At 71.7% G+C, this 56816-nt stretch carries 50 protein-coding genes (2 of these 50 only partly in view); 33 read left to right on the top strand and 17 right to left on the bottom strand.

Features of this window, described 5'->3' with window-relative positions; all coding sequences use genetic code 11:
• Window positions 1-44, bottom strand: partial view of a class I SAM-dependent methyltransferase gene (locus FF100_RS22815; protein ID WP_139038055.1) — the beginning only. Its footprint begins 706 nt before the window's first position; 44 of the gene's 750 nt are visible here — the first part of the coding sequence; it begins with the start codon at window positions 42-44; the stop codon falls past the left edge of the window.
• A 184-nt stretch (window positions 45-228) separates the two neighbouring features.
• On the opposite strand from FF100_RS22815, the gene gloB reads away from it, so the two are divergent.
• From gloB to FF100_RS22835, 4 genes are all read left to right on the top strand, one after another.
• Window positions 229-1008: a hydroxyacylglutathione hydrolase gene (gene gloB, locus FF100_RS22820; RefSeq protein ID WP_139038056.1), complete on the top strand. Its 780-nt coding sequence runs from the start codon at window positions 229-231 to the stop codon at window positions 1006-1008.
• A gap of 4 nt (window positions 1009-1012) precedes the next feature.
• Window positions 1013-1450 (top strand): cupin domain-containing protein, encoded by a 438-nt coding sequence (locus FF100_RS22825; RefSeq protein ID WP_139038057.1) that lies wholly within the window; start codon window positions 1013-1015, stop codon window positions 1448-1450.
• 114 nt (window positions 1451-1564) lie between these two features.
• Window positions 1565-2467, top strand: coding sequence for an alpha/beta hydrolase (locus FF100_RS22830; protein WP_139038058.1), 903 nt, complete (start codon window positions 1565-1567; stop codon window positions 2465-2467).
• Entirely contained in the window at window positions 2439-3212 is a 774-nt protein-coding gene (locus FF100_RS22835) for an AraC family transcriptional regulator (protein ID WP_171070293.1), read from the top strand. Before FF100_RS22830 ends, FF100_RS22835 begins: the two co-directional genes overlap by 29 nt.
• Before the next feature lie 371 nt (window positions 3213-3583).
• Here the strand turns inward: FF100_RS22835 and yddG are convergent, their stop codons facing one another.
• Window positions 3584-4471 (bottom strand): aromatic amino acid exporter YddG, encoded by an 888-nt coding sequence (gene yddG / locus FF100_RS22840; protein WP_139038060.1) that lies wholly within the window; start codon window positions 4469-4471, stop codon window positions 3584-3586.
• Window positions 4472-4575: 104 nt separating this feature from the next.
• On the opposite strand from yddG, the gene FF100_RS22845 reads away from it, so the two are divergent.
• Together FF100_RS22845 and FF100_RS22850 are read left to right on the top strand one after the other, a co-directional pair.
• Window positions 4576-5220, top strand: a complete 645-nt coding sequence (locus FF100_RS22845) for an alpha-ketoglutarate-dependent dioxygenase AlkB (protein WP_139038125.1) — start codon at window positions 4576-4578, stop codon at window positions 5218-5220.
• 89 nt (window positions 5221-5309) lie between these two features.
• Window positions 5310-6269, top strand: a complete 960-nt coding sequence (locus FF100_RS22850) for a hypothetical protein (RefSeq protein WP_246102244.1) — start codon at window positions 5310-5312, stop codon at window positions 6267-6269.
• A 166-nt stretch (window positions 6270-6435) separates the two neighbouring features.
• On the opposite strand, the gene FF100_RS22855 is transcribed toward FF100_RS22850, so the two are convergent.
• The 3 genes from FF100_RS22855 to FF100_RS22865 all read right to left on the bottom strand — a co-directional run bounded on the left by FF100_RS22855 (window position 6436) and on the right by FF100_RS22865 (window position 9708).
• Entirely contained in the window at window positions 6436-7239 is an 804-nt protein-coding gene (locus tag FF100_RS22855) for a peptidoglycan-binding domain-containing protein (RefSeq protein ID WP_246102246.1), read from the bottom strand.
• A 234-nt stretch (window positions 7240-7473) separates the two neighbouring features.
• A complete protein-coding gene (locus FF100_RS22860; RefSeq protein WP_139038062.1) occupies window positions 7474-9336 on the bottom strand; it encodes a PAS domain-containing sensor histidine kinase in 1863 nt (620 codons plus the stop codon).
• 141 nt (window positions 9337-9477) lie between these two features.
• Entirely contained in the window at window positions 9478-9708 is a 231-nt protein-coding gene (locus FF100_RS22865; RefSeq protein ID WP_246102248.1) for a heavy-metal-associated domain-containing protein, read from the bottom strand.
• Between the two features lie 199 nt (window positions 9709-9907).
• On the opposite strand from FF100_RS22865, the gene FF100_RS22870 reads away from it, so the two are divergent.
• The 3 genes from FF100_RS22870 to FF100_RS22880 all read left to right on the top strand — a co-directional run bounded on the left by FF100_RS22870 (window position 9908) and on the right by FF100_RS22880 (window position 14465).
• A complete protein-coding gene (locus FF100_RS22870; RefSeq protein ID WP_139038063.1) occupies window positions 9908-11563 on the top strand; it encodes an EAL domain-containing protein in 1656 nt (551 codons plus the stop codon).
• Between the two features lie 95 nt (window positions 11564-11658).
• The gene (gene ade, locus FF100_RS22875; RefSeq protein WP_139038064.1) at window positions 11659-13335 is read left to right on the top strand and encodes an adenine deaminase; all 1677 of its coding nucleotides are present in this window, start codon (window positions 11659-11661) and stop codon (window positions 13333-13335) included.
• Window positions 13336-13559: 224 nt separating this feature from the next.
• Window positions 13560-14465 carry a TIGR01459 family HAD-type hydrolase gene (locus FF100_RS22880; protein ID WP_139038065.1) on the top strand — a complete coding sequence of 302 codons (906 nt, stop codon included), beginning with the start codon at window positions 13560-13562 and terminating at the stop codon, window positions 14463-14465.
• Between the two features lie 64 nt (window positions 14466-14529).
• On the opposite strand, the gene FF100_RS22885 is transcribed toward FF100_RS22880, so the two are convergent.
• Together FF100_RS22885 and FF100_RS22890 are read right to left on the bottom strand one after the other, a co-directional pair.
• Complete coding sequence (locus FF100_RS22885) at window positions 14530-15060, bottom strand: protein phosphatase CheZ (RefSeq protein ID WP_139038066.1); 531 nt, start codon at window positions 15058-15060, stop codon at window positions 14530-14532.
• Window positions 15061-15244: 184 nt separating this feature from the next.
• Entirely contained in the window at window positions 15245-15628 is a 384-nt protein-coding gene (locus FF100_RS22890; RefSeq protein WP_048452414.1) for a response regulator, read from the bottom strand.
• Window positions 15629-15880: 252 nt separating this feature from the next.
• Between FF100_RS22890 and FF100_RS22895 the strand changes: the two genes are divergently transcribed.
• A complete protein-coding gene (locus FF100_RS22895) occupies window positions 15881-16873 on the top strand; it encodes a bifunctional riboflavin kinase/FAD synthetase (protein WP_139038067.1) in 993 nt (330 codons plus the stop codon).
• 24 nt (window positions 16874-16897) lie between these two features.
• On the opposite strand, the gene FF100_RS22900 is transcribed toward FF100_RS22895, so the two are convergent.
• Together FF100_RS22900 and FF100_RS22905 are read right to left on the bottom strand one after the other, a co-directional pair.
• Complete coding sequence (locus FF100_RS22900) at window positions 16898-17137, bottom strand: hypothetical protein (RefSeq protein ID WP_139038068.1); 240 nt, start codon at window positions 17135-17137, stop codon at window positions 16898-16900.
• Between the two features lie 162 nt (window positions 17138-17299).
• A complete protein-coding gene (locus tag FF100_RS22905) occupies window positions 17300-17782 on the bottom strand; it encodes a GNAT family N-acetyltransferase (RefSeq protein WP_171070294.1) in 483 nt (160 codons plus the stop codon).
• 367 nt (window positions 17783-18149) lie between these two features.
• Here FF100_RS22905 and ileS point away from each other — a divergent pair, with 367 nt between their 5' ends.
• The 5 genes from ileS (at window position 18150) to FF100_RS22930 (ending at window position 25628) form a co-directional block, all read left to right on the top strand.
• Window positions 18150-21122, top strand: coding sequence for an isoleucine--tRNA ligase (ileS, locus tag FF100_RS22910; RefSeq protein ID WP_139038070.1), 2973 nt, complete (start codon window positions 18150-18152; stop codon window positions 21120-21122).
• 26 nt (window positions 21123-21148) lie between these two features.
• Window positions 21149-21646, top strand: a complete 498-nt coding sequence (gene lspA, locus FF100_RS22915; RefSeq protein WP_139038071.1) for a signal peptidase II — start codon at window positions 21149-21151, stop codon at window positions 21644-21646.
• Window positions 21647-21775: 129 nt separating this feature from the next.
• Window positions 21776-22435, top strand: a complete 660-nt coding sequence (locus FF100_RS22920; protein ID WP_139038072.1) for a hypothetical protein — start codon at window positions 21776-21778, stop codon at window positions 22433-22435.
• Window positions 22436-22893: 458 nt separating this feature from the next.
• Window positions 22894-24249 (top strand): M16 family metallopeptidase, encoded by a 1356-nt coding sequence (locus FF100_RS22925; RefSeq protein ID WP_246102252.1) that lies wholly within the window; start codon window positions 22894-22896, stop codon window positions 24247-24249.
• 77 nt (window positions 24250-24326) lie between these two features.
• The gene (locus tag FF100_RS22930) at window positions 24327-25628 is read left to right on the top strand and encodes a M16 family metallopeptidase (RefSeq protein ID WP_139038074.1); all 1302 of its coding nucleotides are present in this window, start codon (window positions 24327-24329) and stop codon (window positions 25626-25628) included.
• 111 nt (window positions 25629-25739) lie between these two features.
• Here the strand turns inward: FF100_RS22930 and FF100_RS22935 are convergent, their stop codons facing one another.
• A complete protein-coding gene (locus FF100_RS22935) occupies window positions 25740-26204 on the bottom strand; it encodes a cupin domain-containing protein (RefSeq protein WP_139038075.1) in 465 nt (154 codons plus the stop codon).
• Window positions 26205-26306: 102 nt separating this feature from the next.
• Window positions 26307-27635: an NAD(P)/FAD-dependent oxidoreductase gene (locus FF100_RS22940; protein ID WP_139038076.1), complete on the bottom strand. Its 1329-nt coding sequence runs from the start codon at window positions 27633-27635 to the stop codon at window positions 26307-26309.
• Window positions 27636-27874: 239 nt separating this feature from the next.
• On the opposite strand from FF100_RS22940, the gene FF100_RS22945 reads away from it, so the two are divergent.
• The 12 genes from FF100_RS22945 (at window position 27875) to FF100_RS22995 (ending at window position 40008) form a co-directional block, all read left to right on the top strand.
• Window positions 27875-28723: an urease accessory protein UreD gene (locus tag FF100_RS22945; RefSeq protein WP_139038077.1), complete on the top strand. Its 849-nt coding sequence runs from the start codon at window positions 27875-27877 to the stop codon at window positions 28721-28723.
• A gap of 279 nt (window positions 28724-29002) precedes the next feature.
• Complete coding sequence (locus FF100_RS22950) at window positions 29003-29623, top strand: urease subunit gamma (protein WP_139038078.1); 621 nt, start codon at window positions 29003-29005, stop codon at window positions 29621-29623.
• Window positions 29620-30180 (top strand): HD domain-containing protein, encoded by a 561-nt coding sequence (locus FF100_RS22955; protein WP_246102254.1) that lies wholly within the window; start codon window positions 29620-29622, stop codon window positions 30178-30180. The genes FF100_RS22950 and FF100_RS22955 overlap by 4 nt, the downstream gene beginning before the upstream one ends.
• A complete protein-coding gene (ureC, locus tag FF100_RS22960; protein ID WP_139038079.1) occupies window positions 30180-31907 on the top strand; it encodes an urease subunit alpha in 1728 nt (575 codons plus the stop codon). The genes FF100_RS22955 and ureC overlap by 1 nt, the downstream gene beginning before the upstream one ends.
• A 28-nt stretch (window positions 31908-31935) precedes the next feature.
• Complete coding sequence (locus FF100_RS22965) at window positions 31936-32223, top strand: DUF29 family protein (RefSeq protein WP_171070295.1); 288 nt, start codon at window positions 31936-31938, stop codon at window positions 32221-32223.
• A 143-nt stretch (window positions 32224-32366) separates the two neighbouring features.
• Complete coding sequence (locus FF100_RS37235; protein ID WP_171070296.1) at window positions 32367-32516, top strand: hypothetical protein; 150 nt, start codon at window positions 32367-32369, stop codon at window positions 32514-32516.
• Entirely contained in the window at window positions 32513-33019 is a 507-nt protein-coding gene (locus FF100_RS22970; protein ID WP_139038081.1) for an urease accessory protein UreE, read from the top strand. Before FF100_RS37235 ends, FF100_RS22970 begins: the two co-directional genes overlap by 4 nt.
• Window positions 33012-33698, top strand: a complete 687-nt coding sequence (locus FF100_RS22975; protein WP_425463342.1) for an urease accessory protein UreF — start codon at window positions 33012-33014, stop codon at window positions 33696-33698. Before FF100_RS22970 ends, FF100_RS22975 begins: the two co-directional genes overlap by 8 nt.
• Before the next feature lie 441 nt (window positions 33699-34139).
• Window positions 34140-34814: a 2Fe-2S iron-sulfur cluster-binding protein gene (locus FF100_RS22980; RefSeq protein ID WP_139038082.1), complete on the top strand. Its 675-nt coding sequence runs from the start codon at window positions 34140-34142 to the stop codon at window positions 34812-34814.
• A 10-nt stretch (window positions 34815-34824) separates the two neighbouring features.
• Window positions 34825-35793, top strand: coding sequence for an FAD binding domain-containing protein (locus FF100_RS22985; protein ID WP_139038083.1), 969 nt, complete (start codon window positions 34825-34827; stop codon window positions 35791-35793).
• 22 nt (window positions 35794-35815) lie between these two features.
• On the top strand, window positions 35816-38041 hold the full coding sequence (locus FF100_RS22990) for a xanthine dehydrogenase family protein molybdopterin-binding subunit (protein ID WP_139038084.1): 2226 nt from the start codon (window positions 35816-35818) through the stop codon (window positions 38039-38041).
• Between the two features lie 443 nt (window positions 38042-38484).
• Complete coding sequence (locus tag FF100_RS22995) at window positions 38485-40008, top strand: acetate--CoA ligase (protein ID WP_246102256.1); 1524 nt, start codon at window positions 38485-38487, stop codon at window positions 40006-40008.
• Window positions 40009-40014: 6 nt separating this feature from the next.
• Here FF100_RS22995 and FF100_RS23000 read toward each other — a convergent pair whose 3' ends face one another.
• On the bottom strand, window positions 40015-40788 hold the full coding sequence (locus FF100_RS23000) for a cyclase family protein (protein ID WP_139038086.1): 774 nt from the start codon (window positions 40786-40788) through the stop codon (window positions 40015-40017).
• Between the two features lie 90 nt (window positions 40789-40878).
• Between FF100_RS23000 and FF100_RS23005 the strand changes: the two genes are divergently transcribed.
• Complete coding sequence (locus tag FF100_RS23005) at window positions 40879-41301, top strand: GNAT family acetyltransferase (RefSeq protein WP_139038087.1); 423 nt, start codon at window positions 40879-40881, stop codon at window positions 41299-41301.
• Between the two features lie 76 nt (window positions 41302-41377).
• On the opposite strand, the gene FF100_RS23010 is transcribed toward FF100_RS23005, so the two are convergent.
• Window positions 41378-42628 (bottom strand): deoxyguanosinetriphosphate triphosphohydrolase, encoded by a 1251-nt coding sequence (locus FF100_RS23010; RefSeq protein WP_139038130.1) that lies wholly within the window; start codon window positions 42626-42628, stop codon window positions 41378-41380.
• A gap of 79 nt (window positions 42629-42707) precedes the next feature.
• Between FF100_RS23010 and FF100_RS23015 the strand changes: the two genes are divergently transcribed.
• The 3 genes from FF100_RS23015 (at window position 42708) to FF100_RS37240 (ending at window position 45338) form a co-directional block, all read left to right on the top strand.
• Entirely contained in the window at window positions 42708-43034 is a 327-nt protein-coding gene (locus FF100_RS23015) for a HesB/IscA family protein (protein ID WP_139038088.1), read from the top strand.
• Between the two features lie 32 nt (window positions 43035-43066).
• A complete protein-coding gene (locus FF100_RS23020; RefSeq protein ID WP_139038089.1) occupies window positions 43067-44899 on the top strand; it encodes a hypothetical protein in 1833 nt (610 codons plus the stop codon).
• 268 nt (window positions 44900-45167) lie between these two features.
• Window positions 45168-45338, top strand: a complete 171-nt coding sequence (locus FF100_RS37240) for a hypothetical protein (RefSeq protein ID WP_171070297.1) — start codon at window positions 45168-45170, stop codon at window positions 45336-45338.
• 406 nt (window positions 45339-45744) lie between these two features.
• Here the strand turns inward: FF100_RS37240 and FF100_RS23025 are convergent, their stop codons facing one another.
• From FF100_RS23025 to FF100_RS23035, 3 genes are all read right to left on the bottom strand, one after another.
• A complete protein-coding gene (locus FF100_RS23025) occupies window positions 45745-47256 on the bottom strand; it encodes an undecaprenyl-phosphate glucose phosphotransferase (protein ID WP_139038090.1) in 1512 nt (503 codons plus the stop codon).
• Between the two features lie 142 nt (window positions 47257-47398).
• On the bottom strand, window positions 47399-48622 hold the full coding sequence (locus FF100_RS23030; protein WP_139038091.1) for a glycosyltransferase family 4 protein: 1224 nt from the start codon (window positions 48620-48622) through the stop codon (window positions 47399-47401).
• 169 nt (window positions 48623-48791) lie between these two features.
• On the bottom strand, window positions 48792-49376 hold the full coding sequence (locus FF100_RS23035; RefSeq protein ID WP_139038092.1) for a polysaccharide biosynthesis/export family protein: 585 nt from the start codon (window positions 49374-49376) through the stop codon (window positions 48792-48794).
• Between the two features lie 349 nt (window positions 49377-49725).
• Between FF100_RS23035 and FF100_RS23040 the strand changes: the two genes are divergently transcribed.
• The gene (locus FF100_RS23040; RefSeq protein ID WP_171070301.1) at window positions 49726-52023 is read left to right on the top strand and encodes a GumC family protein; all 2298 of its coding nucleotides are present in this window, start codon (window positions 49726-49728) and stop codon (window positions 52021-52023) included.
• Window positions 52024-52526: 503 nt separating this feature from the next.
• Here the strand turns inward: FF100_RS23040 and secA are convergent.
• Window positions 52527-55397, bottom strand: a complete 2871-nt coding sequence (gene secA, locus FF100_RS23045) for a preprotein translocase subunit SecA (RefSeq protein ID WP_139038094.1) — start codon at window positions 55395-55397, stop codon at window positions 52527-52529.
• A 246-nt stretch (window positions 55398-55643) separates the two neighbouring features.
• Between secA and FF100_RS23050 the strand changes: the two genes are divergently transcribed.
• A protein-coding gene (locus tag FF100_RS23050) for an ABC transporter substrate-binding protein (RefSeq protein ID WP_139038095.1) crosses the window boundary here: on the top strand, window positions 55644-56816 show its 5' portion. 63 nt of this gene lie beyond the right edge of the window; only the first 1173 of its 1236 coding nucleotides appear in the window; its start codon is at window positions 55644-55646; its stop codon lies off the right edge, out of view.

A 56816-nucleotide genomic window follows, 5' to 3' on the forward strand; every position in this document is an offset into this window, starting at 1 on the left:
GGGCTGGCATAGAAGGCGCGCAGGTCGGTGACGTCGAGGCTCATCGGTTCTCGGGACGTGCGGCGCGACGCGCCGTCGGGGTGATCAATGGGGAGTGGCGCGAAGCGCGGCAAGGCGTCAACCCGCTCGCCGCCCGAGCGCTCCCCGCTATTCCCGGCGCGGAAGTCTCGCGCCGGGGCGGCGACGCCCTATCTCCGCTCGCGTGAGCCTGTTCGAGGAAGCGCCGCCATGCCCGAGATCCGTCCGGAGATCCGCACCTTCCCGTGCCGGAGCGACAATATCGGCGTGCTGATGCGCGACCCCGCCACCGGCGCCTGCGCGGCGATCGACGTGCCGGAGGCCGCCGCCGTGCTGCGCGCCCTCGACGAGACCGGCTGGCGCCTCACCGACATCCTGGTCACCCACCGCCACGGCGACCACATCGAGGGTATCCCGGAGGTCAAGGCGCGGACGAAAGCCCGGGTGACCGCGCCGGCGCGGGCCGGCAGCGCCGTGCCACAGGTCGACGCGACGGTGCGCGAGGGCGACGTGGTGACGGTGGGCTCCCTCGCCGCCGCCGTCTGGGAGACCCCCGGCCATTGCGACGACCACGTCACCTACTGGTTCGAGGAAGCGGGACTGGCGTTTGCCGGCGACACCCTGTTCACCCTCGGCTGCGGCCGGGTGCTCGAGGGCCCGCCCGAGGTGCTGTGGCGCTCGCTGTCGCGCTTCTCGGCGCTGCCCGACGAGACCGTGATCTATTCCGGCCACGACTACGTGCTGTCGAATGCCCGCTTCGGGCTCGCCGCCGAGCCCGGCAACCAGAACCTCAAGGACCGGGCGGCCCTAGCCGAGCGCGCCAAGGCGGAGGGGCGCTTCCTGGTGCCGACCACCCTCGGCGAGGAGCGCGCCACCAACCCGTTCCTGCGCGCGACCGAGCCGGCGCTCGCCCGGGCGGTCGGGATGGAGCCCGGCTCCGACCCGGCGGCGGTGTTCACGGCGCTCCGCGAGTGGAAGAACCGGTTCTGAGACGATGCACAGCCTGTCTGCCGCCGAGGTCGTGCGCCTGCTCGACCTCAAGCCCCACCCCGAGGGCGGGCATTACCGCGAGACCTTCCGGGATCCGCGCGAGATCGACGGACGCCCGGCCTCGACCGCGATCTACTACCTCCTCGACATCGGCGAGACCTCGGAATGGCACCGGGTCGACGCCACGGAAGTCTGGCTGTGGCATGCTGGAGCGCCGATGGTGATCACCACGAGCCCCAACGGCCACGACGCCGAGGCGCGCCATCTCGGCCCCGACCTCGCCCGGGGCCACCGGCCGCAGATCGTGGTGCCGGCCGGGCACTGGCAGACCGCCACCAGCCTCGGCGCCTGGACCCTGGTGAGCTGCACCGTGGCGCCGGGCTTCCGGTTCGAGGGGTTCGAAATGGCGCCGCCGGACTGGCGGCCGGTGCCGCGGGGGTAGGCTGCGCCGAGCCAGCGTGACATTGGCCGATTCGGCGTCTTCTCTGGCCGAGCGTGCAACGCCGGCCCTACGCCGATCTGGCATGTGGGACCGTCGCTTCAGGAAGGATCCCCCATGCGTCGCGATGTCGACTTCCAATCCGAAGGCCGGACCTTGCGTGGCTGGCTCTACGGACCGGGTGGCGGTCCGCCGAGCGCGCCCTGCATCGTGATGGCGCACGGCCTGTCGGGGGTGAAGGAGCAGTACCTCGACCGTTATGCAGAGGTGTTCGCCGCTGCCGGCCTCGGTGTGCTGGTGTATGATCACGCCAATTTCGGCGCCAGCGACGGCTGGCCGCGCCAGGAGGCGGACCCCGTCCTCCAAAGGCGTGGCTATCGCGATGCGATCAGCTTCGCCCAGTCGGTATCCTGGATCGATCCCGCCCGCATCGGCCTGTGGGGGACGAGCTACAGCGGAGGCCATGTGCTGGAGGTCGCCGCCCTCGATCGGCGTGTCCGCTGCGTCGTGAGCCAGGTTCCGACGATCAGCGGCTACCGGTCGGCCTTGCGGCGAACGCGCGCCGATCTCGTGCCGGCCCTGCTCGCCCGCTTCGACGCCGACCGTGCCGCGCGCTTCCGTGGTGAAGAGCCCGCGATCCTCCCTGCCGTTTCCGACGATCCGAACGAGGGATGCGCGATGGGCGGCAGCGACGCCTACACCTTCTTCACCCAGACCCAGGATTTCGCCCCGGCTTGGCGCAACGCGCTGACCCTCCGCAGTGCCGAGCTGGCGCGCGAGAACGAGCCTGGGATCCATATCGCGCGCATCAGCCCCACCCCGCTCCTGATGATCGTCGCCGACCAGGATCGGTTGACGGCCACCGACCTCTGCCTGGAGGCGTATCAGCAGGCGCTGCCGCCCAAGCACTTGGTGATGATCGCCGGAGGCCACTTCGATCCCTATGTCCGGCTCTTCGAGGAAACGAGCACCGCCGCCCGCGACTGGTTCCGTGCCCACCTCGTCGGTGGCGGTGCGTAGCGAGGTGGGGCCGGCCTGTCTCCAGGCCATTGCACGCGATTACCCGGATGGCGCCGTCGTCGGTGAGCATTGCCATATCGACGGGCAGTCCATCCATGCTACGGCAGGGGTCATGGAAATCCAGGCTGCCCGGCGTCTGTGGCTGGTTCCGCCACAGCGCGGTCTCTGGGTCCCTCCACGATTGGCTCATGCGCTCCGGGCACGGGGCGGCGTGTCGCTCCGAACGCTCTACGTCGCACCGGATCGCGCCAAACGGCTCCTCGGCGATACGCCCTGCGGCTTTGCGGTGCCGCTTCTGGTGCGGGAGTTGATCCTGCGCATGCTCGACCCATGCGTGGCAGGCGATCGGGACCGCAACGGCCGCCTCGCCGCCGTGCTGGTCGACGAACTCGCCGATCTCCACCCGGACGGGATCTCCCTCTCGATGCCGTCCGACCCTCGCCTGGCGCGCGTCTGCGCCAGCATCCTGGCACAGCCCGGCGAAGAGCGTCGGATCGACGATTTCGCTCGACAGGCCGGCGCGTCGGTCCGGACACTGGGGCGCCTCGCTCTCCACGAGCTCGGCTGCCCCCTCTCGGCGTGGCGTCAGCAGGCCCGGGTTCTGTCGGCGGTCCCAAGGCTGATCGCCGGGGAGCCCGTGACGCGAGTTGCCCAATCCCTGGGCTATGAGACCAATGGTGCTTTTGCTGCGATATTCAAACGGCTGATAGGGGTATCACCACGCGAATATCATAAATCTTGCTGATGATTGGACTGCTTGTCGACCGCAGAGACGGCCGCCACACGGTACACGACACTGGCGAATACGATGCCGACGAGCCACCGTTCCGTCGCAAGCCCCCTGTCTCGGACGACTGAAGCCTCAGCAGATTCGGGAAAGGGGGATGGCTCGCACTGGATCGCGCGCATGCTGGCACCCCGTCTGACAGTGTCGTGTACCATGCAGCAACCGAATCTGCCCTGGTCCCATCGACGGGAATCGAACCGGCAGGCCCCGAGGCCGGTCGTGACGATCCGCCAAGCCCCTTGACGGCCGATCGTTTCCCCGGGCCCCTCAAATCGGTCGCGAGCATGCCACCGGATGGCCGTGTCGACCGGGGCTGCCACCGAGGCTCGCTACTCCTCCGCCACGGCCTCCCGGCTCCCCCCTGCCCGCGTCGCCACCAGCGCCCCCGCCACGATGAGCCCGCAGGCCAGGGCCAGCGACCACGTCGCCGGCGCGTAGCCGGCGGCCACGAGGATCAAGGTCGAGAGCACCGGGGCGGCGTAGGAACCGACGCCGAGGAGGCGGATGTCGCCGCGCTTGACGCCGATGTCCCAGAGATAGAACGCCGCCCCGACTGGCCCGAGGCCGAGCGCCGCGACCGCGGCCCATTGCGACACCCCCTGAGGCCATACCGTCCGCTCGACGATCAGATGGCAGACGAGGCTCAGCGCCGCGGTGGCGAGGCAGAAGCCCGCCACCGCATCGGTCGGTACCGCGCCGACCCGGCGCGACAGCACCGAGTAGCCCGACCACAGGAAGGCGCAGGCCGCCGCCGCGGCGTAGCCCGGCAGGGATGCGGCCTCGAAATGGAGCGAGCCGCGGCCGAGGAACAGCGCGACGACGCCGGCCAGGCCCAGGAGCGCCCCCGCGAGATGGGCCGCGCGCAGCCCCCCTTCCCCCGGCAGCAGGGCCGAGAACAGCACGATCAGCAGCGGCCAGAGGTAGCTGATCAGCCCGGCCTCCGCCGGCGGCGCGAGGCGCAGGGCGGCGAAGTAGAGCGCGTGATAGCCGAACAGCCCGACGATCCCGAGGGCCCAGACCGCGGGCGGCTGGCGCAGGGCGGCGAGCCCGGAGGGCCGGACGACCCAGCTGGCGCAGCCGAGGAGCCCGCCGACCAGGAAGGTCATGGCGGAGAGCTGGAACGGCGGCACCGCGCCGGAGGCGGCGGTGAACAGGGCGAGCAGCGACCAGAGCAGGATGGCGCCGGAGCCGATCAGGGTGGCGTTGCGGGTCGTCATGACGCGGTCGCTCGCGGGCAAGCCCCACCTTACCACGGGTGAGCTGCCGGCCCAGCGGGAATTCGGGTAGGAGGCGGGTCCCTCGCGGAAGAAGGATCCGTCCCCTGATCGAACTCGCCCCCGGCCTGCTCCATCATCCGGGCTACCTCGATGCCGGGGCGCAAGGCGCGCTTGCCGCCGGTCTCGCCGCCATCCTGCGGGAGGCGCCGCCCTTCACCCCGACGATGCCGCGCACCGGCAAGCCGTTCTCGGTCCGGATGACGAATTGCGGCCCCCTCGGCTGGGTCTCCGACCGGGCCGGCTACCGCTACCAGGCGACGCATCCGGAAACCGGGCGGCCCTGGCCGGCGATGCCCGACGCGGTCACGCGGGCCTGGGCCGACCTCGCCTCCTGCCCGGCGGAGCCCGAGGCCTGCCTCGTCAACCTCTACGCGCCCGGCACCCGGATGGGGCTGCACCAGGACCGGGACGAGGATGAGTTCGCCGCCCCCGTCCTGTCCCTGTCGCTCGGGGCGACCGCCCTGTTCCGCTACGGCGGCCTCACGCGCGGCGCCCCGACCCGCTCGGTGCGGCTGGACTCCGGCGACGCCCTGGTGATGGCGGGGCCCTCGCGCCTGATCTTCCACGGCGTCGACCGCATCCTGAGCCCCGACCTCCTCGCCCCCATGCCGGCCCTGCCCGAGGCGGTGCCGGCGGGCGGGCGCCTCAACCTGACCTTGCGGCGCGTCTCGGCGATCCGCCGCGCTTGACAGACCGGCGCGCACGGCCGACGCATCCGCACCATGCCTGCGCCGCCCGATCCCGGACGGCGTCTCCTCTTCGAGCCGAGACGAGTCTGATGTCGACGAGTCCCCTGTCGCTGCGCACCATCGCACTCCTCTCCTGCCTGGTCGGCCTGCCGGCCGGGGCGCTGGCGGCCGATCCGGTCTATCCGCCGGGCTCCCGGTTCGGGTTCGAGCCGGCCAAGGAGATGGTGGTGTCGCGCCGCTTCACCGGCTTCGAGCGGACGGGCGGCGGCGCCACGGTCTCGGTGGTCGAGCTGCCGGCCCAGGCCTACAAGGACCTCACCACCAACTTCACCGACGAGAACCTGAAGAGCCAGGGCCTGGTGGTGAAGACCCGCGAGACGCTCAAGCTCGCCGACGGGCGCGAGGGCCTGCTGTTCACCGGCGAGCAGCCGATCGAGCAGCCCCCGGGTGCCCCGGCCCTGCACAAATGGGTCTTCCTCATCTCCGATCCGACCGTGACCGGGATCGTCATCGGCCAGACCCTGCCCGGGGCCGAGAGCGACGACGCGATGCGCAGCATGCTGACCAGCGTGCGGGTGCGCCCGGCGCTCACCCTCGACCAGCAGGTCGCGGCCCTGCCCTTCCGGGTCACCGACACCGAGGGCTTCCGCCCGGTGCGGGTGCTGGGCGGCAACTCGGTGCTCTATACCGACGGGCCCAAGGACCAGATGATGAATCTCGAGCAGCCGATCCTGGTGCTCGCCGAGGCGGTGCAGCCGGCTCCGGCGGCCGAGCAGCGCGACGCCTTCGCCAAGGCCGCCCTCTACTCGAACCAGACGATGAAGGACTTCGCGATCGAGCGGTCGCAGAGCTTCCGCCAGAACGGCGCCGACTGGCACGAGATCGTCGCGCGGGCGGTCGACGTGCCGTCGGGCACGCCGGTGGTGGTGTCGCAGACCATCCGCTTCCAGCCCGACGGCTATTTCCGCGCCGTCGGCGTGGTGCGCGCCCAGGACCGCGACGCGACGCTGCCGCGCTTCCGCAAGGTGGTGGACGCGATCGGGTTCTGAGCCGTCCCCGGCGCCATGCCGCGGCGGTGAGATCCCCCGGTCTCCCGGCGCCGCGCAGCGGCAGCCGGGATGACGCCGCGGGACGTCGTCAGGAGCAAGCACGTCCCGTGGCCGCGCCAAGCCGCGCCCGGGAGCGGCCGGCCCCCGTGAGCGGCACTTCGACGATCTATTCCGGCTTCAACCCCGACCGGGCCTCGAGCTCCTGCAGGGTCCGGCGCGCCACGCTGGCGCCGGGCAGACGGCGCTCGCGCTCGAAGCGGGCCAGCGCCGCGCGGGTACTCGGGCCGGCGACGCCGTCGACGGCGAGGGGGCCGTAGCCGAGCTTGACCAGGGCGCGCTGCGCATAGGCGATCGACTTGTCGGGCTTGATCCCGGCGGCCGGCGCCGCGGCATGGAGAGCGGTGGCCTTCGGCTCCGCAGCCTTCTCCCCGGCCTTCTCGGCGGTCTTCGCCTCCCGGACCGGAGCAGGGGGATGGGAAGCGGGCGCCGCCTCCCGGGTCGGCGCCGGCCGCGACGCCGCGGCCTTGGCGGGCCCCGGTTTCGCGCCGACCGAGGCGGTGCCGTGGTCGTCGCCGCGGATCAGCGCGCCGATGCCGTCCGACGCCGCCGCCCGCGGCGCGTCGGGTTTCGCGGCGCGCGGCGCCTCGGCGCGGACACCCGGCTGAGGGGTGGAATCGGCGGCCGCGAGCGACGCATCCTTGCCGGGCGGGGCCTTGCCTTGCGGCACCTTGGCGAAGAGCGGCGCCGGATGGCGGCCGGTCTGGAAGCTCAGGGCATTGGCCGCCACCGCGGCCACCGCCCCGAGGGCGAGAAGGCCGCCGACGATCCCGGCCGGGTGGCGCATCACCCGGTCGGCCCGGACCCGCAGGCGCGCGAGCGGCCCGGCCGGCCCGGGCCGCGCGGCGACCCGGGGCGCGCGCGGGGCCGCCCGCGGACGTGGCGCCGGCCGCGCCCCGGCGGTCAGCGCCACGTCGGGATCGTGCCCGGGCTGCTCCCTGGAATCTTGCCTCGGATCTTGCCTCGGATCTTGCCTCGGATCTTGCCTCGGATCTTGCCGGCGGGCCGACGCACCGTCGCGTCGGCGGCCCGCGGCCTCGTCGGGTTTCCGGGCCGGCGCCTCGGACATCGCGTCTCCTTCCGGGTTCGAGCGGCTCGCTGTCGATCGATCGTCCTTGGAGCGGACCAGGGAGGGGTGGGCCACGCGTCAGCCGGTCAGCCGCAGGGTGGAGGGCATCTCGGCGAAGGATCCCGCGGAGCGGCCCGGGAGCGCCCCGGCCAGGGCACCGGTGCGGATCGGCACCGGGGTGCCGGGCGCGGCCCGGACGCCGCGGCAATCGAGCGGCAGGGTCACCACCACCCGGGTGCCGCAGGACGGGCTGCTCTCGACCGCGAGCTCGCCGTGATGCAGCCCCACGAGGCCGCGCACCACCGAGAGGCCGAGGCCGGTGCCCTCGTGCGGGCGGCCATAGGCAGCACCGGCGCCGAGGCCGGCCTGGAAGAACGGGTCGCCGAGGCGCGGCAGGTCGGCCTCGGCGATGCCGATGCCGGTATCGACCACCGCCATCTCGACCCGGTCGAAGACCCGGCGCACCGAGAGCGTCACGTCGCCGCCGGCGGGCGTGAACTTCACGGCGTTCGACAGGAGGTTGATCAGCATCTGCCGGCAGGCGCGCGGGTCGGCGGTGACCTCCGGGAGGTCGGGAGCGACCTCGCGCCGCAGGCGCACCCCGCCCTGGTCGGCGCGGATCTGCATCAGGTCGCAGACGCCGCGGGCGAGGCCGGCGAGGTCGAACGGCTCGGGCACGTAGTCGAAGTTGCCGCTCTGGATCCGCGACATGTCGAGGAGCCCGTTGACCACCTCCAGCAGGTGCCGGCCGGACGAGTGGATGATGCCGGCATATTCCCGCCGCCGCTCGGGGCCGAGGGCCAGGGTGGTTTCGGCCTCCAGCATCTCCGAGAAGCCGATGATGGCGTTGAGCGGCGTGCGCAGCTCGTGGCTCACGGTGGCGAGGAAGCGGCTCTTCACCTCGTCGGCGCGCTCCGCCGCCGCCCGGGCCTGGTCGAGCTCCTCGGCCCGGCGCCGGTGCTCCGACACGTCGCGGGTGACCGCCACCACGGCGGCCTCGCCGGCCAGGGCCGGCACCGCCGCACCCGGAACCCGGTGGGCCCGCATCTCGGCCCAGATCACCCGACCGGCCTCGCCCGTCTCGCCGGCGGCGTGAAGGCGGAACTGCACGGTCACCGGCTGGGCCTGGCCCGCGGCGGCGCTGAGCGCGGTCAGGAAGGCCGGGCGGTCGGAGACGTGGACGCGGTTGAACAGGCCGCGGCCCTCCAGCGCGTCCGGGCTCGTCCCGGCGAAGGAGCGCGCGGCAGGGCTCGCCTGCAGCACGCTGCCGTTGCGGTCGTGCCAGGTGACGAGATCGTCGATGGCCTCCAGCAGCAGGGCGTCGCGGACCGAGGCGGCATTCAGCCGGTCGCTCCAGCGGCCCTCGCGCCGGCGGTGCTCGAGGGAGAGCGCGAGCACGTGGCAGATCGCCGTGATGGCGAAGACCGGCATCGCCAGGGCAGCGGGCCAGGCGAAGAAGCCGAAGCCCGCGGCGGGCTCGATCAGCGCCACCGCCATCGCGCCCAGCATCGCGAAGACCGCCGCCACCAGGGCGGCCCGGTGCGAGCCGGCGAGCAGCGCCTCGACCGGGATCATCACCAGCCAGATGCTCGCCGCCGAGGTCGGCCCGCCGGTCAGGCTCGCCAGGCAGACGACCAGCCCGGTGAGGGAGGCCGAGGACAGGCCGTGGGCGAAGGTGAGGTTGCCGGTCCGCGCCAGCAGCAGGGCGGCCAGGACGGGGAGCACCAGGCAGGCCGCCGCCGCCGCCTCGACCAGCGTCGGAACGCCGCGCCAGAGGAGATAGGGCGGCAGCATCGCCATCAGCACGGCGCCGGTGGCGAGTCGGGAGATCAGGAACCGCTCGTGGCGGCCCCGCTCCGCCGGGTCGCCGGCGACGGAATCGTGGACGAGACCCGCCAGACGGGCATCGATCAGGGACGCAAAGGCACTGTTGATACGCACACCGCCACGCCAGCGCGGGAGACCTCGCGGCCCCGGCGCCCCTACACTGCGAACTCCCAAAACCCTCGCAGAGGCGGCTTAAACGAACGTTAGAGCGCGGGGCGCCAGGGGACGCTGTCCCCTGAACTGTCCCCGGCCGCCTCAACCAGTCATCGCCTCGGCCTCGTAGCCGGCCCGGCCGAGGGCCTGGGCCACGTCGAGCGCCTGGGCGTCGGTGACGACGGCGACCCGGCCGCTGCCGAGGTCCGCCTCCACCTGCGCCGCCGGGTCGAGGCGCTGGATCGCCCTCGTCACCGCCGCGACGCAGCCCTGGCAGGTCATGCCCTCGACCTTCATCAGGAGTTCCATCCGCTCGCCGGCCCGGTCCGTCATCGCCTCGCTCCGTCTCCGCTGCGGCGCACCAGGGCCGCGCAAGCCATCTCGGGTAGAGCGCTCCTCTGGACAAGGGCCCCGCGAAATCCGTGGGCAGTCCGTGGCGGCGTCTTGCGGGTATTCGGCACCTCGGCGACAACCGTGGTGAGGCCGGTGTTCGCGGAACCCGGCATGTCCTCGACGCGTAAGAGGAATCGCCATGGCCCTCGTGACCGGCCGGCGCGCCGGCGGGTCGTCGGCGTCCCGGATCGCCCTCAGCCTCTCGTGCCTCCTGGCGGGCGGGCTCTGCCTCGCCGTCGCCTTCCTCGGCGCGCCCATCCTCGGGGCGTTGGCCGGGACGGCCCTCGCCGCGGCGGCGCTCGGCGGCGTCGCGACACTGCTCGCCCTGCGCCGCGCCCGCCGCCTCGCCGATCAGGTCGAGAAGCTGTCGGGCGAGGTCGACCTCCTGTCCCGCCGCCTCCTGACCCTCGAGCAGCGGGAGGCGCCGGCGGTGCCGAACGCGGTCCTCGAGGGCGGATTGTCCGAGGTCACAGCCGAGATCGGCCTCCTCGGCGGCATCGTGCGCGAGCTGGCCATGGCGGTGGCGACACAGGACGAGGACCTGACCCGCCTGAAGGCTGGAGCCGCGGCCCCCGCGACGGTGGCCCAGCCGCCGCCCGCCCCGTCTCCGGCGGCAAGACCCCACCAGCCCCACCCCCAGCCGGTCCAAGACCTCTCCCGTGACGTCCATCACGACGTCCATCGTCACCCCGCCCACAGCCACGCCATGCCTGCGGCGCCGGTGCACCCCGCCGCGATGCCGTTCCCGTCGGTTCAGGCCTCGCCCGCGCCCCGGCTTTACGGCGACGCGCCGGCCGAGGGCGTGCCGGCCTATGCCCGGGCCGCCCCGGCGCCCGGCGCCGCGTCCCGGTTCGAGCCGGACCGGGTGCCGCCGTCCTCCGCGCCCGCGCCGGCGCCCTGGGCCGCCGACCCGATCCTGCCGCGGGAGGCCGTTCCGGCGCCGCGCCGGCCCTTCGTGCCCGAGCCGGCCGCCGAACCTCGCCCGGAGGCCGAGATCCTGGCGGCCCTCACCCAGGGTCTCGAGGTCCACCTGCAGCCGATCGTCAGCCTGCCGCAGCGCAAGGTGGCGTTCTACGAGGCCCTGGCGCGCCTGCGCGTCGGCGAGACCGTGCTGGCGCCCGACGAGTTCCTGCGGGTGCTGGAGCGGCACGGGCGCACCACCGAGCTCGACCGGCTGATGCTCGCCCGCGTGACGGCGATCGGGCAGCATCTCGCGAGCCGCGGCAGCGAGACGCCGGTGGCCTACGCCCTGTCGCCGGGCTCGCTGTTCGAGCCGGGCTTCCTCCGGGCGGTCGGCCGCCTCGTCGACCTGCATCCGGAGCTGGCCGGCCGGCTGATCCTGGCCCTGCCGCAGCGCAGCTGGCGCAATCTCGACGCCGAGCAGGCGACCGCGCTCAACGCCCTGCGGGAACGGATCGGGCTTGCCGTCGACCGGGTCTCGGAGCCGCGCCTCGATGCCGCGGCCCTGGCCGCCCGCGGAGCGAGCTACGCCAAGGTGCATCTCGAGACCCTTCTCGGCGAGCACGGCCCGGCGATCGCCACCACCCTGGCCCGGGCCGGGATCCGGCTGGTGGCCGAGGGGGTCGAGCGCGAGGCCGACGTGCCGGACCTGATCGATCTCGACCTGCCGCTGGCGCAGGGCGGGGTGTTCTCGCCCCCGCGGGTCGTGCGGCCCGAGGTGCTGTCGCCCCCGGCCCCGCCGGCGCCCGAGCCCAATCCGGACCCCTCGCCTCCCGCCGACGAGCCGCCGCCGGTGCGCCGGGCCTTCCGGGACGTGCTGCGCCGGGCCGTATGAGGCGCGACGGTCCAGGACCCGGCAGGTGACGAAGCGGTAGCGGCGCGGGCCGCGTGCCCTTACTCTCGCGGGACCTCGCAGCAGAAAGGCCCCCGATGTCGGACTCCATCGCCCGCCGGATCGCGCAAGGCGCCGGCCGCGAGCCCGCCGACCTGGTGATCCGCGGCGCCCGTCTCCTCGACCTCGTCACCGGCGAGCTGGTCGAGACCGACATCGCCCTCTGCGGCGACACGGTGGTGGGCACCTATGGCACCTATGACGGGGCGCGGGTGATCGAGGCGGCCGGGCGCATCGCGGTGCCGGGCTTCATCGACACCCACCTGCACGTCGAATCCTCCCTGATCACCCCGCACGAATTCGACCGCTGCGTGCTGCCGCACGGCGTCACCACGGCGATCTGGGACCCGCACGAGCTCGCCAACGTGCTCGGCACCGCCGCCTTCGACTACGCGCTGGCGGCCGCGGGCGAGACGGTGATGGACATCCGGGTCCAGCTCTCGTCCTGCGTGCCGGCGACCGATCTCGAGAGCGCCGGCGCCCGGATCGAGGCCGCGGCGCTGGCGGGCTACCGCGACCATCCCCGCGCCCTGGGACTGGCCGAGTTCATGAACTTTCCCGGCGTGGTCGCGGCCGATCCCGGCTGCCTGGCCAAGCTCGCGGCCTTCGCCGGGCGCCACATCGACGGTCACGCGCCGCTGCTGTCGGGGCTGGCCCTCAACGCCTACGCCGCAGCCGGCATCCGCACCGACCACGAGGCGACGGGCGCGGCGGAAGCGCTGGAGAAGATCCGCAAGGGCATGACGGTGCTGATCCGCGAGGGCTCGGTCTCGAAGGACCTGCACGCGCTGGCTCCGCTCCTGACCGAGCGGACGGCACCGTTTCTCGCCTTCTGCACCGACGATCGCAACCCCCTCGACATTGCCGAGGAGGGCCATCTCGACCACCTGATCCGCACCGCGATCGCGCTCGGCGTGCCGCCACTCGCCGCCTACCGCGCCGCCTCGCTCAGCGCCGCGACCGCCTTCGGCCTCACCGACCGCGGGATCATTGCCCCGGGCCGGCGCGCCGACATCGTCCTCCTCGACGATCTCGGCACCTGCGCGGTCTCGGACGTGATCTCCGCCGGACGTCTCGTCGACGAGGCCCTGTTCTCGACCCGCACGGTCACGCCGCCGCCGGGCCGCAGCAGCGTGCGCGCCGCGCCGGTCGCCGCCGCCGACCTCGCCGTGGCGGCGCCGGCGGGCGAGACCTCGGTGATCGGGGTCGTGCCGGGACGCATCATCACCGAGCACCGGCGCCTGACGCCGTCCGGGGTGCCGGATCGCGCGCAGGACGTCGCGATGGTCGCCGTGGTGGCGCGCCACGGCACCCGCAGCATCGGCCGCGGCCTGGTGCAGGGCTTCGGCCTCGCGCGCGGCGCCATCGCCTCCTCGGTCGGGCATGACAGCCACAACCTGTGCGTCGTCGGCGCCGATCCGGACGCGATGGCGCAGGCGGTCAACCGGCTGATCGCGATCCAGGGCGGCTTCGTGGTCGCGGACGAGCGCGGGATCATCGCCGAGCTGGCCCTGCCGATCGCCGGCCTGATGAGCGACCTGCCCTTCGAGGCGGTGCGCGACGCCCTGCCGCCCCTGCGCGAGGCCGCCCGAGGGCTCGGCTGCACCCTGCCGGAGCCGTTCCTGCAGGTCGCGTTCCTGCCGCTGCCGGTGATCCCGCACCTGAAGATCACCGATCGCGGCCTCGTCGATGTCGACCGGATGGCTTTCCTCTAGGGCGGCGTCCGGGCGCGCTGCGCCCGGGCGCTGCTCCGGATCGTTGATCCTGCTCATTCTTTTCGCGATGGACCGGGATCCGCTCCGGCGCGAGAGGCTCCCATCGGCCCGTGCGACCACCCGGCGTGACTGTAAACGATTTCACCCGGGGCGTTGCGTTCGGGTCGAACCGGCTTTAAGCCCGAGGCGGCGTTTTGCTGCATCGCAGCACGAGGAGAAGCGGCATGGCCGAGATGGTGCGCGCGGCGCATCCGGGCGAGGTGACGATCCTGGACGGGATCGCCGGCATCGCCGACGGGTTCGACCTGATCCTGTGCGACGTCTGGGGCGTGCTGCATGACGGCGTCCACGCCCACCGGGCCGCGGCCGAGGCGCTGACGCGCTTTCGCGCCCTGCCGGGCGACCGGCCGCGCCGGGTGGTGCTGGTCTCGAACGCGCCGCGCCCCGGCAGCGCCGTCCTGGCGCAGCTCGACGGCTTCGGCGTACCCCGGACCGCCTACGACGCCATCGTCACCTCGGGCGACCTCACCCGCCGGCTGATGGCCGAACGGGCGGCGGCACCGATGTACCATCTCGGGCCCGACCGCGACCTGCCGATCTTCGACGACCTCGCCCTCGCCCGGTCCGGACCGGACGAGGCGGCCCACGTGGTCGTGACCGGCCTCCTCGACGACGAGGTCGAGACGGCGGCGGATTACCGCGCCCGGCTCGAGCCCTGGGCGGCCCGCGGCGTGACGCTGATCTGCGCCAATCCCGACCTGGTGGTCGAGCGTGGCGAGCGGCTGATCCCCTGCGCCGGCGCGGTGGCGGCGCTCTACGAGGAGATGGGCGGCGCGGTCGTCTATGCCGGCAAGCCGCACGTCCCGGTCTACGAGGCGGCGCTCGCCACGGCGGAAGGCCTCGACGGGGGCGCTCCCCTCCCCCGCGGCCGGGTTCTCGCCGTCGGCGACGCGATCCGCACCGACATCGCCGGGGCGCGCGCCTTCGGCATCGCGTCGCTTCTGGTGGCCCGCGGCATCCATGCCGAGGAACTCGGGGTCGCGGCGGGTGCGCCGATCGGCGACATCGCGGCGTGGCTGAGCGCCCAGGCCGTGCATCCGGACGGCGTGATCGACCTGCTGCGCTGGTAGGACCACGCGCGAAAACCGGGGTTGCGGCGGCCGCATCCCGGTGTCACGCCGTCGAGGAGATGCCTCAGGAGAACAGGGCGTCGATCGCGTCCTGCGGCGTCGCCGGCCCCTTCAGTTGCGGGCCGTTGAGCATCAGGGTCTCGGCGCGGGCCTTGCGACGCGCCTCCTCGGCATCGTGCTCGGCCTCGCCGTCGCGCACGTTCACCACGGTCGAGAATTGCGACAGGCGCTTCTCGAGCTGGCCCAGCGCCTCGACCACCTTCGAGATGCGCTGGCCGGTAATGTCCTGGAAGGTGCAGGCCTCGAAGATGTCGCCGATATGCGCCTCGACCTGGGCGCGATATTCCGGGAGGGTCTTGGCCTCGATCGCGAGCATCGCCTCCGCGGATTCCATGATCCGGTTGGTGGCGCTCGCCGTGGCGGCGACGACGCTGCCGAGCTCGTCATGCGCCATCGGGATGCGGTCGCGGGTCAGCTCCTGCGCCCGCAGGGCCGCGATGCCCCGCTTGAGCTTGGTGATGTAATCGGCGATCTCGATCAATTCGGTCACCGGCACCGCCTCCCTGGCTGGTGGGACGTTGCTCGTGCGACCCATGGGCGTCTTGCCTCCGAGCAGCCGGGAGAGAGCGGAGCGCGGTCCCGCCGTCATCTGCCTGAGCACGTGGTTGCTCCCCCGCGGATTGGTTGTCCCTTGCCCGGATCACGGGACTACGGCGGGCCGAAGTCTCGGCTCCGGCCGTCGCGGCCCCGCATCCGGGAGGCTTACCGAGCCGTCGGCGTCAGGCGCCGCAGACCGCCTCGATCTTGGTCTTGAGCGTCTGGGCGTTGAAAGGCTTCACGATGTAGTTGTTCACGCCGGCCTTCTTGGCGGCGATGACGTTCTCGGTCTTCGACTCGGCGGTGACCATGATGAACGGCGTGGTGCGCAGGGCGTCGTCGGCCCGGACGTGGCGCAGCAGTTCGTAGCCGGTCATCGGCTCCATGTTCCAGTCGGAGATGACGAGGCCGTACTTCTTCGTCTTCAGCTTCGCCAGGGCGCCGGTGCCGTCCGAGGCGTCGTCGACATCCTCGAAGCCAAGCTGCTTCAGCAGGTTGCGGATGATGCGAACCATCGTCTGGTAATCGTCCACCACGAGGATCGGCATGCCGAGGTCAAGGGCCATGGCTTACGGCTCCGTTCGCGGGCGCGACACATCCCCGTGCGCGACGAAACCCGCTTGGATCATGAGACGAAGCGCCGGGCGGCGCCTCTGTCCTCATCTTCTACCTCCACGCGCCTTGAGAACCGGTTAACCCGGCGGCCGGCGCGCGCGCTCCGCCAGGACCGCATCCGGCTTGACCCACGGACCGGATTTCGACAGGGTCCGGCCGCTTCCGACACCTCTTCCCGCCCGCTCAACGCCCAAGGACCCTTGATGCCGCGCGACGAGACCGCCCCGCGCCCCGTCGCGTCCCTCCCCGTCCACCGTGACGGCGAGGCGGTGCCGGAGGGCTTGGCGGGCGCGGTCGCGGCACTCGGCAACTTCGACGGCATCCACAAGGGCCACCGCGCGTTGATCGCGGCAGTGCGGGAGATGGCGGCGGAACTCGGCCGGCCGAGCGCGGTGCTCACCTTCGAGCCGCATCCCCGCGTCTTCTTCTCGCCCGAGGCGACGATGTTCCGCCTCACCGGCGAGCCCGAGAAGCTGGCGGTGCTGCAGCGCCTCGGCCTCGACGGCGCCTTCGTGCGCCGCTTCGACTCAGGCCTCGCCGGCACCGGGGCGGCCGCCTTCGTGGCCGACACCCTCAAGGGCGAGCTCGGCCTGTCCGGCGTGGTGATCGGGCACGACTTCCATTTCGGCCGCGGCCGCGAGGGCACGCCGGCGATGCTGGAGGCGCTCTGCGCCGAGAACGGCCTGGCCTGCCGCATCGTCCCGGCGGTGGCGGCCGGTGGCGGCGAGGCACCGGTCTCGTCGAGCGCGATCCGGGCGGCGCTCGAGGCCGGCGACGTGGCGACCGCCAACCACCTCCTCGGCTATCGCTGGTTCGTCGAGGGCGAGGTGCGCCACGGCGACAAGCGCGGCCGCACCCTCGGCTTCCCGACCGCCAACGTCGCGCTCGAGGCCTGCGCGCTCGCCCACGGCATCTATGCCGTGCGCGTCCGCCTGCGCGACGGCGGCGTGCGCGACGGCGTGGCGAGCTACGGCCGCCGCCCGACCTTCGATGACGGCGCGCCGCTCCTCGAAACCTACCTGTTCGACTTTTCCGGCGACCTCTACGGCCAGCGCATCGCGATCGAGTTCGTCGGCTTCATCCGCGGCGAGGCGCGCTTCGACAGCGCCGAGGCGCTGGTCACGCGCATGCACGAGGACGCGGCGGAGGCGCGGCGGATGCTGGCCGAGGACCGCACGCCCTCGATGCTGGGATGAGTCCCGGCTCGGGCGGCTCGCTCGTCATTCCGGGATGAACTCGCGGATCGGCGCCTCGGTGTCGGCATCCCGCGGGCGCGGGCGCTGCGCCCGCCGCATCGTTCCGCTGTCCTCGTCGGGGATCAGCAGCGGGTCGGTCGGGGTGACGGAGCCGGTGGCATCGACATCTTCCGGAACCGGCCGTGGCGGCGATCGGACCTCCCGCGCCACGACCGGCGTCGTCAGAACGGCGGTGAGCGCGAGGGCGAAGAGCGGACCCCGCATGGCGACCTCCCGGAACGGGTGAACGTCCGGGTCAACCGCCGCAAGCGACGCCCCGTTCCGTCCGCCGGCCACCGATGATCGGAGACCGCCCGACCACCATCGACGGCTTCGTCCTGCGGATCGGCCCGATGATGCCGGTCGATGCCGGGCTGGTGACGCGCATCACGGGATGGGTCTCACGCGGATGAGGTGCGTGGCGGCCGGGTCGGCGCACTCCGCAAAACCGAGTCGCCGGTAGAACGCCGCCGCCTCCGGCGAGGCCGCACGCAGGCGCACGATCCGGAAATGGCCCTCTGCCTCCCGCAGGAGGCGCGTCACCAGCAGGGTGCCGAGGCCGAGATGCCGATGCGCCCCGAGGAGGTAGACGTGCCGCACCCGCCCGATATCGCCCCCGGCCGCGTAGGGGTCGCGGTTCAGCCCGCCGACACCCACGAGGCGGTCGCCGCGCCACACTCCCAGAAAGATCTCGCCCGGGCGATCGAACCGGTTCGCGCCCGAGGCCCACTCCTCGAACAGGCGGCGCACGAAGTCGACGCCCTGGCTTCGGGCCTCGTCGCGGATCGGTCCGACGGCAGGGCCGAGGGCAGCGAGCGCCGCGACCGTCGGACCGGCGGGGGCAGCGGCGGTCCTCCCATCACACGACATTCCGCACCTCCCCGTCCCGCATCGGCGGATCCTCGTCCATGGCGGGCACGGATAGGATCCCCCCGCCGAACGCCGGGATGCCGACGATGACGCAAGGATATCAGGCCTTCCACGAAGAGCCGATGGCGGCCGGCCCGTCCACCGCATCACCCCGCTTCCCCCGCCCGCCTGCCGCTGCTAGAAGCGCCGGATGACCGAATCGCACCCGCGCTGCGTCGCCATCCGGCGAATTACGAGCCCGGCTTCCGCCTGAGGGCCGCTCGCGGCCGCGCGGAAGGCCGGGTTGCTGCCGTTTCGCCGCCGCGATTCCCTCAAGGCCCGGGTCGGTTCGTACCGGCTTGGTGCCCGTCAGACGAGCCTTGACCCCATGACCGAGACGAAGCCCGCCGCCGGGCGCGACTATTCCGAGACCCTGTTCCTGCCGGTCACCGAGTTCCCGATGCGGGCCGGCCTGCCGCAGCGCGAGCCGGAGATCCTGGAGCGCTGGGCGCGCACGAACCTCTACGCCCGCATCCGCGAGGCCGCCGCCGGCCGGCCGAAATTCGTGCTGCACGACGGCCCTCCCTACGCCAACGGCCACATCCATATCGGCACCGCGCTCAACAAGATCCTGAAGGACATCGTCGTCCGCACGCAGGGGTCGCTCGGGCACGACGCCAACTACGTCCCGGGCTGGGATTGCCACGGCCTGCCGATCGAGTGGAAGATCGAGGAGCAGTACCGCGCCGCCGGCCGCAACAAGGACGAGGTGCCGGTGGTCGAGTTCCGGCGCGAGTGCCGGACCTTCGCCGAGCACTGGCTGTCGGTGCAGCGCGAGGAGTTCAAGCGCCTCGGCGTCACCGGCGACTGGGACCATCCCTACCTGACCATGGCCTACCCGGCCGAGGCCGCGATCGCCCGCGAGCTGATGACCTTCGCCACGACGGGCCAGCTCTATCGCGGCTCGAAGCCGGTGATGTGGTCGGTGGTCGAGAAGACCGCGCTCGCCGAGGCCGAGGTCGAGTACGAGGACCACGTCAGCGACACGATCTGGGCCGCTTTCCCGGTCGTCGCGTCGGCGACGGCCCCGGACTTGCAAGACACCCGCGTCGTCATCTGGACCACCACGCCCTGGACGATCCCGGCCAACCGGGCCGTCGCCTATTCCCGAAAAGTTTCCTACGGACTGTATCGTGTCGTTGCTGCGCCTCAAGAGAACTGGTCTCAACCTGGTGTTCGTTACGTTGTTGCTGACAAACTGGCGGGCGACGTCTTCAAGGCAGCGCGCGTCGAATCCTTCGAACGACTGAGCGACGTCACGCCCGAGGCGCTGGCCGGCCTGACGCTGGCGCATCCGCTGGCGGGCTGGAACGCCGGCTATGGGCACGCGGTGCCGATGCTGGAGGGCGAGCACGTCACCGACGAGGCCGGCACCGGCTTCGTCCACACCGCCCCGAGCCACGGCCGCGAGGATTTCGAGGTCTGGATGGCCAATGGCCGCCAGCTCCGCGAGCGCGGCATCGAGACGGCGATCCCCTATACGGTGGACGCCGACGGCGTCCTGACCGAGGCCGCCCCCGGCCTCACCGGCAAGCGCGTCCTCGACGAGAAGGGCCAGAAGGGCGACGCCAACAAGGCGGTGATCGCGGCGCTCACCGCCGCCGGGACGCTGGTCGGCCGCGGCACGCTCAAGCACAGCTACCCGCATTCCTGGCGCTCGAAGAAGCCGGTCATCTTCCGCAACACGCCGCAATGGTTCATCGCCCTCGACAAGCCGGTGGCGACGCTGAACGACGCGACGTTGCGCGACGTGGCGTTGCGCGAGATCGCCGTCACCCAGTGGGTGCCGCCGCAGGGCCAGAACCGCATCACCGGCATGATCGCCAACCGGCCCGACTGGGTGGTGTCGCGCCAGCGCGCCTGGGGCGTGCCGATCACGGTCTTCGTGCATCGCGAGACCGGCGAGATCCTGCGCGATGAGACGGTCAATGCCCGCATCCACGCCGCCTTCGCGGCGGAGGGGGCGGATGCCTGGTTCACCGATGCCGACGGCGCCCGGTTCCTGGCGCCCGAGCACGACCCGGCCGCCTACGAGAAGGTGACCGACGTCCTCGACGTGTGGTTCGATTCCGGCTCGACCCACGCATTCACGCTCGACGATCCGGAAGCCTTCCCGGGCCTCGCCGGCATCCGCCGCCGCCGCGACGGCGGTGACGACACGGTGATGTATCTCGAGGGCTCGGACCAGCATCGCGGCTGGTTCCACTCCTCGCTGCTCGAATCCTGCGGCACCCGCGACCGCGCTCCTTACGACGTGGTGCTGACCCATGGCTTCGTCCTCGACCCCAAGGGCGAGAAGATGTCGAAGTCGAAGGGCAACGTCGTCGCGCCCCAGGACGTGATCAAGGGCTCGGGCGCCGACATCCTGCGCCTGTGGGTGGCGGCCTCGGACTATACCGACGACCTGCGCATCGGCCCGGAGATCATCAAGACCTTCTCGGAGACCTACCGCAAGCTGCGCAACTCGCTGCGCTGGATGCTGGGCACGCTGGCCCATCACCGGCCCGAGGACCGGGTCGAGCCGGCGCAGATGCCGGAGCTGGAGCGGTTCATCCTGCATCGCCTCGCCGAGCTGGATGGCGAGATCCGCGACGCCTTCCGCACCTTCGACACCAAGCGCGTGGTGGCCCTGCTCAACGGCTTCATGACCGGCGACCTGTCGTCGTTCTACTTCGACGTGCGCAAGGACGCGCTCTACTGCGATCCGATCTCGTCGGAGACCCGGCGCGCCGCGCTCACCGTCGTCGACGAGGTGTTCAAGCGGGTCACGGTCTGGCTCGCCCCGGTCCTCGCCTTCACGGCCGAGGAAGCCTGGCTCGCGCGCTACCCGTCCGAGACGGCTTCAGTCCATACCGAGACCCTGCCGGAGACCCCGGCCTCCTGGCGCGACGAGGCGCTGGCCAAGCGCTGGGCCAAGATCCGCCGGGTGCGCCGGGTGGTGACGGGCGCCCTCGAGATCGAGCGCGCGGGCAAGCGCATCGGCGCCAGCCTGGAAGCGGCCCCGAGGGTCTTCGTCGCCGATCCGGAGCTGCTGGCGAGCCTCGACGGGATCGACTTCGCGGAGGTCTGCATCACCTCCGACATCGCGGTCGAAGGCGGCGAGGGACCCGCCGAGGCCTTCCGCCTCGACGAGGTCAAGGGCGTCGCGGTGGTGCCGGCCCTCGCCGAAGGGCGCAAATGCGCCCGCTCGTGGAAGGTGCTGGTGAGCGTCGGCAGCGATCCGGACTACCCGGACGTGACGCCCCGCGACGCGCAGGCCCTGCGCGAGTGGGACGCGCTCCACGCCAAGGCCGCCGAGTAAGGCGAGGACAAGGGCGAGGAAAAACCATGCGTCCCCTCCCCTTCGGGCTTGCGGTCGCGCTCGTCACCCTGGTCCTCGACCAGGCGACGAAGCTCGGCCTCCTGTTCGTCGCCGACCTGCCCGTGCGCGAGCCGGTGGTGCTCGCGCCCTTCGCGCAGCTGATCGTGGTGTGGAACCGCGGGGTCTCCTACGGGCTGTTCCAGCAGGATTCGGCGCTCGGGCGCTGGATCCTGGTGGCGGTGTCGCTGGTCGCCTCGGTGGCGCTCTCGGTCTGGATGGCGCGGGCCGGCAGCCGCTGGCTCGCCGGGTCGCTGGGCCTCATCGTCGGCGGGGCGATCGGCAACGCCATCGACCGCGCCGCCTACGGGGCGGTGTTCGACTTCGTCCATCTCCATGCCGGCACCTGGTCCTGGTACGTGTTCAACGTGGCGGATGCCGGCATCGTCTTCGGCGTGGTCGGGCTGCTCTATGACGGCTTGGTGCTGGAGCGCCGCCGCGCGCCGGCAACCCAGGATCCCGCCTGAAACTGCCTGTGTGTCGCGGGCGCCACGCCCGTCCGCGGCGTTGCGCGGGCCTACGGCCACGCCATACCTTCGCCCGAAACCGCCACCACCCAAGCTGTCAACGACGGGGCGGAACAGGCAGGGGCCAGCATGCTCGACAAGCGCACGATACTCGCCGCGGTGACGGTCGCCGCCGGGCTCAGCCTTCCCACCGGGGCCCAGGCCCAGGAGGGCACGGCGATGAAGAACGCCCTGTCGTCGATCGGCCTGATCGAGCCCGAGCGGCCGTCCATCACCTACCGCGAGCGTGCGCCCCTGGTCCTGCCGCCGCACATGGACAAGGCCGCCCTGCCGCCGCCGGTCGACCGCCGCGCCGTGCGCGAGGCCAACCCGCAATGGCCGACCGATCCCGAGACCGCCGCCCGCGACCGCCGCGCCGCCGAGGACCGCAAGCCGATCACCCGCGGCTATGGCGGCCGGATGAGCGACAACAACGCCACGCTGCCGATCCAGGAGATGCGGGCCGGCCGGCGCGAGGGCGCCAGCGTGACGACGGAGCCGACCTACAAGCCGGGCGACAACGTCAAGGAATCGTTCTGGCTCAACCCGATGCAGCTCTTTGCCGGCAAGAAGGACGACGACGCGAACCTCTCCGACGTCGAGCCGAGCCGCGACACGCTGACCGAGCCGCCGACCGGCTACCGCAAGCCGCCGAATGGCAAGCTCGCCCGCACCGAGCGCGGCCCGAACGCGATGATCAGCGACCGCGAGCAGGCCGATCCGGGGGCGTACCTGCGCGCGCGTCAGTAACGTTTGCGAGATCCGAACCGGATCGTCCGCCCCGGGCCGTCCCCACGGCCCGGGGTTTTTTCGTCCGCGCGGTCACGCCGTCCGCGAGGCTCGGCCGTCCCGAGCCCCGCTCCGGACGCAGGGCTCTGCCGCCCTGGGGGACGAGCATTGATATTTCGGCAGATCGACCAAGCTTCGCCGAAATTTTGCGGCCACGCTTCGACTGCGGGAACCCAGGCCAGACCTGCGTGGGGTGCATTTCTCGGCAGTCTTCGGGTCCCCCCCGCCACAAAATGCTCTAGAACAGGGTCTCTAACGGTCAGCGTCCCCGGTGGCCGGCCCGCCGGCCGGCTCGACGTCCCCGCTGGCCAGTGACTCGCATGAGCCGCAAGCCTCCCTTAAGTGAGCCGGTTCACGATCCAACACGGGTGGCCTGTCCGGCCACCCGGCTAAGGTAGATCAGGATGCCCCCAGTCAGGATGCGCCCCGCCCCCGGCCTCGCCTGCCCCGTCAGCGCCACCCTGCGCACCGACGCGGCGCCCTTCGGCCGTGCGGAGGCAGGTGGTCCCGAAGTGGCGTCCTTCGTGCTCGACAACGGCCTCGACGTGGTGGTGGTGCCCGACCACCGCGCGCCGGTGGTCACCCACATGGTGTGGTACCGCAACGGCTCGGCCGATGATCCGCTCGGCCAGTCGGGCATCGCCCACTTCCTCGAGCACCTGATGTTCAAGGGCACCGAGACCCATCCGGTCGGCGCCTTCTCGAAGGCGGTGTCGAGCTTGGGGGGCCAGGAGAACGCCTTCACGTCGTTCGACTACACGGCCTATTTCCAGCGCGTCGCCCGCGAGAACCTCAAGACCATGATGGGCTTCGAGGCCGACCGGATGACCGGCCTGATCCTCGACGACGCCGTGGTGGCGCCCGAGCGCGACGTGGTGCTGGAGGAGCGCCGGATGCGGGTCGAGACCGACCCGGCGGCCCAGCTCTCCGAGGCGATGGCGGCCTCGCTGTTCGTGCACCATCCCTACGGCATCCCGATCATCGGCTGGATGCACGAGATCGAGGAGCTGAACCGCACCCACGCCCTCGACTATTACCGCCGCTTCTACACCCCGGAGAACGCCATCCTGGTGGTCGCCGGCGACGTCACCGCCGACGAGGTCCGGCGGCTCGCCGACGACACCTACGGCGTCGTAGCGCCGCGGGGCGCCCGGCCGCAGCGGCTGCGGCCGCGGGAGCCGGAGCCGCGGGCGGCCCGGCGCCTCAGCGTCGCCGACCCGAAGGTCGAGCAGCCGACCCTGCAGCGGCTCTACCTGACCCCGTCCTGCATGACCGCCCGCGACGGCGAGAGCCACGCCCTGGAGCTGCTGGCCGAGGTGCTGGGCGGCGGGCCGACCTCGTACCTCTACCGCAGCCTGGTGCTGGAGCAGGGCGTCGCGGTGAATGCCGGCGCCTGGTACATGGGCTCGGCGATCGACGACACCCGCTTCTCGGTCTACGCCGTGCCGGCGGAGGGCGTCAGCCTCGAGAAGCTGGAGGAGGCCCTCGACCGGGCGCTCGCCCGCGCGCCCTCCGAGGCCCTGTCGGCCGACGCGATCGAGCGGGCGAAGACCCGCCTCGTCGCCGAGACGGTCTATTCCTCCGACAGCCAGTCGTCGCTCGCCCGCATCTTCGGCTCGGCGCTCGCGATCGGCGAGAGCATCGAGGAGGTGCGGCGCTGGCCGACCGAGATCGAGGCGGTGCAGGTCTCCCGCCTCGCCGCGGTCGCCGAGCGCTACCTGGTGCCGGCCCGCTCGGTCACCGGCTACCTGACCAAGGGGACCGCTGCGGCCTGACCCCACGACCTTGAGACCGCCCGGGGCGCATGCCGCCGGGCGGACCTTCTTTTTTCGAGCGATAACAAGAGGTCCTCATGACCCCGGCCGACGCCGTCACCCGCACTGCCGCCGCCCCGGACTCCTCCTCGTCCCCGACCCAGGCGCGCTCCATCCTCTCGGCCCGCGGCATCGAGGCCTGGCACGTCGAGTCGCCGATCGTCCCGCTGATCGCCCTCGCCTTCACCTTCGAGGGCGGCGCCGCGCAGGATTCCGACGGCAAGGCCGGCACGGCCCAGATGCTGGCGCGCCTCCTCGACGAGGGCGCCGGCCCGCACGATTCCGACGCCTTCCAGGAGCGGCTCGCTGCCCGCGCGATCGAGCTGAGCTTCCATGCCGGGCCGGATGCCATCGGCGGCTCGCTCAAGATGCTGGTCAAGCACGCCGACGAGGCGATCGAGCTGCTCGCGCTCGCGCTCGCCCAGCCCCGCTTCGATCAGGCGGCGATCGAGCGGGTGCGGGCGCAGATGCTCGCCGGCCTGCGCTACCAGCAGAACGACCCCGGCGTGATGGCCTCGCGCCGCTTCTTCGCCGAGGCCTATCCGGGCCACCCCTACGGCCGGCCCTCCTCGGGCACGATCGAGAGCGTGTCGTCGATCACCCGCGACGACCTCGTGGCGATGCACCGGCGCCTTCTCGCCCGCGGCCGGGTCAAGGTGGCGGCCGTCGGGGCGATCGGCGAGGAGGCGCTGGTGCGCGCCCTCGACGCCGCCTTCGGCGCCCTGCCGGAGGGCGGCGCGCTCACGGTGGTGCCGCCGACCCGGATCACCGGCCTCGGCCGGCGCATCGTCGTCGATCTCGACGTGCCGCAATCGGTGCTGCGCTTCGGCACCGACGGCGTGCCGTGGCGCGATCCCGACTTCATTCCGGCTTACGTGCTGAACCACATCCTGGGCGGCGGTGCCTTCACCTCGCGGCTGTTCCAGGAGGTGCGCGAGAAGCGCGGTCTGGCCTATTCCGTGGGAACGTCGCTGGTGAGCCACCGCGCCGCCTCGATGACCTGGGGCTACACCGCGACCAAGAACGAGCGCGTCGCCGAGTGCCTGACGGTGATCGCCGACGAGATCGCCCGCCTGACCGGCGACGGCCCCTCCGACGACGAGCTGCAGAAGGCCAAGGACTACCTCACCGGCTCCTACGCGCTCGGCTTCGACACCTCGACCAAGATCGCCCACCAGCTGGTGCAGATCGCCTTCGAGGGCCTCGGCATCGACTACATCGCCCGCCGCAACGGGTTGATCGGTGCGGTGACGCAGGACGACATCCGCCGCGCGGCGGCGCGGACCCTCGGGGACGGCAAGCTGCTCGTGGTGGCGGCCGGACGGCCGACGTCGATGTGAGGCAACGAGGGCTGATTATTTGCGTCAGCCCTCTTCTGATGAAACTCCCCCTTTCCCGGACGACTGACGCGTCAGCGGAAGCAGATCCGGGAAAGGGCGGCGCACGACAAGCTATTCCTCCGCCATCACGTCCCCCTCCGGCGGACGCAACGCATCGAGCTCCGGCAGCAGCACGACGCTCTCCTGCTCGTTCGGGTCGGTGCGGGCGATCACCGCCGTGCAGGTCTCGGTGCGGCTCGCATTGTAGGGCAGGTGCGGCACGCCGGCCGGAATGTAGACGAAGTCGCCGGCGCGGCTCCACAGGTGGTGCTCCAGCCGCGGGCCGTACCAGGTGCCGGCGACCCCCGAGAGCACGTGCAACGCCGTCTCGTGCGCCTCGTGCAGGTGGGCCTTGGCCCGTGCCCCCGGCGGCAGGGTGACGAGCTGCATGTGCAGCCCGGTCGATCCCACTGACTCGGCCGAGACCGCCGGAGCGTAGGTCAACGCCTGCTTGCCGATGACGTCGGGCCCTGGACGCACGACCCGGCAGGTGGCCTCCGACACGATGGCGTCGGATGACGGAGCATCAGATGACATGGCGCGTCCTCCGCGTGAGCGGAGGAGACTCTAATCCGTTTCGGTGCGGAGGGCGCGCGCCTTCGCGCGGCCCCATCCCCCGCCGCAGCCGAGGCCGCTCCCCTAGAACTCCGCCACCTTCCCCCAGGCCGAGGCCCCGAACCGGTCCGGATGGTAGGGCTTGGGATCGACGATCGGGTCGGCGCCCGACACGATGTCGGCGATGAGGTGGCCGGCGCCCGGGCCGATGCCGAAACCGTGGCCGGAGAAGCCCGCCGCCAGGACGAGGCCGGGCACGCCCGTGACCTCGCCGATGCCCGGCACGCCGTCCGGGGTCGAATCGACGTAGCCGGCCCAGGAGGCGGTGATCGTCGTTTCGCGCAGGGCCGGCAGCATCTCGAGGGCGCGGCGGTGGGTCTCGGCGATGAGCTTCGGGTCGGGGCGCGGATCGAGGATGCGCACCCGCTCCATCGGCGTCGGCCGGTCGAGGCGCCACTTCTTCACGCCCTCGTGGCCGCTGCGCCAGGCCTCGGCGCCGCCGGGCGCCAGGACGCGCCAGCGCTTGGCGAACATCGGCACGAATTCGCGGGCGAACAGGATCTGCTGCGGCGTCGGGTCGACGCGGGCCCGCCCGCTGATCGCCAGGTTGTAGCCGCCGCTCTCGCCGCGCCGCGTCAGGGAGACGCCCGCGGTGTAGAGCGCATCCGGCAGGCCCGCGACGTTGGGGCCGACCGCCATGATCGACTGGCGCACCGCCGCCTGCGGGAAGCGGATGCCGAGCTGGCGGACGAACGACGACGCCCAGGCGCCGCCGGCCATCACCACCTTGCGGGTGCGGATGGTGCCCTTCTCGGTCACCACGCCGCAGACCCGGCCGCCCTCGAGCTCGACGCCGCGGGCGGCGCAGAGCTGATGCACGGTGCCGCCGTACTTCATCACGCCGAGCGCCACGACCGGCACCGCCCGGGAGGTATCGGCGATGCCGTCGGTCGGCGAGAACACGCCGCCCTTCCAGTTGCGGCCCGTCGCCTTGCCGTGCTCGCGCGCTTCCGCGGCGCTGAGCATGTTGGTGACGACGCCCTCGCCGGCGGCGAAGTCGCGCCACTTCGCCCAGCGCTCGATCTCGGCCTCGTCGTTGCTGAGATAGAGCAGGCCGCAGCGGCGGAAGCCGACATCCTCGCCGATCTCGGCCTTGAGGCGGTCCCACAGGTCGAGGCTCTTCGTCGCCATCGGCAGCTCGCGGGCATCGCGGTTCTGCTGCCGGCACCAGCCCCAGTTGCGGCTCGACTGCTCGGCCCCGATGCGGCCCTTCTCGACCAGGGCGACGCTGACGCCGCGGCGCGCCAGGTAATACGCCGTGAAGGTGCCGACCACGCCGCCGCCGATCACCACGACCTCGGCGGAGGCCGGCAGGTCCGGGGTGGTCTCGATGTGGAGGAGAGGTGCTGGCATCGTGGGCTCCCGTTGATGGGGGGAGCCTAGCAGGGGGCGCCCGCGCGAAGACGCCGGACTCCCCGGGTCCGGCGGCAGATTCTGCCGCGCGCCGGCCGGTTCGCCGGCATCATCCGGTCCTGCCGGGGCTCGATCCTGTCCCGCGGGGCTCGATCCTCTCCCGCGGGGCTTGCCTGCGGGGCCGCCGGCGCGGTCTAAGCGTGGCTGTGGGCCGATCCGCGCCCGTGGTCGGCCGCCCGATGCAGAATTCCCCCGTCCCCGACGCCCTCCGCCGCCAGCGCTCGATCGGCCACGTGGCGATCGCGGTCGCGCGGATGCCCGGCGGCGCCACCCGCACCACCGACCTCGCCGAATCGGGCCCTTTGCGCCTGCGCCTGCCCCGGCCCGAGCCCGGCCCGATGGAGGCGGTGCTGCTCAACAGCGCCGGCGGCATCGCCTGCGGCGACCGCTTCACGGTCGAGGCGCGGCTGGGTCCGGGCTCCGACCTCGTTCTGACCACCACGGCGGCAGAGAAGATCTACCGCTCGGACGGACCGGTGACGCGGCTCGACGTGGCGCTGACCCTCGACGCCGAGGCCGCCCTGGCCTGGCTGCCGCAGGAGACGATCCTGTTCGACGGTGCGCGGCTCGCCCGCAGCTTCACCGCCGAGATCGCCCCGGATGCGCGGCTCACCCTGTTCGAGGCCCTGGTCTTCGGCCGCGCCGCGCGGGGCGAGGTGATGCGCGACGGCGCGCTGACCGATTCCTGGCGCCTGCGCCGGGCCGGGCGCCTGACTTACGCCGACACGTTCCGGCTGGAGGCCGATATCTCGGACATGCTCGCCAAGCGGTCGGTCGCCGGCGGCGCCCGGGCGATGGCGACCCTGCTCCACCTCGCCCCGGACGCCGAGAGCCGGCTCGACCAGGCCCGCGATCTGATCGCGGCGTCCGGCTGCGAGAGCCTGTCGGTCGAGGCCGGGGCCAGCGCCTGGAACGGCCTGCTGGTGCTGCGCCTGCTCGGCGCCGAGATCGGCCCCTTGCGCCTCGCCGCCGCGCGGATCCTCGAGGGCTTCCGGGGCCGCCCGCTGCCGCGGGTCTGGCAGAGCTGACGGCTCGGTTCTTGCCTGCCGACTCTTGCCTGCCCACTCTTGCCTGCCCACTCTTGCCTGCCCCACTCTTGCCTGCCCCACTCTTGCCTGCCCCACTCTTGCCTGCCCCACTCTTGCCTGCCCCACTCTTGCCTGCCCCACTCTTGCCTGCCCCACTCTTGCCTGCCCCACTCTTGCCTGCCCACTCTTGCCTGCCCACTCTTGCCTCGGACCCCGATCTTGCCTCGGCCCCGCGCCTCGGCAATGGATGGAGGCCACACTGACCGGAGAGACGCCCCCGTGCTGCTGACCCCCCGCGAGAAGGACAAGCTCCTCGTCGCCATGGCGGCGATGGTGGCCCGCAACCGCCTGTCACGGGGCGTGAAGCTCAACCACCCGGAGGCGGTGGCCCTGATCACCGATTTCGTGGTCGAGGGCGCCCGCGACGGCCGCACCGTGGCCGAGCTGATGCGCCTCGGTGCCCAGGTCCTCACCGCGGACCAGGTGATGGAGGGCGTGCCGGAGATGATCCACGACATCCAGGTCGAGGCGACCTTCCCGGACGGCACCAAGCTCGTCACCGTCCACCACCCGATCCGCGGCACCCCCGCCACCGACGTGCCGGGCGAGGTGACGACGCCGGACGGCGAGATCGTCTTCAACGAGGGTGCGCCCCGCACGGTGATCGAGGTCGCCAACACCGGCGACCGGCCGATCCAGGTCGGCTCGCACTACCACTTCTTCGAGGTCAACCCGGCGCTCCGCTTCGACCGCGACAAGGCCCGCGGCCAGCGCCTCGACATCGCCCCGGGCACGGCGGTCCGCTTCGAGCCGGGCTCGACCCGGGAGGTGGTGCTGATCCCGATGGGCGGCGGGCGCGCGGTGTACGGGTTCCGGGGTGACGTGATGGGGGCGCTGTGAGCCCCTACGACAAGGTACTCCGCGAGCATGTGGCGCTCGTCACGCGAGCGGCCGATTTCGCAGCCCGCCGGCATGCGGACCAGCGCCGAAAGGGTGCCGCCCGGGAACCCTACGTGAATCACCTTGCGGAAGTCGCCGCTCTCCTTGCCGACACCGTGGACGAGCCGAACGCCTGGCTGATCGCGGCAGGCTGGCTCCACGACACGGTCGAGGATACCGGCACGACCCACGAGGAACTCGCGAGCCTCTTCGGCTCCGTCGTGGCGGATCTCGTGGCCGAGGTCAGCGATGACAAGTCGCTGCCCAAGGCCGAGCGCAAGCGCCTCCAGGTCGGGCGGGCATCGCACAAGTCGCCGGATGCCAAGGCGATCAAGATCGCCGACAAAATCAGCAATCTGCGATCCCTGGCGTCGAGCCCTCCCGATGACTGGGACCGGACGCGGGTCCTCGATTACGTTACCTGGGCCGAAAACGTCGTGGCTGGATGCCGCGGCACGAACCCGGCCCTCGAATCCATCTTCGATCAATCCGCCGTCGCGGCGCGGAGAGCGGTCTGATGTCCAACACCCCCAAACCCGCCAGCCTCCCCCGCTCCGCCTATGCGGCGATGTTCGGCCCGACCAAGGGCGACCGCATCCGCCTCGCCGACACGTCCCTCGTCATCGAGGTCGAGCAGGACCACACCCGCTATGGCGAGGAGGTGAAGTTCGGCGGCGGCAAGGTGATCCGCGACGGGATGGGGCAGAGCCAGGCGAGCAATGCCGGCGGCGCCGTCGACACGGTGATCACCAACGCGGTGGTGCTCGATCACTGGGGCATCGTGAAATGCGATGTCGGCCTGAAGGGCGGGCGGATCGCAGCCTTGGGCAAGGCCGGCAACCCGGACATCCAGGACGGCGTCACCATCGTGGTCGGGCCGGGCACCGAGGTGATCGCCGGCGAGGGCAAGATCCTCACCGCGGGCGGGTTCGACAGCCACATCCACTTCATCTGCCCGCAGCAGATCGACGAGGCGCTGAATTCCGGCATCACCACGATGCTCGGCGGCGGCACGGGTCCGGCCCACGGCACCTTCGCCACCACCTGCACGCCCGGCCCCTGGCACATCGCCCGGATGATCGAGGCGGCGGACGCCTTCCCGATGAACCTGGCGTTTGCCGGCAAGGGCAACGCCTCGAAGCCCGACAGCCTGGAGGAGATGATCCGGGCCGGCGCCTGCGCGCTGAAGCTGCACGAGGATTGGGGCACGACCCCCGCGGCGATCGATTGCTGCCTGTCGGTGGCCGATGCCCACGACATCCAGGTGATGATCCACACCGACACGCTCAACGAATCGGGCTTCGTCGAGGACACGATCGCGGCGTTCAAGGGCCGCACCATCCACGCCTTCCACACCGAGGGGGCGGGCGGCGGCCACGCGCCGGACATCATCAAGGTGGCGGGGCTGCCGAACGTGCTGCCCTCCTCCACCAACCCGACGCGGCCCTTCACCCGCAACACCATCGACGAGCATCTCGACATGCTGATGGTGTGCCACCACCTCGACCCGTCGATCCCGGAAGACCTCGCCTTCGCCGAAAGCCGGATCCGCAAGGAGACGATCGCCGCCGAGGACATCCTGCACGATATCGGCGCGCTCTCGATGATGTCGTCGGACAGCCAGGCGATGGGCCGGGTCGGCGAGGTGATCATCCGCACCTGGCAGACCGCCGACAAGATGAAGCGCCAGCGCGGCGCGCTGCCGGGCGATTCGTCCGGCAACGACAATGCCCGGGCCAAGCGCTACGTCGCCAAGTACACGATCAACCCGGCCATCGCCCACGGCATCTCGCGCCATATCGGTTCCGTGGAGGTCGGCAAGCTCGCCGACCTCGTGCTGTGGTCGCCGGCCTTCTTCGGGGTGAAGCCGGACCTGATCCTCAAGGGTGGCGCCATCGCGGCCGCCCCGATGGGCGATCCCAACGCCTCGATCCCGACGCCGCAGCCGGTGCATTACCGCCCGATGTTCGGCGCCTTCGGCCGCGTGCCGGCGACGACAGCCCTCACCTTCGTGTCGAAAGCGGCGATCGACGCGGGTCTGCGCGAGCAGCTCGGGGTGTTGAAGCAGATGGTTGCGGTCGAGAACGTGCGTGGCGGCATCTCGAAGAAGAGCATGATCCACAACGATGCCACGCCGGTGATCGAGGTCGATCCCGAGACCTACGATGTGCGCGCCGACGGCGAATTGCTGGTCTGCGAGCCCGCCGAGGTGCTGCCGATGGCGCAGCGCTACTTCCTGTTCTGAGCTATCCTGCATCGCAGGAGGGCTCGCCATGCCCAAGCTGGCCGGGCGGGCGCCGGAATCCGGCGCCTGCGACACGGATTCCCACCGCTGGACGCGTGAGCAGAGCCAGGCTCCTGCGAGCCGTGATCGCGCGTATCTCGGTATCGCCAATCTGCTCGACGAGGTGGAGAGCGTGGGCCGCAGCCCGCGCACGGCGCTCGAATCCCACCTGGGCGTGCTGCTCGTCCACCTGTTGACGGTCCAGGTGCAGCCGCAGCGGGCAACGCCCCGCTGGCGCCACACCCTGAAGCGCAGCGCGTGGCCATCGCGCGCCTGATCGCCCGCAACCCGAGCCTGCGGGCCATTCCGGCCGCGAGCCTCGATCCGGATTTCCAGCCGTGAGCGAGACCGACAGCCTGAGCCTGCAACCGGCGCTTCCCTGGCTGGTCGCGGGGGTCTATCCGGACGAAGGCCCGGGCCGTGCTGGAGAGTGCCCTGTTCGACGGCAGCGTCTCGGAATCCTGCCCGTTCACCGACGAGGAGATCCTGATGCACGGCTTCCTGCCGGACCCCCACGGCGACGACGCGGTCCGCGGACCCGGCGGGTGGCGGCGCGAGGCGGCGCGATGATCCGCGCCACCCGCGTCATCCGCCGCGACGCCCTCGGCTCCGGGGAGATCGTCGACCGCATCGTGCTCGATTCCGGCGACCGCCACCGCCGCCGCATGGCGATGCGGGGCGTCGGCGGCCTCGCCTTCCTGCTCGACCTCGCCGAGCCGGCGGTGCTCGACGACGGCGACGCGCTCCGGCTCGAGGACGGGCGCCTGGTCTGGGTCGAAGCGGCGCCCGAGCGCTTGCTGGAGATCCGCGCCCCCACCGACCACGCCCTCAAGCGGCTGATCTGGCACATCGGCAACCGGCACATCCCGGCCGAGATCGGTCCGGACGCGCTCTGGATCGCCTATGACCACGTGCTCGCCGCGATGGTCGAAGGGTTGGGCGGCACCGCGACCGCGGTGGAGCGGCCGTTCCGGCCCGAGGGCGGCGCCTATGCGGGCGGGCACTCGCACGGCCAGGATCACGGGCACGGGCATCATCACCATGGCCACTCGCACGACCATGACCATGGCTGAGCAGATTCCGGACGCCCTGGTGCTGCTCGCCTGGCTCTCGCCGGGCTATCCCGTCGGCGCCTATGCCTACTCGCACGGCCTCGAATGGGCGGTGGAGGCCGGCGACGTCCGCGACGAGGCGGGCTTGCGCGCCTGGCTCGCCGACGTGCTGGAGCACGGCGCCGGGCGCAGCGACGCGATCCTGGCCGCCCACGCGCACCGCGCCGCGGCGGCAGGGGATGCCGAGGCGCTGGTCGCCGTCAACGACCTCGCCCTCGCGCTCAGCCCGTCGCGGGAGCTTCATCTCGAGACCAGCCAGCAGGGCCGCTCGTTCCTCGACGCCACCCGCGTCGCCTGGGACACCCCGCGCCTCGCGGATCTTGCGCGCCATCTCGACGGGCCGGTGGCCTACCCGGTCGCGGTCGGCGCCGCAGCCGGTGCGCACGGGCTCCACCGCGGCACCATGCTGGCGGCCTATCTCGCGGCCTTCCTGCAGAACCTGGTCTCGGCGTCGCTGCGCCTCGCCCCCGTCGGCCAGACGGCCGGCACGCGAGTGGTCGCCGCCCTGATGCCGCAGGCCGCGGCCCTGGCGGAGGCGGTGCAGGACTTAGGCCTCGACGAGGTCGGGACGGCCACGGTGCGGCTCGATCTCGGCTCGTTCCGGCACGAGACGCAGTATACGCGGATCTTCCGATCTTGATGCTGGACTGCCATATATTATTTTATTCCATTTATCATAATTATTGTTATCTACTAATTAATAATATTTCATAGATACTTGATGTCGCGCCACGCACACCTCTCCCCCTCTGCGGGGGGAAGGTGTTCGGCGGAGCCGGGCGGAAGAGGGGCAACGCGACGCCGATCCAGGGTGCGCTCGTCACCACGCTCGCGACATTTCCGGAAGCGCCGTCCCCTCTCCCGCCCCACTTCGCGGGGCACCCTCCCCCGCAGAGGGGGGAGGGTTCAGGCGCGCGGCGAATGATCGAACGCGCATCGCACGCAGTGCCGCACCCGCCCCGCCCGCGGGACCTCTCCACCCCCCCAGAACGTTTGGTGAGCAATCGCGTCGCGGCCCAACGGCCGCGCTGGCGCAGCCTGCGCGCTGCGCCGTCACCTCGTTTCCGAGCCGGGAGGCACCATGGACAAGTCCGATTCCGCGCCGCGTCCGACGCGCCGGAGCGTGCTGGAGAGCGGCGTCGCGGCGGCCGCGGTGCTGGGCTTTGCCGGCCGCGTGCAGGCCGCGCCCGCGCCGGCCGCACCGACGCCTCCGGCGCTCGCCGCCGCACCGGCGACGCCGCGCATGCCGGTGACTCTGTCGGTCAACGGCCAGGCCCGCCCCCTCGAGATCGACCCGCGCACGACGCTGCTCGACGCCCTGCGCGAGCGCATTGGCCTCACCGGCTCGAAGAAGGGGTGCGACCACGGCCAGTGCGGCGCCTGCACGGTGCTGGTGAACGGCCGGCGCATCAATTCCTGCCTGACGTTGGCGGTGATGCACGAGGGCGACGAGATCAAGACGATCGAGGGGTTGGCCGACGGCGACCATCTGCATCCGCTCCAGGCCGCCTTCGTCAAGCATGACGGCTTCCAGTGCGGCTACTGCACCCCGGGCCAGATCTGCTCGGCCGCCGGGATGCTCGCCGAGGCCAAGGCCGGCTGGCCCAGCACCGTGACGCAGGACCTGACCGCGACGACCGACCTGACCGACGCGGAGATCCGCGAGCGGATGAGCGGCAACATCTGCCGCTGCGCCGCCTACCCGAACATCGTCGCGGCGATCCGGGATGCCGGCGGCGCGGCGACCCGGCTCTGAGGGGGCGACCATGAAGGCTTTCACCTACGAGCGCCCCGCGAGCATCACGGAGGCCGCCAAGGCGGTCGTCGCGCAGCCGAATGCCCGCTTCATCGCCGGCGGCACCAACCTCCTCGACCTGATGAAGCTGCAGATCGAGACGCCGACCCACCTCGTCGACGTCAACCGCCTGCCGCTGGACAAGATCGAGGCGACCGCCGAGGGCGGGCTTCGCATCGGCGCGATGGTGCGCAACGCCGATCTCGCCGCCGACGAGCGGGTACGGCGCGATTACGGCGTGCTGTCCCGCGCGCTGCTGGCCGGCGCCTCGGGCCAGTTGCGCAACAAGGCGACGACGGCCGGCAACCTCCTGCAGCGTACCCGCTGCCCGTATTTCTACGACACCGCGATGCCGTGCAACAAACGCCAGCCCGGTTCCGGCTGCTCGGCGATCGGCGGGTTCAACCGCATCCTGGCGGTGGTCGGCGCGTCCGATCACTGCATCGCCACCCACCCCTCCGACATGGCGGTCGCGATGCGGGCGCTCGACGCCACGGTCGAGACCGTGACGCCGGACGGGGCCGAGCGGAAGATCCCGATCGCCGACCTGCACCGCCTGCCCGGCGACACGCCACAGGTCGAGACCACCCTGAAGCCCGGCGAGATCATCACCGCCGTCACCCTGCCGACGCCGGTGAAGGGGCGCCATGTCTACCGCAAGGTGCGCGACCGGGCGTCCTACGCCTTCGCCCTGGTCTCGGTGGCGGCCGTCATCGAGGCCGACGGGGACAAGGTCCGGTCCGCCCGCCTCGCCTTCGGCGGCCTCGCCCACAAGCCCTGGCGGGTGGCCGACGCCGAAGCGGCGCTGGTGCGCGAGGGCGTCGGGGCCGCCGGCGAGGCGGCCCTGAGAGGCGCCCGCGGCTACGGCGCCAACGATTTCAAGATCCCGCTTGCCAAGCGCACCCTCGCGGCCGCGGTCGCGGAAGCGATGCGCGCCTGATCGCCGGATCCGGAGAACAGCCATGGACATGAGCCAGCCGATCGGCGTCACGCCCCTCGACACCCAACCCAACGGCCCAGTGGGCCAGCCGATCGACCGCGTCGACGGCCCCCTCAAGGTCACGGGCCACGCCACCTACGCCTATGAGAGCCGGGAGATGACGAATCCCGGCTACGGCTTCGTCGTCACGGCGACGGTCGCCAAGGGCCGGATCAGGGACATCGACACCGCGACCGCCGAGCGGATGCCCGGCGTCGTCCACATCCTCACCCACCGCAACGTGCCGCCGCAGGGCGAGAAGAAGGAGCAGGTCGGCCCGCTGCTGGCCGATACCGAGATCAAGCATTGGGGCCAGCCGGTCGCGCTCGTCGTCGCCGAGAGCTTCGAGGAGGCCCGCGCCGCGGCGGCGGCCGTGCGCGTCGCTTACGACGAGCAGAAGGGATCTTACGTGCTGGCCGACGCGCTGGCCGAGGCGAAGAAGCCCGAGAAGGCGAAGACGCCGCCGGATTCGAGCCTCGGCGATTTCGAGGCCGGCTTCGCGGCAGCCCCCGTCAAGATCGACGCGCGCTACACCACGCCGGTGCAGACCCACGCGATGATGGAGCCGCATGCCACGATCGCGACCTGGCAGGGCGACAAGGTCACGCTGATCACCGCCAACCAGATGCCGAATCGCGGCCAGGACGCGCTGGCCTCGGTGTTCAAGCTGCCGAAGGACAACGTCCGGCTGATCAGCCGCTTCGTCGGCGGCGGCTTCGGCGGCAAGCTGCAGCCGCAGGCCGACGCGATCCTGGCGGCTTTGGCCTCGAAGAACCTGAACGGCCGGCCGGTGAAGATCGCGCTGACCCGCCAGCAGGTCTTCCACGTCACGACCCGGCGCTCGGACACGGTGCAGCGGGTCCGCCTCGGCGCCGACCGCGACGGCAAGCTGACCGCGCTTGCCCACGAATCCTGGTCCGACACGGCGCCGGGCGACAGCTTCTTCGAGACCTCGGCCAACGTCACCCGCTCGCTCTACGCGGCACCGAACCGCCTGACGGCGCATCGGCTGGCCAATCTCAACCTGCCGTTGGCCTCCTCGATGCGGGCGCCCGGCGAGGCGGTCGGCATGCTCGCCTTCGAATGCGCCATGGACGAGCTGGCCGAGGCGCTGGCCCTCGATCCGATCGAGCTGCGCATCCGCAACGAGCCGGCGCAGGACCCGGAGAAGCACGTCCCGTTCTCGACCCGCCAGCTCGTGCCCTGCCTGAAGGAAGGCGCGCGGCTGTTCGGCTGGGACAAGCGCAACGCGAAGCCCGGCGCTGTGCGGGACGGGCAGTGGATGGTCGGCACCGGCGTCTCGGCCGCGGCACGGCTCAACCCGCTCCAGCCCGCCAAGGCGCGGGTGCGCCTCGCCCCCGACGGGACGCTCACCGCCCGGATGGCGATGACGGACATCGGCACCGGCACCTACACGATCCTGAGCCAGATCGCCGCCGAGATGCTGGGCGTGAAGGTCTCCGACGTGCGGATGATCCTCGGCGACACCGCCGATCCGATGTCGTCCGGCTCCGGCGGCTCGTTCGGCGCCGCCTCGTCGGGCTCCGCGCTCTACATGGCCTGCGAGGCCCTGCGCGGGCAGCTCCTGGCGAAGACCGACCTGGAGCCGAAGAACGCGGTGTTCGCGGATGGGCGGATCACCTCGGGCAACCGCTCGGCGTCCCTGCGCGACCTGATCGGCTCCGGCCTCGAGGCCGAGGGCGAGATCAAGCCGGGCGAGAACGAGAAGAAGTTCTCGCAATATTCCTACGGCGCGCATTTCGCCGAGGTCGGCGTCGATGCCGATACCGGCGAGATCCGGCTGCGGCGCATGCTCGGCGTGTTCACCGGCGGACGCATCCTCAATCCGAAGACCGCGCGCTCGCAGGCGATCGGCGGCATGGTGTTCGGCGTCGGCGCGGCGCTGATGGAGGCGATCGAGGTCGATCCGCGCTACGGCACCTTCGTCAACCACGACCTGGCCGAGTACCACGTCCCGGTCCATGCCGACCTGCCGGAGATCGACGCGGTGTTCCTGCCCGAGCTCGACGACAAGGCGAATCCCCTGAAGAGCAAGGGACTGGGCGAGCTCGGGATCTGCGGCGCGGGGGCGGCGGTGGCGAACGCGGTCTACAACGCGACCGGGATCCGGATCCGGGACTACCCGCTGACCTTGGACAAGATTTTGGAGGGGTTCGCGGCGAAGGAGACGGGGCAGCGGCGGGCGTAGCGCCGATCATACTGACGAGTAGCCGTGCAGGAGAAACCGGCTACAACACCCTCCCCTTTCCCGGACGACTGGAGCGATAGCGGAAGGAGATCCGGGATCCAGCATAAAAAGCCGCGGAGCGTCTGCCTGTCTGCAACGGTGCACCACACAGAACCGCTTCGCGGCACGTCTTCCGCTGGATCCCGGATCTCCTTCCGCTGATGCTTCAGTCGTCCGGGAAAGGGAGTGGCTGACGTTGAGCCGTCTGCCAGTCCAGTCCGTCGGCAGGTCGCGCGGCAGCGCACACGATAGGCGAACGGGCGCATCGAAACGCCAACGCTTTTCCGGTTTCTGGTCACCCGCATATGGCCAGGATCACCGCGGGGAACCGAGTGGCCGCCATTGGCAACAGCCGCACCCCCGCGCTAGCACAGGCTTCCTCCCCGTCCCCTGGAGCCCGCGCCTTGCTCGACGACCGCCAGCCGCCGCCCCGCTTCAACGGCGCCCGCTACTGCCTGGAGGCCAATGCCCGCGCGCGCGGCGACAAGCCCGCGCTGGTCATGGTCGGCGATCACGGGCGGACGGAGGTCATGACCTTCGCCGAAGTCGATAGGGCGGTGCGGGGCGTCGCGGCGGGGCTGCGCGATCTCGGCCTGCCGCCGGGCGCCCGGGTGATGATCCGCATGGGCAACGACGCGGATTACGTCATCGCCTACTTCGCGGCCCTCGCCGCCGGTCTCGTGGCGCAACCGTCCTCGCCGCAGCTGACGGCCAGCGAGGCGGCGTTCCTGATGCAGGATTCCGACGCCGCGGTGATCGCGGCGGCCGACGACTGCCCCCTCGACCCGGAGGCCTGCCGCGGCCGGATCGTGCTGCGGCGCGACGACATCGCCCGCCTGCGGAGCGGGCCGCCGATCGAGGATTACGCCGACACGGCCGCCGACGATCCGGCGACGCTGGTCTACACCTCCGGCACCACCAGCCGGCCAAAGGGGGTGCTGCACGCCCATCGGACGATCTGGGGCCGGCGGCCGATGCACGAATTCTGGCTCGGCCTGCGCGAGGACGACGTGGTGCTCCATGCCGGCACCATGAACTGGACCTACACCCTCGGGGTCGGCATCCAGGATCCCTGGGCCCGGGGCGCCACCACGGTGCTCTATAACGGCCGGCGCGACCCGGCCCTGTGGCCGGCCCTGATCGCCCGCTACCGCGCCACCCTGTTCGCCGCGGTGCCGAGCCTCTACCGGCAGATCCTCAAATACGCCGATCCCGCCGCCCACGACCTGTCGTCCCTGCGCCACGGCATCACCGCGGGCGAGGCGCTGTCGCCGCAATTGCTCGCCGAATGGCAGGCGGCCACCGGCACGCCGCTCTACGAGGCGCTCGGGATGAGCGAGATCTCGACCTACATCTCGACGAGCCCGCTGGTGCCGATCAAGCCCGGCTCGCCGGGCAAGCCGCAGCCGGGGCGGCGGGTCGCGATCCTGCCCGTCGAGGGCCCTGCGGAGCCGTTGCCCGTGGGCGAAGTCGGGCTCCTCGCGATCCACCGCTCGGACCCGGCCCTGATGCTCGGCTACTGGCACCGGCCCGAGGAAGAGGCCGCGGTGATGCGGGGCGAGTGGTTCACCGGCGGCGACCTCGCCTCGCTCGATGCCGACGGCTACGTCTGGTTCGAGGGCCGCAACGACGACATCATGAACGCCTTCGGCTACCGGGTGTCGCCGAACGAGGTCGAGGGCGCGCTGGTCGCCCATCCCGACGTGCAGGAGGTGGCGGTGGCCGAGCTTCCCGTGCGCGACGACGTGCGGGTGATCGCCGCCTTCGTGGTGCCGAAACCCGGCACGGCACCGCAGCGGGAGGCGCTCCTTGCCTGGTGCGGCGAGCGGCTCGCCGCCTACAAGTGCCCGCGCGAGATCGTGTTCCTGGAGGCGCTGCCGCGCACGCCGAACGGCAAGGTGCAGCGCAAGCGCCTCGCCGCCGGCTGACGTGCCTCAATCCGGCAGGATCGCCACCGCCCGGGTCCATCCCGCCGAGGCGGCCTTGATCTTCACCGGGAAGCACGCGACCGTGAAGCCGGTCGCCGGCAGGGCCTCGAGGTTGGCGAGCTTCTCGATCTGGCAGTAGCCGGCCTCGGCGCCGGCCTTGTGACCTTCCCAGATCAGGCTCGCATCCCGGGTCTCGGCGTAGCGCCGGGCGGTGTGGGAGAACGGCGCGTCCCAGCTCCAGGCATCGGTGCCGACGACCCGCACGCCCTGGCCGGTCAGGTGCAGGGTCGCGGCCCGGCCCATGCCGCAGCCGGTATCGACGTAGTCGGGCTGCCCGTAGCGCGAGCCGGCGCGGGTGTTGACCAGCACGATGTCGAGGGGCTGGAGCGCGTGGCCGATGCGGGCGAGCTCGCGGTCGATCTCGTCGGGCATCACCACGTGGCCGTCGGGCAGGTGGCGGAAATCGAGCTTCACGCCGGGGCGGTAGCACCAGTCGAGGGGCACCTCGTCGATGGTGATCGCCCGGGCGCCGCCGTCCATCGTCGGGTGGTAGTGCCACGGCGCGTCGAGATGGGTGCCGTTATGGGTGGAGAGCTGCACGCTCTCGACCGCCCAGCCCTGGCCGTCCGGCAGGTCCGCGGGCGTCAGGCCCGGAAACAGCCCGGCCACCATCGCGGCCGAGGTGGCGTGATCCATGTAGGTGACCGTCGGGCGCTGGAACGGCGGATCCGCCGGAACATCGTTCTCGATCGCGATCGAGAGGTCGATCAGTCGGGGCATTCCGATGGCTCCTTCGATGGTGTAGCGGCATCCATCGCCCCGCCGGGCGGCCCTGACAAGCCGGCGGGCGCGGGACGACGAGAGGTCCGCATGACGCCGACGATCCGTGCCATCGAGGATGCCGACATACCGGCGGTGATCGCCCTGTGGCACGCCGCCGGGGTGGCGCGGCCCTGGAACGACCCCGCCACCGACATCGCCTTCGCGCGCCGGGGGCCGCACGGGACCGTGCTGGTGGCGGCGATCGAGGATCGTGTCGTCGCCAGCGCCATGGCCGGCGAGGACGGGCATCGCGGCTGGCTCTACTACGTCGCGGTCGATCCGGCGCATCAGGGCGGCGGGCTCGGACGGCTCATGGTCGAGGCGGGCGAGGCCTGGCTGGCGGCGCGCGGCGTGTGGAAGGTGCAACTGCTGGTGCGGCGGGAGAACGCGGGGGTGCTCGGGTTCTACGATCACCTGGGCTACCGCGACACGACCGCCGTGTGTCTGCAGAAGGTGATCGCGACGGAGTGATCACCCTCACCATCGCAGCCGGCAGCTCTTAAATCCTCCGGGTCATCCCGGGCGCCTCGCGCAGGCCGAATCTCCCTCACCCCTCCCCGCCCGGCCAGATCACCCAGTGCAGGTCCGGCGTCTCGGGAAACAGCCGGCGGTGCTGGCTGACCGCGTAATTGTCGGTCATGCCGGCGATGAAGTCGGCGACGCGGCGCGGGGTGCGGGGGTCGTCCGGGCCGGCGAGGCCGGCGCGCCACTCCTCGGGCATCCGGGTCGGATCGGCGCGGAAGGCCGCGAACAGGTCCTCGACGATCGAGGCGGCGCGGCGGCGCACCGCCATCACGCCGGGATGGCGGTACATCCGGGCGAACAGGAAGGTCTTGATGTCCCGGTCGGCTGCCGCGATCGCCTCCGAGAAGGCGACCACCGGCGCCGAGGCCTGGCGGATCGCGGCGGCGTCGGCCGGCCGCAAGGCGTCGAGGCGGCGCTCGGCCTCGGCGATCACGTCCTCGACGAAGCGGGTGATGACCCGTCGGGCGAGCTCGTGCACCACCCGCGAGCGCTCGAGCCCCGGATAGGTGCGCCGGATCTCGTCGAGGAGGTCGGCGAGGAACGCCACCTCCCTCAGGTCGTCGAGGGAGAAGAGGTCGGCGCGCAACCCGTCGTCGAGGTCGTGGGCGTCGTAGGCGATGTCGTCGGCGAGGGCCGCGACCTGGGCCTCCGGCCCGGCGAAGGTCGCGAGTTCGAGGTCGTTGATCGCGTTGTACTCGGTGATCGCCACCGGGATGCCGCCCTCGGCGTAGTGCGGCATCAATCCCCCGTCCGGGGTCAGGAGCGGGCCGTTATGCTTGACCAGGCCCTCCAGGGTCTCCCAGGTCAGGTTGAGCCCGTCGAAGGTGGCGTAGCGGCGCTCCAGCCGGGTCACCAGCCGCAGGGCCTGGGCGTTGTGGTCGAAGCCGCCATGCTCGCTCATGCAGGCATGCAGCGCGTCCTCGCCGGTATGGCCGAAGCAGGTGTGGCCGAGGTCGTGGGCGAGGGCCAGCGCCTCGGCCAGGTCCTCGTCGAGGCCGAGCGCGCGGGCCAGCGCCCGGGCGATCTGGCTCACCTCGAGGGTGTGGGTCAGCCGGGTGCGGTAATGGTCGCCCTCGTGATGCACGAAGACCTGGGTCTTGTGCTTGAGCCGCCGGAACGAGGCGGAATGCACGATCCGGTCGCGGTCGCGCTGGAAGTCGGTGCGGGTCGGCGAGGCCGTCTCGGGGATCAGCCGCCCGCGCGACGCGAACGGGTCGCTGCCGTAAGGGGCCCGCCAGCGCTCGCCTGTCCGTCTCACGTTCCCGCTCCCCATCCTCGTACCGCTGTTGCGGTGCACGTCCCGCATTCTTATGTTGCCATCGCACGCCGGACCCCCACCCGAGAAGCCGTCGATGACCCCGATCACCCTGACGTCCCGCGCCGCCCGCCGCATCAACGAGATCATGGGCTCCGAGCCGCCCGGCTCGATGCTGCGCATCAGCGTGAATGGCGGCGGCTGCTCCGGGTTCCAGTACGCCTTCGACATTGCGCAGGACCGCACCGCCGACGACCTCGCGGTGGAGCAGGACGGCGCCACGGTGCTGGTCGATCCGACCTCGCTGCCGTACATGGAGGGCGCGACGATCGACTTCGTCAACGACCTGATCGGCCAGTCGTTCAAGATCGAGAACCCGCAGGCCACCGCCTCCTGCGGCTGCGGCACCTCGTTCTCGCTCTGAGCCTCATCTTCTCTCTCCCGGGACGTTCCGCCATGACCCGCTCACTCACAACGGGCGTGGCCCGGGCCGCGCTCGGCGTCCTCGCCTGCGCGTCGATCGCCACCGGCCTGCCGGCGGCCGTGCCGCTCCTCGCCGGCCCGGCGCTGGCGCAAGGGGCCCCGGGACAGGACACCACCGTCACCCTCGACGGGGTGGTGCTGCCGCTCGGTCCGGTGATCCTGAAGGCGCCGAAGCTGGAGCTGCGCGGAACGTCCCTGTCGCGGGACGAGGCGCGGGCGGCTCTCGACCCGGCCGGCCCCGCCCCGTGGCGGACCCGCCTCGCCAAGCTCTCCGCCCGCGAGATCGTGATCCCGGTCCTGCGCGTCGAGCAGCCGGCGGGCGGGCGCGTCCAGGTCGCGGTCTATCACGACGTCGTCGCCCGGGACGTGACGGCGGGCCGGATCGGCACGCTGGAGGCCGGCGGCGCCACCCTGACGGTCGAGGGGCCGGGTCCCGACGCCGCCGGCGCCTATGGCCGCCTGAGCGCCCGCGAGATCGACCTCCCCGGCCTTGCGCGTCTCTTCACCGAGGCCGGCGGCCCGGATGCGGCGCCGATCCGGGTCTATGGCGGCATCACCGCCGAGGATATCGCGCTGACCGGTCCCGACGGCGCGGCCTTCCGCATCGCCCGGATCGATGCCCGCGACCTGTCGGGCCGGCCGACCACGATCCCGTGGGGCGAGACGGCGCGGGCGCTCGCGGACGGGGCCGGCCCCGGAGCCAAGGCCGAGGGGCCGGAGCGGGCGCGCATGGCGGGCCTCGCCGCCGACCTCCTCGACGCGGTCGGCCTCGGCGGGCTCGAGATCAGCGGCATCACCCTGGCGGCACCGGGCGGCGGCCCGAAGCCGAAGCCGGTCCAGGCGAGCCTCGCCCGCCTGACCTACGCACCCGATGGCGTGGTGAAGGCCGAGGGGCTGGCGGTCGAGTCTCCGGCCGGCCGCGTCGCCCTCAAGGATTTGTCCTTGTCCGGGCTGTCGCTCAAGCCGGTGCTGGAGGGCCTGCGCCGCGCCGCCGCCGGCCCGCTCGACCCGGCCGAGATGCGCCGCTACGCCCCGTCCCTCGGCACCGTCGCGGTACGGAGCCTCGATGTCGACCTGCCGGCCCAGGGCTCCGAGACAGGATCCGGACCGGACCCGCTCCAGTCCTCGGGTCCGCTGCGCTTCGCCGTGCGCAGCGGCTCCCTCACGATGAGCGAGCCGCGCGACGGCGTGCCGACCGCCTCGCGCCTCGCCCTCGACGGCTTCACCTGCGCGGTGCCGCCCGGGACCACGGCGCCGGTGCTCTCCGACCTCGCCGGCCTCGGCTACACCGCCCTCGACCTCTCCGGCCAGATCGACGCCCGCTGGGACGAGGCGAGCCGGGAGGTGACGTTTCGCGACGTGACGCTGACGGGCAAGGACATGGGCACCGCCCGGATCACCGGTACGATCGGCGGGATCGGCAAGGAGGTGTTCGACCCCGAGCCGATGGTGTCGTCCCTGGCGCTGCTCGGCGCCAGCGCCAAGTCCCTCGGCCTCACCCTGGAGAATGGCGGGCTGTTCCAGCGCTTCGTCGACCAGCAGGCCAAGGCCCAGAGCCTGAAGCCCGAGGAACTGCAGCGCGAATACGGCACCGCCGCGATGCTGGGCATCCCGGCGGTGCTCGGCGGATCACCCGCGGCCAAGGCGCTGGGACAGGCGGTGTCGCGCTTCGTGGTCAAGCCCGGCCGTCTCTCGGTCAGCGCCACCGCGAAGGATCCGGCAGGCCTCGGCCTGATGGATTTCAGCACCGCCCCGAGCCCGGGCAAGATCTTCGACCGCCTGAACGTGGACGCGACCGCCGAGTGACGGGCGGACCGCCCGCCCTCGCGACGGCGGGTTCCAGCTCCCTTCCACGTCCCCCGGGTCCGCGCGGCGCGACCCGGGGGACGTGGGAGGATGTCGAGCAGGGTGGGAGCAATCGAGCGAAGCGTTCAGGACCTGGCCGCGCCCGGGACGTCGTCCGTTGCCAGGATCACCGCCGCGCTCGCAACACGGCACGCAATCACGCTGCAATGCCGACGGCCTAAACGCCCCTCCGACGACGGTCCGACGCGGCCGAAGGGGAGGAGCGACGATGCTGAACGTCATGCGTATTCTGTGCGCGGGGATCATCCTGGTCGGCTGGAGCCACCTGTCGCCGGCCCGGCCGGCGCATATCGTGCCGATCGACCGGGCGGGCGACAGCGGGACGGCTCCCGTGCCCGAGACCACCTGCCCCCTGCGGGCGTGGCCGTATATCGGCTGAGACCGGCTCGCACGGCACGGGGGCCGTCCGGCGCACATCCTCCCACGATCACGCGCGGGATGCCGCCTCCGGTACCGGAGGGCGCGCGGCACGCCACCGCCGGAAGCCCGGGTCGCCGTCCGGACGCACCATCACGCTTCCCACCCCTTCCCCGGACGCACGAAGCGAGAGCGGAAGGAAATCCGGGAACCGGCAAGGAACTCGCGACGCCTCCGCAACATCGCACAGGCAGAGCCGCTTCGCGGCGAGCCGGACGACGGGATCCCGGATCTCCTGCCGCTGCGCGTCGGCCTCGGGGAAAGCGGGGGCGGCTGACGCCGCCGCCGGGGACGAGGGTTGATGCCGTCCCGGTCCCAGGGTCGAGGAGGGACGAGGCGCCCCCTCCTCCACACACACACCTTCTGTCCTAATACGCGTTCTCGGTCTTGAACAAGGCCAGCGGGGTCATCGCCAGGATCTGCAGGTCGAAGAACACCGACCAGTTCTCGATATAGTACAGGTCGTGCTCGACGCGGCGCTGGATCTTCTCGTTGGTGTCGGTCTCGCCGCGCCAGCCGTTGATCTGGGCCCAGCCGGTGATGCCGGGCTTGACCTTGTGGCGGGCGAAATAGCCATCGACGACCTGATCGTAGAGGGTGTTGGCGGCCTTGGCCTGGAGGGCGTGCGGGCGCGGCCCGACGAGCGAGAGGTTGCCCTTCACGACGTTGATCAGCTGGGGCAGCTCGTCGAGCGAGCTCTTGCGGATGAAGCGCCCGACCGGGGTCACCCGCGGATCGCCCTTGGTGACGACCTTGGCGGCGGCGTAATCGCACTGGTCGGTATACATCGACCGGAACTTGTAGACGTCGATGACCTCGTTGTTGAAGCCATGGCGCTTCTGGCGGAAGAAGACCGGGCCCGGCGAGGTCAGCTTCACGGCGAGGCCGACGGCCAGCAGCACCGGCGAGAGCAGGACCAGCAGCACAGCGCCAACCACGCGGTCGAACACGCCCTTCACCACCACGTCCCAATCGGCGATCGGCCGGTCGAACACGTCGAGCACCGGCACCGAGCCGAGATAGGAGTAGCTGCGCGGGCGCAGGCGCAGCTTCGAGGCGTGGGCCGAGAGGCGGATATCGACCGGCAGCACCCAGAGCTTGGCCAGCATCTGCAGGATGCGCGCCTCGGCCGAGATCGGCAGCGTGAACACGATCAGGTCGACCTTGGTGCGCCGGGCGAAGGTGACGAGGTCGCTGACGGTGCCGAGCTTCGGGTAGCCCGCGACCACGTCGGCCGAGCGGCCGTCGTTGCGGTCGTCGAACAGGCCGACGACCTTGAGGCCGGAATCGCTCTGCGCCTCGATCGCCCGGATCAGCGCCTCGGCCGGCTCGCCGCCGCCCACGACGGCGACGCGCCGGTCGAAGCGGCCGCGGCGCATCTGCGCGCTCACCACCAGCGACAGCACCAGGCGCTCGACGATCAGCAGGGCGAGGCCGCTGCCGAAGACGCTCACCAGCCACAGCCGCGAGTAGTTGTCGCCGAGCTTGGCGAGGAACAGGGTGGTGGCGGCCAGCAGCATCACCAGCGACCAGCCGAGCACGACCCGGGCGCCGACGCTGAAGAAGGCCCGGAACGCCCGGATGCCGTAAGCGCCGAGCGCCTGAAGCACCAGCACGTTGAGGGCGGCGAGGCCGAGGATCGCCGCGACGTAGCCGAGATGCAGCGGCACCACGCCGGCAAGCAGCCACAGCTGCGCGCACAGGCCGGCGAGCGCGACGAGGCCGAACTCGACCGCCCGGACGCAGCCGGTGAACACCACCGGCGAGACGGCGGGGTCGGGCCTCACCGCCGCCACCGTCTCGGCCGGCGGCACGGCTTCGCGGCCCTGGGGGTCAGCCGCCACGGTCTTCAGGATGTCGCGGACGTCGAACGCACTCATGACACGGCTTCCGGTCTCGGTTCGCGGCGGGCGCCGCGTCGGTCGAGGGTGGGGTCGCGAGCCTGCCCGGGAGCTCTGAGGGAAGGCTTAAGGCGACCCCGACAGGATTGTGGAAAATGGACGGCAATCGGTCGCCCCGGGGTCACCCGGGGTCTCGCGCAGGGGAGCGGCTCGCCCGCGCGGCGGCGTAGCCGGCGAGCCCGTCCTCGGCCATCCGGGTCATCGAGAAGCGGCAGCGGACGAAGGCGCTGAGCGCTGCCGCCTCGCCGCGACGCTCGGCCGGGTCCTGGTCGACCTTGCGCAGGATCGCGGCGGCGAGCGCCGCGGCGTCGCTCGGCGGGACCAGGGCGGGAGCGGCGGGCCCGAAGATCTCCGGGATGCCGCCGACATCGGTCGAGACCAGGGGCTGGGCGCCCGCCGCCGCCTCGAGGATCACGTAGGGCAGCGACTCGGCGAGGGAGGGCACGACCATCACGGTGGCGCGGCTCAGGGCGGCGCGGATCGGCTGGGGCGGCTCGAACTGCACCTCCCCCGTCAGGCCGAGGGAGGCGACGCGCCCGCGCAGGGCGGCCTCGTCCGGCCCCGAGCCGACCACCAGCAGGGTCAATCGCCGCCCGTGCTCCTGGCGCAGGCGCGCCAGCGCCTCGAACAGCACCGGCACGCCCTTCGCCTCGCGCAATTCGCCGATATAGACGAGGTCGAGCGGGTCCGCGGCCGGGATGATCGGGGCGAATTCCTCCGCGCCGATGCCGTTATGGACCACCCGCACCAGCCGGTCGGTCGGGCCGACATAGGCGCGGTAGCGCCCGGCGATGTAGCCGCTCTCGAACAGGAACACGTCGGTGCGGCGGGTGAGCAGGCCCTCCGCCCGCATGTAGAGGCGGTGCAGCGGCGTCCCGGGACGGTAGTTGAAGCTGCCGCCATGCGGCGTGTAGGCCCGGACCGGACGGGCCCGGCTGCCCGTCGGCACCAGCCGGGCGAACAGGCCGCCCTTTGAGCCGTGCCCGTGCAGCACGGTGGGCCCTAAGCGCCGCACCACGCCGGACAGGGCCGTGAGTGCGGCGAGGTCGCTCGGATGCGGGTTGCGGCGCATTGGCAGCCGGGTGACGCCGAGGGACAGAAGCGGCGCCAGCTCGGCGAGCGCCGCGTCCGCCCGGGCACCGCCGGTGCTGGCGTCGCAGAACAGCCCGACGGCGTGGCCCGCCATCGCCTGCAGCCGCGCGACGTCGACGACGTGGCGGAACAGGCCGCCGACGGGCGCACGGAAGACGTGCAGGATCCGCTCCCGCGGGGCGCCGGCCCCCTGGGGCGCGGCGGCGTCCGACGGCGCGGGGTCTGCGGCGAGGCGGAGCTGGGAGGCGGCCACGGCATTGTCCTCAAGACGGATGGACGGCGCCGCGTCGTGCGGCCGCCTCCATCTCGCCTCAGGGCCGTGGCCGGGAGGTTAAGGGCGAGGACCGAAGTCCAGTCCGGACCACGATCGCTGATCGCGTGGTTAACTGTCGGTCAGCGCAAGTCGAGGAACGGCGCCGGTCTCAGAACCAGCGTTCCTTGACGACGATCGTGTCGCCGGGGCGGACCGGATAGGTCATCGGCACGATGCCGGAGACGAGGCCGGTCGGTCCCTCGCGGGTGAGCACGGCGTAGTCGCGGGCGGCGCGGGGGCCGAAGCCGGCGGCGATCGCCACCGCGGTCTCGACGGTCATGCCGCTGACATAGGGGTACTGGCCCGAGGTCGTGACCTCGCCCAGGATGAAGAACGGCCGGTAGACGTCGACCTCGACCGTGACGTGGGGCTCGCGGACGAATCCCTCGCGCAGGCGCGCCTCGATGGCGCGGGCCGCCTGGGCGGTGGTGCCGCCCGCGACCTTGACCGGGCCGATCAGCGGCAGGGCGATGCGCCCGGCCCCGTCCACGGCGTAAATGTTCGACAGGTTGTCCTGTCCGAACACGATCACCCGCAGCTTGTCGCCGGCGGCGAGCGAGTAGGCGGCGCCGACCGAGCCGGTGCCGGTCTCGTCGAGGAGGGCTGTGCGGTATTCCGGCCGCAGGCAGCCTCCGAGGGCGACGGTCGTCGCCACGGTCGTCGCCATGCCTGTGAGGAGGGCGCGTCGGTTCATCGCTTCCGGCCAGTCCAGATTGTCGCGGTGGGGTGTGATCCCCAGGTTGTCCCCAGGTCTAGGGCGCCATGGTTAAGGAATTCTGACCCATCGTCGCCCGTCCTGACCCGGTGCGTCAGTCACGGCGAGGCCTTAACCCAGCCGCAACCTTAATCGGATGTTCTCTGGGCAAGGTCCCTTCCGGACCTCCGTTCCGCCTCCCGACCGACGGTCTCCCATGCCCCGCGTCTTTCCCTTCGCCGAGCGGTCGCATGCCCGCCTGCCCGACCGCCTCGCCGGCAAGGGCCGCAAGGGCCCCAAAGAAGCCAAGGTCGCCCGCGCCGCCCGATCCGATGCGGCTCCGGAGCGGATGTCCGAGGACGGCCTGAGCCTCGGTGATGTCGGCCGCCTGCTGCGCCGGCGCTGGCCCGTCATCCTGCTGCCGACGCTCGCGGCCTTCGGGCTCTCGGTCGCCTTCGTGCAGGTGGTGACCCCGCGCTACACCGCCGAGTCCAAGATCCTGCTGGAGAGCCGCGACAGCGCCCTGACGCGCCTGCAGCAGGATCGCGGCGAGCTGCCGCTGCCGATCGACGAGCAGGCGGTGGCGAGCCAGGTCCAGGTGGTGATGTCGCGCGACCTCGCCCGCGAGGCCATCAAGCGGCTCGGCCTCGTCGGCAATCCCGAATTCGACCCCTTGGTCCAGGGCGTCGGCGGGCTCCAGCAGGTGCTGGTGATGCTCGGCCTCGCCCAGAATCCCCTCGACCGCGAGCCGGTCGACCGGGTGCTGGAGAAGTACTACGAGCGGCTGCTGGTCTACCCCGCCGGCAAGTCGCGCATCCTGACGGTCGAGTTCCGCTCGAAGGATCCGGAACTCGCGGCGAAGGCCGCCAACCTGATCTCCGACCTTTACCTCTCGTCGCTCGCCGCCGCGAAGGTCGACACCGCCCGCTACGCCTCGACCTGGCTCGGCTCCAACATCGAGGGCCTGCGCAGCCGGGTCTCGGAGGCCGAGGCGAAGGTCGAGGCGTTCCGGGCCCGCAACGGGCTGATCGGCAGCGGCGGCACGACGAACCAGCCGCTCGCCGCCCAGCAGCTCGCCGAGCTCTCGACCCAGCTGACCCAGGCCCGCGCCGCCCAGGCCGATGCCGGCGCCAAGGCCAAGCTGATCCGCGAGATGCTGCGGGACGGCCGCGGCTTCGAGATCCCCGACGTCGCCAACAACGAGCTGATCCGGCGCCTGGTCGAGCAGCGCATCGGCTTGCGGGCCCAGCTCGCCCTCGAGGCCCGTACGCTGCTGCCGCAGCACCCCCGCATGAAGGAGCTGAGCGCCCAGCTCGAAGGCCTGGAGACGCAGATCCGCGCCGCCGCCGACCGCGCGGTGCGCACGCTGGAGAACGATGCCCGCATCGCCGGCAGCCGGGTCGAGAGCCTGCAGGCGGCGGTGGATGCCCAGCGGACGATCGTCGCCAAGGCCAATGGCGACGAGGTCGAGCTGCGGGCGCTGGAGCGCGAGGCGAAGGCCCAGCGCGAGCAGCTCGAATCCTATCTCGGCCGGTTCCGCGAGGCGGCGGCCCGGGACGCGGCGAGCGCCGCGCCGGCCGATGCCCGCGTGGTCTCCCGCGCGGTGGTGCCCGACCTGCCCTCCTTCCCCAAGAAGCTGCCGATCGTCCTGTTCGCGACGGTCATCGCCTTCCTGTTCGCGATCGGCGCCGTGGTGGCGAAGGCGCTGCTCGCCGGCGATCCGCCCGGCCGCGGCCGCGGCCGCCCACCCGTGCGCCGGCCGGAGATCGAGCCGGTCATGATCGCCCCCGTCGTGCCGGAACCCGCCGCACCGCCCCCCCTGCCGGCAGCGGCCTCCGCCACCGCCCCGGCCGAGCCCGCGGTGGCGGCAGTCGCCGCCGCGCCCGCGCCGCTTCCTGCCGCCGGGCCGATCCATCCCGAGCCCGCCGTCGCGCCGGTCCATTCCGAGCCGGTCTCGCCCGCGCCGGTCTCGCCCGCGCCGGCCTTGACGGGACCGGTCCCGGCCGAGCCGGCCCTCCCCGTCGCGGCCGATCCCGTGCCGGCCGCCTCCCGCTACGACCTCGACGTGCTGGTGGCGCGGCTCGATGCGGTCGAGACCGCAGGGGGCGGCCGTCGGGTCATGCTGATCGGCACCGGCGACGCGACGGACCTCGACGGCCTCGCCCGCAGCCTCGGCCGCGCCGCCGCCCTCCACGGCCGCGCCCTGATGGTGCGCCTCGACGGCCCGCAGGGCTCGCATCCCGGCCTGACCGACCTCGTCGCCGGCAATGCCGACTTCACCATCGCGATCCAGGCCGATGCCGGCCGGCGCCTGAACCTGATCGACCGCGGCCGCGGCGCGACCGCGACGCTGATCGCCGGGGGCGACGCCCTCGGGCTGACCTTCGACGCCCTCGGCGAAGCCTATGACTGGGTGATCACCTGCCTCGGCGACGGCTTCGATGCCGGGACCTGGCCGCTGGTCGGCGCGCTCTCGGCCTGGATGGACGCAGTCGTGATCGCCTCGAACGCCGAAGCCGACGACCCGCGCCTCGTCGGCCTGTTCGACACCGCCGAGGCCGCCGGCGTACCGGAGGTCATCGTGGCCCAGGACCGGGCCGCGGCGGATGTCGCGATGCCGTCCTACCCGCTGCGCCGGACGGCGTGAGGGGGGAGCGCGTGCCGCCCCCGACGGCGTCGGGGCGGTGCGATGGTTGCGGAATGAGTGAGACCGCCGCGCCGTCGAACGGATCCGTTCGACGGCGCAAGGCAAGCCCGAACGGGCGTCGTCGCCGATGCGCTGGACGCCTTGGCATCCACCTGTCGATGCCAAGGCGCGAGGGGATGAGGGGAGGCTGCGGCCTCCCTTTCGTCGTTGTGGGGGAGAGCCGGGAGCCGGCTCGTGCGCCCGACGGCGCTGACGCCCTCAGCGGCAACCCGGGATCCATCGCCGCGGGCGGCTCAGGGGTAGAGCAGGACGCATCCCGCCGGATTCTGCATCCTCAGCGGTGATGGATCCCGGGCCCTCGACTTCGTCGAATCCCGGGACGACGCGAGGGTGTCAGATCGCCCAGGGCCAATCCCGCAGGTCTGCGGGGTGTGATCCGGCTCGCTCCATCCGGGCGCAGGATCCCTGCGCCCGGGCTCCGTGCCGATTGCAGGACCGTTCGCCTACACGTCCGCCGCGAACCGCCCGTGGCAGTGCTTGTACTTCTTGCCCGAGCCGCAGGGGCAGGGCTCGTTGCGGCCGACCCGGCCCCAGGTCGCGGCGTCCTCGGGGTTGCGCTCCAGCACCGGGGCGTCGGGGTTGAGCGCCTGGCCGGCGAACTCGTAGGCGCCCCCTCCCCCGCCGGCCGCGCCCTCCGCGAAGGCGAACTCGTTCTCGCCGGTGACGGGGTCGAGGTGCTGGGCGAACATCGGCGGCAGGCCCTGCGGCTCCGGCTCCTGGTACATGATCTCGACCCGCATCAGCTGGCCGGTGACCTGCTCGCGCAACGATCCGACGAGGCTGTTGAACAGGTCGAACGCCTCGGACTTGTACTCGTTGAGCGGATCGCGCTGGGCGATGCCGCGCCAGCCGATCACCTGGCGCAGGTGGTCGAGGGTGACGAGGTGCTCGCGCCAGAGATGGTCGAGGCTCTGGAGCAGCACCTGCTTCTCGACATAGGCCATGACCTCGGGGGTGTTGCGGGCGGTGCGCTCGGCATAGGCCTCGTCGGCGGCCTTGCGCAGGCGCTCGCGGATCTCCTCGTCGGCGATGCCCTCTTCCTTGGCCCAATCCTCGACCGGCACGTCGAGGTTGAGGTCGCGGGTGACGCTCTCGCGCAGGCCGGCAATGTCCCACTGCTCCGGATAGGCGTCCTCCGGCACGTGGCGCGCCACCACGTCGTCGATCACGCCCTGGCGCATCTCGTCGACGGTGTCGCGCACGCTGTCCTGCGCCATGAACTCGCGGCGCTGCTCGAACACGACCTTGCGCTGGTCGTTCATGACGTTGTCGTACTTGAGCACGTTCTTGCGCATGTCGAAGTTGCGCGCTTCGACCTTCTGCTGCGCCTTGGCGATCGCCTTGTTGATCCAGGGATGGATGATCGCCTCGCCTTCCTCGAGCCCGAGGCGCTGGAGCATGCCGTCCATGCGGTCGGAGCCGAAGATCCGCATCAGGTCGTCCTGAAGCGAGAGGTAGAACTTCGAGCGGCCGGGATCGCCCTGGCGACCGGAGCGGCCGCGGAGCTGGTTGTCGATGCGCCGGCTCTCGTTGCGCTCGGTGCCGACGATGTAGAGGCCGCCGGGCAGGGCCGCCTTGCGGCCGGCGGCCGGGTCGGCGGGCTCGCCCGAGGCCAGGACCTTGGCGCGGTTCTGCTCGATCTCGGCCTTCAGCGTCGCGATGCGGGCGTCGCGCTCCGGGCCCTCGGGGACGTTGGCGAGCTCCTGCTCGATGCGCATGTCGAGGTTGCCGCCGAGCTTGATGTCGGTACCGCGGCCGGCCATGTTGGTGGCGATGGTGATCGCGCCGGGCACGCCCGCCTCGGCGACGATGTAGGCCTCCTGCTCGTGGAAGCGGGCGTTCAGCACCGCGAAGCGCTTGGTCACCCGGCCCTCGCGGGCCGCCGCGTAGACGTCCTCCAGCGCCGACGGGTCGCTGTAGTCGAGCGGCTTGTAGCCGTGCTGGACCAGCAGGCTCGCCAGATGCTCCGAGCGCTCGATCGACCCGGTGCCGACCAGCACCGGCTGGAGGCGGGAATGCGCCCGGTCGATCTCCTTGATGATCGCGGCGTATTTCTCGTCGACGGTGCGGTAGACCTCGTCGTCCTCGTCGACGCGCTCGACCTCCTTGTTGGTCGGGATCTCGACCACTTCGAGGTTGTAGATCTCCTGGAACTCGTCGGCCTCGGTCGAGGCGGTGCCGGTCATGCCGGCGAGGTGCTTGTAGAGCCGGAAGTAGTTCTGGAAGGTGATCGACGCGAGCGTCTGGTTCTCGGGCTGGATCTCGACCCGCTCCTTGGCCTCGAGCGCCTGGTGCAGCCCCTCCGAGTAGCGCCGGCCGGGCATCATGCGGCCGGTGAACTCGTCGATGATCACCACCTCGTCGTTGCGGACGATGTAGTCCTTGTCGCGGGTGAACAGGGTATGGGCGCGCAGCGCCTGGTTGACGTGGTGGACCAGGGTGACGTTGTGAGCGTCGTAGAGGTCGCCGTCCTTGAGGATGCCGGCCTCGCGCAGCAATTCCTCGATGTGCTCGTTGCCGGCCTCGGTCAGCGAGACGGTGCGCTGCTTCTCGTCGAGGTCGTAATCCTCGCGCACCAGGCGCGGCATCACCGCGTCGATCGAAACGTAGAGATCGGAGCGGTCGTCGATCGGGCCCGAGATGATCAGCGGCGTGCGCGCCTCGTCGATCAGGATCGAATCGACCTCGTCGACGATCGCGAAATTGTGCCCGCGCTGGACCATCTGGCCCAGCTCGTACTTCATGTTGTCGCGAAGATAATCGAACCCGTACTCGTTGTTGGTGCCGTAGGTGATGTCGCAGGCATAGGCCGCCTTGCGCTCGACGTCGTCGAGGCCGTGGACGATGATGCCGGTCGTCAGGCCGAGGAAGCGGTAGACCCGGCCCATCCACTCGGCGTCGCGGCGCGCGAGGTAGTCGTTGACCGTGACGACGTGGACGCCCTTGCCCGAGAGCGCGTTGAGGTAGGTGGCGAGCGTCGCCACCAGGGTCTTGCCCTCGCCGGTCTTCATCTCGGCGATGCCGCTCTCGTGCAGCACCATGCCGCCGATCATCTGCACGTCGAAGTGGCGCTGGCCGAGCACGCGCTTGGCGGCCTCACGCACGGTGGCGAAGGCCGGGACCAGGATGTCGTCGAGGGTCTTGCCGGCGGCGAGCTCGGCCTTGAGGGTGTCGGTGCGGGCGCGCAAGGCCTCGTCGGACAGGGCCGCCAGCTCGGGCTCGAGGGCGTTGATGGCCTGGACGCGGGGTCGGTATCCCTTCACCCGGCGGTCGTTGGACGACCCGAAGATCTTCTTGGCAAGGGAACCCAGCATCGTGAACCTGCGATCGATCGTAACGGTAGTGGCGCGCGCCGCGGGCGCCTTATAGGCCCATATAGGGAGCCGTGCACCCAAAAGGCAGCGGGCGCGCGGGCACAACCGTGGCCGTGCTGCGAAAGACGGGGGGCGGGAGCGCCGTCAGCCGCTTGATTCCCGCTCCGGCACCGCCCTAGCTGCCGTGCTGCCATCAGCGAAACGAGACCAGGGATGCGGCCGCAACGTCGGCCCGGGAGGAACACCATGACACGCTTGAGCCGGGCGCTTGCCCGCACCACCGCCCTCGCCGCGGGCCTGATTGTGGCCGTCGCCGCGCAGGCCCAGACCGCCGCACCGAAAGGCGCCTCCGACGGCGTGGTGAAGATCGGTATCCTCAACGACCAGTCCGGGGTCTACGCCGATTTCGGCGGCCGCGGCTCGGTGGAAGCTGCGAAGATGGCGGTCGAGGATTTCGGGGGCAAGGTCCTCGACGTGCCGGTGCAGATCGTCGACGCCGACCACCAGAACAAGCCGGACATCGCCTCGAACGTCGCCCGGCAATGGTACGACACCGACCGTGTCGACGCGATCATGGAACTGACCACCTCCTCGGTGGCGCTCGCCGTGCAGGGCCTGTCGAAGGAGAAGCGCAAGATCACGATCGTCGACGGCGCCGCGACCTCGGACCTCACCGGCAAGCAGTGCACGCCGTACGGCTTCCACTGGGCCTACGACACCCACGCCCTCGCGGTCGGCACCGGCGGCTCGCTGGTCGAGACCGGCGGCGATACCTGGTTCTTCCTCACCGCCGATTACGCCTTCGGCTCCGCGCTCCAGGCCGACGTCACCCAATACGTCACCCAGAAGGGCGGCAAGGTGGTGGGCGCGGTGCGCCACCCCTTGAGCGCCCAGGACTTCTCGTCGTTCCTGCTCCAGGCGCAAGGGTCGAACGCCAAGATCATCGGGCTCGCCAATGCCGGGCTCGACACCGCGAACGCGATCAAGCAGGCGGCAGAATTCGGCATCGTCCAGGGCGGGCAGCGCCTCGCGGCCCTGCTGTTCACGCTGGCGGAGGTCCACGGCCTCGGCCTCAAGGCGGCGCAGGGCATCGTGCTGACCGAAGGCTATTACTGGGACCTCGACGACCAGGCCCGGGCCTTCGCCAAGCGCTACATGGCCCGCACCGGCAAGATGCCGAACATGATCCAGGCCGGCACCTACTCGTCGGTGACGCACTACCTCAAGGCGGTGAAGGCCGCAGGCACCGACGACACCGACGCGGTCGCGGCCAAGATGCGTGAACTCAAGGTCGACGACTTCTTCGGCCGCGGCGGCACGGTGCAGGCCAACGGGCGCATGGTCCACGACATGTACCTGTTCCAGGTCAAGTCGCCGGCCGAATCGAAGGCGCCGTGGGACTATTACAAGCTGCTCGCG

It is taken from the genome of Methylobacterium terricola, assembly GCF_006151805.1.
GTDB classification, from domain to species: domain Bacteria; phylum Pseudomonadota; class Alphaproteobacteria; order Rhizobiales; family Beijerinckiaceae; genus Methylobacterium; species Methylobacterium terricola.

Coding starts and splice junctions, on each gene's coding strand:
- gloB (WP_139038056.1), top strand. CDS start 229: ATGCCCGAGATCCGTCCGGAGATCCGCACCTTCCCGTGCCGGAGCGAC.
- FF100_RS22825 (WP_139038057.1), top strand. CDS start 1,013: ATGCACAGCCTGTCTGCCGCCGAGGTCGTGCGCCTGCTCGACCTCAAG.
- FF100_RS22830 (WP_139038058.1), top strand. CDS start 1,565: ATGCGTCGCGATGTCGACTTCCAATCCGAAGGCCGGACCTTGCGTGGC.
- yddG (WP_139038060.1), bottom strand. CDS start 4,471: ATGACGACCCGCAACGCCACCCTGATCGGCTCCGGCGCCATCCTGCTC.
- FF100_RS22850 (WP_246102244.1), top strand. CDS start 5,310: ATGTCGACGAGTCCCCTGTCGCTGCGCACCATCGCACTCCTCTCCTGC.
- FF100_RS22865 (WP_246102248.1), bottom strand. CDS start 9,708: ATGACGGACCGGGCCGGCGAGCGGATGGAACTCCTGATGAAGGTCGAG.
- FF100_RS22870 (WP_139038063.1), top strand. CDS start 9,908: ATGGCCCTCGTGACCGGCCGGCGCGCCGGCGGGTCGTCGGCGTCCCGG.
- ade (WP_139038064.1), top strand. CDS start 11,659: ATGTCGGACTCCATCGCCCGCCGGATCGCGCAAGGCGCCGGCCGCGAG.
- FF100_RS22880 (WP_139038065.1), top strand. CDS start 13,560: ATGGCCGAGATGGTGCGCGCGGCGCATCCGGGCGAGGTGACGATCCTG.
- FF100_RS22885 (WP_139038066.1), bottom strand. CDS start 15,060: ATGGGTCGCACGAGCAACGTCCCACCAGCCAGGGAGGCGGTGCCGGTG.
- FF100_RS22890 (WP_048452414.1), bottom strand. CDS start 15,628: ATGGCCCTTGACCTCGGCATGCCGATCCTCGTGGTGGACGATTACCAG.
- FF100_RS22895 (WP_139038067.1), top strand. CDS start 15,881: ATGCCGCGCGACGAGACCGCCCCGCGCCCCGTCGCGTCCCTCCCCGTC.
- FF100_RS22900 (WP_139038068.1), bottom strand. CDS start 17,137: ATGCGGGGTCCGCTCTTCGCCCTCGCGCTCACCGCCGTTCTGACGACG.
- FF100_RS22905 (WP_171070294.1), bottom strand. CDS start 17,782: ATGTCGTGTGATGGGAGGACCGCCGCTGCCCCCGCCGGTCCGACGGTC.
- ileS (WP_139038070.1), top strand. CDS start 18,150: ATGACCGAGACGAAGCCCGCCGCCGGGCGCGACTATTCCGAGACCCTG.
- lspA (WP_139038071.1), top strand. CDS start 21,149: ATGCGTCCCCTCCCCTTCGGGCTTGCGGTCGCGCTCGTCACCCTGGTC.
- FF100_RS22920 (WP_139038072.1), top strand. CDS start 21,776: ATGCTCGACAAGCGCACGATACTCGCCGCGGTGACGGTCGCCGCCGGG.
- FF100_RS22925 (WP_246102252.1), top strand. CDS start 22,894: ATGCGCCCCGCCCCCGGCCTCGCCTGCCCCGTCAGCGCCACCCTGCGC.
- FF100_RS22930 (WP_139038074.1), top strand. CDS start 24,327: ATGACCCCGGCCGACGCCGTCACCCGCACTGCCGCCGCCCCGGACTCC.
- FF100_RS22935 (WP_139038075.1), bottom strand. CDS start 26,204: ATGTCATCTGATGCTCCGTCATCCGACGCCATCGTGTCGGAGGCCACC.
- FF100_RS22940 (WP_139038076.1), bottom strand. CDS start 27,635: ATGCCAGCACCTCTCCTCCACATCGAGACCACCCCGGACCTGCCGGCC.
- FF100_RS22945 (WP_139038077.1), top strand. CDS start 27,875: ATGCAGAATTCCCCCGTCCCCGACGCCCTCCGCCGCCAGCGCTCGATC.
- ureC (WP_139038079.1), top strand. CDS start 30,180: ATGTCCAACACCCCCAAACCCGCCAGCCTCCCCCGCTCCGCCTATGCG.
- FF100_RS22965 (WP_171070295.1), top strand. CDS start 31,936: ATGCCCAAGCTGGCCGGGCGGGCGCCGGAATCCGGCGCCTGCGACACG.
- FF100_RS22970 (WP_139038081.1), top strand. CDS start 32,513: ATGATCCGCGCCACCCGCGTCATCCGCCGCGACGCCCTCGGCTCCGGG.
- FF100_RS22975 (WP_425463342.1), top strand. CDS start 33,012: ATGGCTGAGCAGATTCCGGACGCCCTGGTGCTGCTCGCCTGGCTCTCG.
- FF100_RS22980 (WP_139038082.1), top strand. CDS start 34,140: ATGGACAAGTCCGATTCCGCGCCGCGTCCGACGCGCCGGAGCGTGCTG.
- FF100_RS22985 (WP_139038083.1), top strand. CDS start 34,825: ATGAAGGCTTTCACCTACGAGCGCCCCGCGAGCATCACGGAGGCCGCC.
- FF100_RS22990 (WP_139038084.1), top strand. CDS start 35,816: ATGGACATGAGCCAGCCGATCGGCGTCACGCCCCTCGACACCCAACCC.
- FF100_RS23000 (WP_139038086.1), bottom strand. CDS start 40,788: ATGCCCCGACTGATCGACCTCTCGATCGCGATCGAGAACGATGTTCCG.
- FF100_RS23005 (WP_139038087.1), top strand. CDS start 40,879: ATGACGCCGACGATCCGTGCCATCGAGGATGCCGACATACCGGCGGTG.
- FF100_RS23010 (WP_139038130.1), bottom strand. CDS start 42,628: ATGGGGAGCGGGAACGTGAGACGGACAGGCGAGCGCTGGCGGGCCCCT.
- FF100_RS23015 (WP_139038088.1), top strand. CDS start 42,708: ATGACCCCGATCACCCTGACGTCCCGCGCCGCCCGCCGCATCAACGAG.
- FF100_RS23020 (WP_139038089.1), top strand. CDS start 43,067: ATGACCCGCTCACTCACAACGGGCGTGGCCCGGGCCGCGCTCGGCGTC.
- FF100_RS37240 (WP_171070297.1), top strand. CDS start 45,168: ATGCTGAACGTCATGCGTATTCTGTGCGCGGGGATCATCCTGGTCGGC.
- FF100_RS23025 (WP_139038090.1), bottom strand. CDS start 47,256: ATGAGTGCGTTCGACGTCCGCGACATCCTGAAGACCGTGGCGGCTGAC.
- FF100_RS23035 (WP_139038092.1), bottom strand. CDS start 49,376: ATGAACCGACGCGCCCTCCTCACAGGCATGGCGACGACCGTGGCGACG.
- FF100_RS23040 (WP_171070301.1), top strand. CDS start 49,726: ATGTCCGAGGACGGCCTGAGCCTCGGTGATGTCGGCCGCCTGCTGCGC.
- secA (WP_139038094.1), bottom strand. CDS start 55,397: ATGCTGGGTTCCCTTGCCAAGAAGATCTTCGGGTCGTCCAACGACCGC.